The 47,466-nt window shown below is 58.9% G+C and carries 66 protein-coding genes and 1 pseudogene (1 of these 67 cut by a window edge); 22 read left to right on the forward strand and 45 right to left on the reverse strand.

Annotation, left to right across the window (positions count from 1 at the left end):
* On the forward strand, nt 1–29 hold the 3' end of the coding sequence (locus BBG20_RS12420; protein ID WP_065903705.1) for an endonuclease. It extends 661 nt beyond the left edge of the window; 29 of the gene's 690 nt are visible here — the last part of the coding sequence; its start codon lies beyond the left edge, outside the window; the stop codon is at nt 27–29.
* Between the two features lie 31 nt (nt 30–60).
* On the opposite strand, the gene BBG20_RS12425 is transcribed toward BBG20_RS12420, so the two are convergent.
* The gene (locus BBG20_RS12425) at nt 61–426 is read right to left on the reverse strand and encodes a penicillin-binding protein activator LpoB (RefSeq protein WP_065903706.1); all 366 of its coding nucleotides are present in this window, start codon (nt 424–426) and stop codon (nt 61–63) included.
* A 263-nt stretch (nt 427–689) separates the two neighbouring features.
* Here BBG20_RS12425 and csrA point away from each other — a divergent pair, with 263 nt between their 5' ends.
* The 3 genes from csrA (at nt 690) to BBG20_RS12440 (ending at nt 1,737) form a co-directional block, all read left to right on the forward strand.
* Nucleotides 690–884: a carbon storage regulator CsrA gene (gene csrA, locus BBG20_RS12430; RefSeq protein ID WP_027604095.1), complete on the forward strand. Its 195-nt coding sequence runs from the start codon at nt 690–692 to the stop codon at nt 882–884.
* Between the two features lie 210 nt (nt 885–1,094).
* On the forward strand, nt 1,095–1,346 hold the full coding sequence (locus BBG20_RS12435) for a hypothetical protein (protein WP_065903709.1): 252 nt from the start codon (nt 1,095–1,097) through the stop codon (nt 1,344–1,346).
* A gap of 94 nt (nt 1,347–1,440) precedes the next feature.
* Nucleotides 1,441–1,737, forward strand: a complete 297-nt coding sequence (locus tag BBG20_RS12440; RefSeq protein ID WP_065903715.1) for a hypothetical protein — start codon at nt 1,441–1,443, stop codon at nt 1,735–1,737.
* A gap of 20 nt (nt 1,738–1,757) precedes the next feature.
* Here the strand turns inward: BBG20_RS12440 and BBG20_RS12445 are convergent, their stop codons facing one another.
* Nucleotides 1,758–2,435 carry an HAD family hydrolase gene (locus BBG20_RS12445; protein WP_065903719.1) on the reverse strand — a complete coding sequence of 226 codons (678 nt, stop codon included), beginning with the start codon at nt 2,433–2,435 and terminating at the stop codon, nt 1,758–1,760.
* Nucleotides 2,436–2,645: 210 nt separating this feature from the next.
* Between BBG20_RS12445 and BBG20_RS12450 the strand changes: the two genes are divergently transcribed.
* The 5 genes from BBG20_RS12450 to BBG20_RS12470 all read left to right on the forward strand — a co-directional run bounded on the left by BBG20_RS12450 (nt 2,646) and on the right by BBG20_RS12470 (nt 6,322).
* Nucleotides 2,646–3,416, forward strand: a complete 771-nt coding sequence (locus BBG20_RS12450) for an alpha/beta hydrolase (RefSeq protein ID WP_065903721.1) — start codon at nt 2,646–2,648, stop codon at nt 3,414–3,416.
* Nucleotides 3,417–3,528: 112 nt separating this feature from the next.
* Nucleotides 3,529–3,774 carry a DUF2790 domain-containing protein gene (locus BBG20_RS12455; protein ID WP_065903723.1) on the forward strand — a complete coding sequence of 82 codons (246 nt, stop codon included), beginning with the start codon at nt 3,529–3,531 and terminating at the stop codon, nt 3,772–3,774.
* A gap of 42 nt (nt 3,775–3,816) precedes the next feature.
* Nucleotides 3,817–4,488 (forward strand): heavy metal response regulator transcription factor, encoded by a 672-nt coding sequence (locus tag BBG20_RS12460; protein ID WP_065903725.1) that lies wholly within the window; start codon nt 3,817–3,819, stop codon nt 4,486–4,488.
* On the forward strand, nt 4,485–5,885 hold the full coding sequence (locus tag BBG20_RS12465) for a heavy metal sensor histidine kinase (protein ID WP_065903727.1): 1,401 nt from the start codon (nt 4,485–4,487) through the stop codon (nt 5,883–5,885). The genes BBG20_RS12460 and BBG20_RS12465 overlap by 4 nt, the downstream gene beginning before the upstream one ends.
* A 212-nt stretch (nt 5,886–6,097) precedes the next feature.
* Nucleotides 6,098–6,322 carry a hypothetical protein gene (locus tag BBG20_RS12470; RefSeq protein ID WP_065903730.1) on the forward strand — a complete coding sequence of 75 codons (225 nt, stop codon included), beginning with the start codon at nt 6,098–6,100 and terminating at the stop codon, nt 6,320–6,322.
* Nucleotides 6,323–6,338: 16 nt separating this feature from the next.
* Here the strand turns inward: BBG20_RS12470 and pcp are convergent, their stop codons facing one another.
* Genes pcp through BBG20_RS12485 form a run of 3 tightly spaced genes read right to left on the reverse strand, consistent with a single transcriptional unit; the run spans nt 6,339 to nt 8,651 of the window.
* Complete coding sequence (gene pcp, locus BBG20_RS12475; RefSeq protein ID WP_065903733.1) at nt 6,339–6,980, reverse strand: pyroglutamyl-peptidase I; 642 nt, start codon at nt 6,978–6,980, stop codon at nt 6,339–6,341.
* Between the two features lie 7 nt (nt 6,981–6,987).
* Complete coding sequence (locus BBG20_RS12480; RefSeq protein WP_065903735.1) at nt 6,988–7,938, reverse strand: DUF979 domain-containing protein; 951 nt, start codon at nt 7,936–7,938, stop codon at nt 6,988–6,990.
* Complete coding sequence (locus tag BBG20_RS12485; RefSeq protein WP_065903737.1) at nt 7,935–8,651, reverse strand: DUF969 domain-containing protein; 717 nt, start codon at nt 8,649–8,651, stop codon at nt 7,935–7,937. The genes BBG20_RS12480 and BBG20_RS12485 overlap by 4 nt, the downstream gene beginning before the upstream one ends.
* 339 nt (nt 8,652–8,990) lie before the next feature.
* Here BBG20_RS12485 and BBG20_RS12490 point away from each other — a divergent pair, with 339 nt between their 5' ends.
* Entirely contained in the window at nt 8,991–9,536 is a 546-nt protein-coding gene (locus tag BBG20_RS12490; RefSeq protein WP_065903742.1) for a DUF4410 domain-containing protein, read from the forward strand.
* Nucleotides 9,537–9,604: 68 nt separating this feature from the next.
* Here the strand turns inward: BBG20_RS12490 and BBG20_RS12495 are convergent, their stop codons facing one another.
* Nucleotides 9,605–10,234: a YajG family lipoprotein gene (locus BBG20_RS12495; protein ID WP_177343943.1), complete on the reverse strand. Its 630-nt coding sequence runs from the start codon at nt 10,232–10,234 to the stop codon at nt 9,605–9,607.
* A gap of 186 nt (nt 10,235–10,420) precedes the next feature.
* Between BBG20_RS12495 and BBG20_RS12500 the strand changes: the two genes are divergently transcribed.
* Complete coding sequence (locus BBG20_RS12500) at nt 10,421–11,848, forward strand: DHA2 family efflux MFS transporter permease subunit (protein ID WP_083221368.1); 1,428 nt, start codon at nt 10,421–10,423, stop codon at nt 11,846–11,848.
* Between the two features lie 16 nt (nt 11,849–11,864).
* On the opposite strand, the gene BBG20_RS12505 is transcribed toward BBG20_RS12500, so the two are convergent.
* Nucleotides 11,865–12,299, reverse strand: a complete 435-nt coding sequence (locus tag BBG20_RS12505) for a hypothetical protein (RefSeq protein WP_065903744.1) — start codon at nt 12,297–12,299, stop codon at nt 11,865–11,867.
* Nucleotides 12,300–12,710: 411 nt separating this feature from the next.
* Here BBG20_RS12505 and BBG20_RS12510 point away from each other — a divergent pair, with 411 nt between their 5' ends.
* Nucleotides 12,711–13,055: a hypothetical protein gene (locus BBG20_RS12510; protein WP_065903872.1), complete on the forward strand. Its 345-nt coding sequence runs from the start codon at nt 12,711–12,713 to the stop codon at nt 13,053–13,055.
* Here the strand turns inward: BBG20_RS12510 and BBG20_RS12515 are convergent.
* The 37 genes from BBG20_RS12515 to BBG20_RS12685 all read right to left on the reverse strand — a co-directional run bounded on the left by BBG20_RS12515 (nt 13,047) and on the right by BBG20_RS12685 (nt 40,663).
* Entirely contained in the window at nt 13,047–13,256 is a 210-nt protein-coding gene (locus tag BBG20_RS12515) for a hypothetical protein (protein ID WP_065903746.1), read from the reverse strand. The two genes, BBG20_RS12510 and BBG20_RS12515, sit on opposite strands and share 9 nt — an antisense overlap.
* 80 nt (nt 13,257–13,336) lie before the next feature.
* Nucleotides 13,337–13,564: a hypothetical protein gene (locus BBG20_RS12520; RefSeq protein ID WP_083221369.1), complete on the reverse strand. Its 228-nt coding sequence runs from the start codon at nt 13,562–13,564 to the stop codon at nt 13,337–13,339.
* 75 nt (nt 13,565–13,639) lie between these two features.
* Nucleotides 13,640–14,143 (reverse strand): lysis system i-spanin subunit Rz, encoded by a 504-nt coding sequence (locus tag BBG20_RS12525; RefSeq protein ID WP_065903758.1) that lies wholly within the window; start codon nt 14,141–14,143, stop codon nt 13,640–13,642.
* Nucleotides 14,140–14,673, reverse strand: a complete 534-nt coding sequence (locus BBG20_RS12530) for a glycoside hydrolase family 19 protein (RefSeq protein ID WP_065903761.1) — start codon at nt 14,671–14,673, stop codon at nt 14,140–14,142. Before BBG20_RS12530 ends, BBG20_RS12525 begins: the two co-directional genes overlap by 4 nt.
* Nucleotides 14,674–14,796: 123 nt before the next feature.
* Entirely contained in the window at nt 14,797–15,426 is a 630-nt protein-coding gene (locus BBG20_RS31765; protein WP_083221370.1) for a hypothetical protein, read from the reverse strand.
* Between the two features lie 341 nt (nt 15,427–15,767).
* Complete coding sequence (locus BBG20_RS12535) at nt 15,768–18,860, reverse strand: host specificity protein J (RefSeq protein WP_065903765.1); 3,093 nt, start codon at nt 18,858–18,860, stop codon at nt 15,768–15,770.
* A 59-nt stretch (nt 18,861–18,919) separates the two neighbouring features.
* Nucleotides 18,920–19,507 carry a tail assembly protein gene (locus BBG20_RS12540; protein ID WP_065903768.1) on the reverse strand — a complete coding sequence of 196 codons (588 nt, stop codon included), beginning with the start codon at nt 19,505–19,507 and terminating at the stop codon, nt 18,920–18,922.
* 50 nt (nt 19,508–19,557) lie between these two features.
* Nucleotides 19,558–19,908 carry a hypothetical protein gene (locus BBG20_RS31775; protein WP_083221372.1) on the reverse strand — a complete coding sequence of 117 codons (351 nt, stop codon included), beginning with the start codon at nt 19,906–19,908 and terminating at the stop codon, nt 19,558–19,560.
* Nucleotides 19,909–19,950: 42 nt separating this feature from the next.
* Nucleotides 19,951–20,721, reverse strand: coding sequence for a C40 family peptidase (locus BBG20_RS12545; RefSeq protein ID WP_065903772.1), 771 nt, complete (start codon nt 20,719–20,721; stop codon nt 19,951–19,953).
* Between the two features lie 2 nt (nt 20,722–20,723).
* Nucleotides 20,724–21,407 (reverse strand): phage minor tail protein L, encoded by a 684-nt coding sequence (locus BBG20_RS12550; RefSeq protein WP_065903775.1) that lies wholly within the window; start codon nt 21,405–21,407, stop codon nt 20,724–20,726.
* 59 nt (nt 21,408–21,466) lie between these two features.
* Entirely contained in the window at nt 21,467–21,841 is a 375-nt protein-coding gene (locus BBG20_RS12555; RefSeq protein ID WP_226939965.1) for a hypothetical protein, read from the reverse strand.
* 5 nt (nt 21,842–21,846) lie between these two features.
* On the reverse strand, nt 21,847–23,025 hold the full coding sequence (locus BBG20_RS33000; protein ID WP_065903783.1) for a hypothetical protein: 1,179 nt from the start codon (nt 23,023–23,025) through the stop codon (nt 21,847–21,849).
* Nucleotides 23,022–23,360: a phage tail protein gene (locus tag BBG20_RS12565; RefSeq protein WP_065903785.1), complete on the reverse strand. Its 339-nt coding sequence runs from the start codon at nt 23,358–23,360 to the stop codon at nt 23,022–23,024. Before BBG20_RS12565 ends, BBG20_RS33000 begins: the two co-directional genes overlap by 4 nt.
* A gap of 46 nt (nt 23,361–23,406) precedes the next feature.
* Nucleotides 23,407–26,271, reverse strand: a complete 2,865-nt coding sequence (locus BBG20_RS12570) for a phage tail tape measure protein (protein WP_065903787.1) — start codon at nt 26,269–26,271, stop codon at nt 23,407–23,409.
* A gap of 3 nt (nt 26,272–26,274) precedes the next feature.
* Nucleotides 26,275–26,586, reverse strand: coding sequence for a phage tail assembly protein T (locus BBG20_RS33135; protein WP_083221373.1), 312 nt, complete (start codon nt 26,584–26,586; stop codon nt 26,275–26,277).
* Nucleotides 26,583–26,942 (reverse strand): phage tail assembly chaperone family protein, TAC, encoded by a 360-nt coding sequence (locus BBG20_RS12580; RefSeq protein ID WP_065903791.1) that lies wholly within the window; start codon nt 26,940–26,942, stop codon nt 26,583–26,585. The genes BBG20_RS33135 and BBG20_RS12580 overlap by 4 nt, the downstream gene beginning before the upstream one ends.
* Nucleotides 26,943–26,951: 9 nt before the next feature.
* Nucleotides 26,952–27,695 carry a phage tail tube protein gene (locus BBG20_RS12585; protein ID WP_065903794.1) on the reverse strand — a complete coding sequence of 248 codons (744 nt, stop codon included), beginning with the start codon at nt 27,693–27,695 and terminating at the stop codon, nt 26,952–26,954.
* A gap of 87 nt (nt 27,696–27,782) precedes the next feature.
* Entirely contained in the window at nt 27,783–28,148 is a 366-nt protein-coding gene (locus BBG20_RS12590) for a DUF3168 domain-containing protein (protein WP_065903796.1), read from the reverse strand.
* Nucleotides 28,145–28,591, reverse strand: a complete 447-nt coding sequence (locus BBG20_RS12595) for an HK97-gp10 family putative phage morphogenesis protein (RefSeq protein WP_065903799.1) — start codon at nt 28,589–28,591, stop codon at nt 28,145–28,147. Before BBG20_RS12595 ends, BBG20_RS12590 begins: the two co-directional genes overlap by 4 nt.
* Nucleotides 28,584–28,925, reverse strand: coding sequence for a phage head closure protein (locus tag BBG20_RS12600; protein WP_065903802.1), 342 nt, complete (start codon nt 28,923–28,925; stop codon nt 28,584–28,586). Before BBG20_RS12600 ends, BBG20_RS12595 begins: the two co-directional genes overlap by 8 nt.
* Nucleotides 28,925–29,224, reverse strand: coding sequence for a head-tail connector protein (locus BBG20_RS12605; RefSeq protein WP_065903805.1), 300 nt, complete (start codon nt 29,222–29,224; stop codon nt 28,925–28,927). The genes BBG20_RS12600 and BBG20_RS12605 overlap by 1 nt, the downstream gene beginning before the upstream one ends.
* Nucleotides 29,225–29,581: a hypothetical protein gene (locus tag BBG20_RS12610; RefSeq protein WP_065903808.1), complete on the reverse strand. Its 357-nt coding sequence runs from the start codon at nt 29,579–29,581 to the stop codon at nt 29,225–29,227.
* A 65-nt stretch (nt 29,582–29,646) separates the two neighbouring features.
* Nucleotides 29,647–30,843 (reverse strand): phage major capsid protein, encoded by a 1,197-nt coding sequence (locus BBG20_RS12615; RefSeq protein WP_058425396.1) that lies wholly within the window; start codon nt 30,841–30,843, stop codon nt 29,647–29,649.
* Nucleotides 30,840–31,481: an HK97 family phage prohead protease gene (locus BBG20_RS12620; protein WP_058425397.1), complete on the reverse strand. Its 642-nt coding sequence runs from the start codon at nt 31,479–31,481 to the stop codon at nt 30,840–30,842. Before BBG20_RS12620 ends, BBG20_RS12615 begins: the two co-directional genes overlap by 4 nt.
* The gene (locus BBG20_RS12625; protein WP_065903811.1) at nt 31,468–32,682 is read right to left on the reverse strand and encodes a phage portal protein; all 1,215 of its coding nucleotides are present in this window, start codon (nt 32,680–32,682) and stop codon (nt 31,468–31,470) included. Before BBG20_RS12625 ends, BBG20_RS12620 begins: the two co-directional genes overlap by 14 nt.
* Nucleotides 32,683–32,684: 2 nt before the next feature.
* A complete protein-coding gene (locus BBG20_RS12630) occupies nt 32,685–34,364 on the reverse strand; it encodes a terminase large subunit (protein WP_065903813.1) in 1,680 nt (559 codons plus the stop codon).
* A 3-nt stretch (nt 34,365–34,367) separates the two neighbouring features.
* On the reverse strand, nt 34,368–34,856 hold the full coding sequence (locus BBG20_RS12635; protein ID WP_065903816.1) for a terminase small subunit: 489 nt from the start codon (nt 34,854–34,856) through the stop codon (nt 34,368–34,370).
* Nucleotides 34,857–35,015: 159 nt separating this feature from the next.
* Nucleotides 35,016–35,357, reverse strand: a complete 342-nt coding sequence (locus tag BBG20_RS12640; protein WP_065903818.1) for an HNH endonuclease — start codon at nt 35,355–35,357, stop codon at nt 35,016–35,018.
* A gap of 117 nt (nt 35,358–35,474) precedes the next feature.
* On the reverse strand, nt 35,475–35,804 hold the full coding sequence (locus BBG20_RS12645) for a phage holin, lambda family (RefSeq protein ID WP_046068884.1): 330 nt from the start codon (nt 35,802–35,804) through the stop codon (nt 35,475–35,477).
* Between the two features lie 213 nt (nt 35,805–36,017).
* On the reverse strand, nt 36,018–36,371 hold the full coding sequence (locus tag BBG20_RS12650; RefSeq protein WP_065870011.1) for an antiterminator Q family protein: 354 nt from the start codon (nt 36,369–36,371) through the stop codon (nt 36,018–36,020).
* A gap of 3 nt (nt 36,372–36,374) precedes the next feature.
* Nucleotides 36,375–36,692, reverse strand: a complete 318-nt coding sequence (locus BBG20_RS12655) for a hypothetical protein (protein ID WP_065903822.1) — start codon at nt 36,690–36,692, stop codon at nt 36,375–36,377.
* The gene (locus tag BBG20_RS12660; protein WP_065903824.1) at nt 36,689–36,976 is read right to left on the reverse strand and encodes a hypothetical protein; all 288 of its coding nucleotides are present in this window, start codon (nt 36,974–36,976) and stop codon (nt 36,689–36,691) included. Before BBG20_RS12660 ends, BBG20_RS12655 begins: the two co-directional genes overlap by 4 nt.
* Nucleotides 36,977–36,978: 2 nt before the next feature.
* Nucleotides 36,979–38,274, reverse strand: a complete 1,296-nt coding sequence (locus tag BBG20_RS12665; RefSeq protein WP_065903826.1) for a tyrosine-type recombinase/integrase — start codon at nt 38,272–38,274, stop codon at nt 36,979–36,981.
* Entirely contained in the window at nt 38,271–38,480 is a 210-nt protein-coding gene (locus tag BBG20_RS33140; protein ID WP_065903828.1) for a hypothetical protein, read from the reverse strand. The genes BBG20_RS12665 and BBG20_RS33140 overlap by 4 nt, the downstream gene beginning before the upstream one ends.
* Nucleotides 38,473–39,135: a replication protein P gene (locus BBG20_RS12675; protein ID WP_065903833.1), complete on the reverse strand. Its 663-nt coding sequence runs from the start codon at nt 39,133–39,135 to the stop codon at nt 38,473–38,475. Before BBG20_RS12675 ends, BBG20_RS33140 begins: the two co-directional genes overlap by 8 nt.
* Complete coding sequence (locus BBG20_RS12680) at nt 39,135–39,908, reverse strand: helix-turn-helix domain-containing protein (protein ID WP_065903837.1); 774 nt, start codon at nt 39,906–39,908, stop codon at nt 39,135–39,137. The genes BBG20_RS12675 and BBG20_RS12680 overlap by 1 nt, the downstream gene beginning before the upstream one ends.
* 11 nt (nt 39,909–39,919) lie before the next feature.
* Entirely contained in the window at nt 39,920–40,663 is a 744-nt protein-coding gene (locus tag BBG20_RS12685) for a phage antirepressor KilAC domain-containing protein (protein WP_083221374.1), read from the reverse strand.
* Between the two features lie 143 nt (nt 40,664–40,806).
* Here BBG20_RS12685 and BBG20_RS12690 point away from each other — a divergent pair, with 143 nt between their 5' ends.
* Nucleotides 40,807–41,022 carry a hypothetical protein gene (locus tag BBG20_RS12690; protein ID WP_065903844.1) on the forward strand — a complete coding sequence of 72 codons (216 nt, stop codon included), beginning with the start codon at nt 40,807–40,809 and terminating at the stop codon, nt 41,020–41,022.
* Between the two features lie 272 nt (nt 41,023–41,294).
* Here the strand turns inward: BBG20_RS12690 and BBG20_RS31785 are convergent, their stop codons facing one another.
* On the reverse strand, nt 41,295–41,516 hold the full coding sequence (locus BBG20_RS31785) for a Cro/CI family transcriptional regulator (protein ID WP_083221375.1): 222 nt from the start codon (nt 41,514–41,516) through the stop codon (nt 41,295–41,297).
* Between the two features lie 107 nt (nt 41,517–41,623).
* On the opposite strand from BBG20_RS31785, the gene BBG20_RS12695 reads away from it, so the two are divergent.
* The 9 genes and pseudogenes from BBG20_RS12695 to BBG20_RS12730 all read left to right on the forward strand — a co-directional run.
* Nucleotides 41,624–42,412 (forward strand): LexA family transcriptional regulator, encoded by a 789-nt coding sequence (locus BBG20_RS12695; protein WP_083221376.1) that lies wholly within the window; start codon nt 41,624–41,626, stop codon nt 42,410–42,412.
* A gap of 43 nt (nt 42,413–42,455) precedes the next feature.
* Entirely contained in the window at nt 42,456–42,806 is a 351-nt protein-coding gene (locus BBG20_RS32440; RefSeq protein ID WP_141697275.1) for a hypothetical protein, read from the forward strand.
* Nucleotides 42,807–42,906: 100 nt separating this feature from the next.
* Nucleotides 42,907–43,185, forward strand: coding sequence for a hypothetical protein (locus BBG20_RS12700; protein WP_083221377.1), 279 nt, complete (start codon nt 42,907–42,909; stop codon nt 43,183–43,185).
* 422 nt (nt 43,186–43,607) lie between these two features.
* Nucleotides 43,608–43,850, forward strand: a pseudogene (locus tag BBG20_RS12705) (response regulator transcription factor); the annotation flags it as partial.
* 393 nt (nt 43,851–44,243) lie between these two features.
* Complete coding sequence (locus BBG20_RS12710) at nt 44,244–44,525, forward strand: hypothetical protein (protein ID WP_065903846.1); 282 nt, start codon at nt 44,244–44,246, stop codon at nt 44,523–44,525.
* Nucleotides 44,522–44,836 (forward strand): hypothetical protein, encoded by a 315-nt coding sequence (locus BBG20_RS12715; RefSeq protein ID WP_065903848.1) that lies wholly within the window; start codon nt 44,522–44,524, stop codon nt 44,834–44,836. Before BBG20_RS12710 ends, BBG20_RS12715 begins: the two co-directional genes overlap by 4 nt.
* A gap of 81 nt (nt 44,837–44,917) precedes the next feature.
* Nucleotides 44,918–45,277, forward strand: a complete 360-nt coding sequence (locus BBG20_RS12720) for a hypothetical protein (RefSeq protein WP_065903857.1) — start codon at nt 44,918–44,920, stop codon at nt 45,275–45,277.
* A gap of 58 nt (nt 45,278–45,335) precedes the next feature.
* Entirely contained in the window at nt 45,336–46,367 is a 1,032-nt protein-coding gene (locus tag BBG20_RS12725; protein WP_065903862.1) for a hypothetical protein, read from the forward strand.
* 68 nt (nt 46,368–46,435) lie between these two features.
* Nucleotides 46,436–47,466: DNA cytosine methyltransferase (locus tag BBG20_RS12730; RefSeq protein ID WP_141697276.1), on the forward strand; the 1,031-nt coding region annotated here is incomplete at its 3' end.

Below are 47,466 nucleotides of genomic sequence, written 5' to 3' on the forward strand. Positions count from 1 at the left end.
GCCCGGTGAACCTGAAGGCCTGCGGTTGAAACTGGGCGGTACTCCCGCCCATCCAGCCGGTTATTGCGCAGCCGCGTGCTCGATGACTTGCGATTCGGTATCGGTTTTCTTGGCGCGTGCCAGCTTTTCAGTGAGTTGCACCTGCTTGGCCTCGGCTTCAGCCTTGGTGGCGAACGGCCCCAGCAGCACTTCGTCCTTGCCGTCGACCTTCACGATGTAAAAATTGAAACCATGTTCCAGCAACCAGGCCGTGAGGTCGGTGAGCGCCTGTAATTTGTGGTCGGGTGGCCCGACCCATACATCCCACTCCTGAGCGGCAATCGCGCCGGTTTGTGGCTGGCTTTCAGTCACGGCAGGCTTGGCCTTGGGCGCATCGACGCTTTTGCCTTCACCGCAACCGGCCAATGCCAACACCGCAATTGCCATCGCTACTTTACGCACTGCCCTGCTCCTTAAAGGATTAAAGAGGCGACTTTATCATTCACTGTCTATTCTGGCCGTCATAAACGTTGGCTTAAACAATGCGAATGATGTATCGCAGACCTGTATGATGCCGGCATGGGAATTAATGCCGCCTCTATGCGTCCTAAAAGAGGCAGCCACAGGGAAGCGCTTAGCAGTAAGCTACACACATCTGACATCTGCCCTGTCTGAAACACGTGTCCTTAAAAGTAATCAAGGAGAAGTCCATGCTTATACTCACCCGCAAAGTCGGTGAAAGCATAAACATCGGTGATGACATCACGATCACCATCCTGGGCGTCAGCGGCCAGCAAGTACGAATCGGCATCAACGCACCCAAGGATGTTGCCGTGCATCGCGAGGAGATCTACCAGCGCATCCAGGCCGGCCTGAGTGCCCCGGACAAAAACCAGACGCCTTGAAGAACCTTCAGTAGCCAGCCCTTTCGTTCACTGTAACGGCTGGCGAAAACCCCTTCGAACCGCTCTTGTGTCTATTGCGTGACTGACGCCTCCAATGCATTCATCTTCGCGCCAAGATGAAACTGTCTTCACGCTTTGAACTTGTCGTGTCATCCATAGCCGAATCATCTACTGATACCCTGCCATCCGTGTGCGCGAAGGAGCACGTCGATGAGGCCAACCCCTGCGCAACCATTCGCTCTACGAGCCTGGATCATCGCCCTCCTGATAGGGCTGGCATTCGTGGGGCTGGAATATGGCTTGAGGCTTGAAATCGCCGGCACCGACCCCGCCGATCCGCCGTCCTGGCTCGACCTCACACTGGTGCTGGGTGGCTACCTCTTCATGTTCTGCCTCAAGCCCATCCAGAGGGCCGTACAGCTTAAATTGTGTCAACAAACCGCTCAGAAAAATGCACGTTGATGCGCAGCGCTTCGCTATCAGATCGCCGGTATTTACAGCGGCGCAGCACGACCTATGCTTTGCTCTGCACGCTCACTGAAAGGTGCTGAAACCGATGGACACTTTGAGCAAGTCGCAAATCGAGTCTGCACTGGCTGCCCGTCTGCCGAGCTACAAGGTCACCTGCACATTGCACGCCGACGGCACCCTGTCGGCGGTGCTCAGCGGCCCGGAAACCGACCATTTCGCAATTACCGGAATCGTGCGCGCGCACTATCGTGGGGCGGAAGCCATTGCCCGGCTGGCGAATGAAATTCTCAGGGAAATGGTGCTGTCCCGCCAGGCGATGAGGAATGACCGTATGCAGCCTCCCTCTGCTTCACCTGGCTGCGAACAAGGCCGAGACCGGTAACGGGCTCGGCCTTTTTTGTATCAGCCCACTTCATTCTGCAAGGACAGCAAGCCATCAGCACCGCGCTGCACGCGCAGGTGGGCATAGCCGTCAATCCTGGCGTGCTCGGTCACCATGGGCTTGAGGTGCGTCGACGTTACGACCATCACGTCCGCCCCTGCCGCTTCTCCCGCACAAATCCCCACCGACGCATCTTCAAACACCAGGCAGTCCTGCACCGGCACGCCCAGGCGCTGCGCCCCCAACAGGTAACAGGCCGGGTCGGGCTTGCCAATGGCGACGTCTTCGGCCGTGACCAGCACCGCCGGCGGGGCAATCCCGGCCGCTCGCAGCCGACGCAACGCCAGCTCACGGGGCGCTGAGGTGACCAGCGCCCATTGATCGCCCGGCAGGCGGTTCAGAAACGCGACCGCGCCGGGGATCGCGACAATGCCATCGACATCATTGATTTCCGCTTCGGTAATCCACTGCGCCTCTACTTCAGGATCAACCCCCGGCAACGCCTGGCGGGTGATGGTATCGATCGCGCGGGCGCCATGAATGGTGGTCAGGAACGCCGCCACGTCCAGGCCGTGGCGTTCGGCCCAGGTACTCCACACCCGCTCGGCGGCGGCGATGGAGTTGAGCAGGGTGCCGTCCATATCGAACAGAAAGGCGCGGTAACGGCGGGCAAATACGGCTGAACCTCGGATGGACACTGCGTGGCTTCCTCGTGGGCGGTAACAAATAATCGGCCCGATGCAATCTACGGATCACCTCGGTGCTTGTAAACGCCGCCAACCCCTCGATCGCATTACAGCTTTGTAATGAAGCTGTAAGTCTTGTCAGCACCCTCACTTCATACAGTGGCGGCGTCAGTCACCCACACCGGTTGACGCCACCTTCCCACTGATGAAAAGGGTCACCCCATGAAACCTGCAAGCAAACTCTGCCTGATCGCCGCCAGCCTGCTGATGCTGGGTACCGGCACCGCCCTGGCCGGCACTGTCGCACCGGTCAAAGCCAACAACGTGGTGCTGGTGCACGGTTCCTGGGCAGATGGCTCGAGCTGGTCCGAAGTGATCACCCGCCTCCAGGCCGCCGGCCTGCACGTCACCGCCGTGCAAAACCCACTGACATCGGTGGCCGACGATGTCGCCGCCACCAACCGCGTACTGAATCAACAGGACGGTCCTACCGTGCTGGTCGGCCATTCCTACGCCGGCACCGTGGTAAGCGATGCCGGGGTGAACCCCAACGTCAGCGCCCTGGTGTACGTGGCGGCCCGCGCCCCGGATGCCAATGAAGACTTTGTCGCGCTTTCCGCCAAGTACCCGACCATGCCGGTGCGGGCCGGTGTGGAAGATCACGATGGCTACCTCACGCTGAGCCAGGACGCGTTTCTCAAGTACTTCGCCGCCGACGTGCCGCACGCCAAGGCCATGGAGCTGTACGCCGTGCAGCAACCCATCACCAAGAGCCTGTTCAGCGGCCGCACCGTGAACGCCGCCTGGCACACCAAGCCGTCCTGGTACGCGGTGTCGACCCAGGACCAGACCATCAACCCGGACCTGGAACGGTTCCTCGCCAAGCGCATGAACGCCAGCACGATCGAGCTGCCCTCGAGCCACTTGTCGCTGGTGTCCCACGCCAAGGAAATCACCGACCTGATCCTCGAAGCCTCCGGCCGCCAGCCTTGAGCCCTTGCATTACAAACTTGTCATGAACCTGTTGGTTGGCTGTTCGGAGCGCTTGGTTACCGTGAACCCACTGCCACGCTCTGGCAGCCAACCTATTAAGAGAGAGATCGCCATGAAACTGTTTATCCTCGGCTTTGCCGCTTTGCTTGCCACTGGCACCGTGTTCGCCGCCGAACCCGTCATCCACGACAAGACCGGCTTTTTCGTGCACCTGGATGTCGACAAAGTCTTGTCGAGTACCGATACCTACGGCCAATGCGGCATCGTTCCCGCGCGTCTCGACTACCTGGACCACCAGGGCCGCGAACACGTGCTGGACTACCAGGTACAGGCGATCGGTTGCCCGAGTGACAATTGATCGGACTACACTTGCGCAACGCACAGAAGCAGGGCAACTCCCATGAACATTCTTGTAGTCGAAGACGAACCCAAGGCCGGCAATTACCTGCTTAACGGCCTGCAGGAGCTGGGCTACTCCGTCAGCCTCGCCCGCGACGGCGTGGACGGTTTGCACCAGGCCCTGGAAACCTCGTTCGACGTGATCGTGCTGGATGTGATGATGCCGAAGATGGACGGCTGGGAAGTCCTGCGCCGCTTGCGCAAGGAAGCCGATACGCCGGTGCTTTTTCTGACGGCCCGCGACGATATCGCCGACCGCATCAAAGGCCTGGAACTCGGCGCCGATGATTACCTGATCAAGCCCTTCTCCTTCGCCGAACTGGTGGCGCGCCTGCGCACCCTGACCCGCCGTGGCCCGAGTCGGGAAGAAGAACAACTGCAGGTCGCCGACCTGCAGATCGATGTGCTGAAACGCCGCGTGACCCGCGCCGGCACACGCATCACCCTGACCAACAAAGAGTTTGCCCTGCTGCATTTGTTTGCCACTCACCAGGATCAGGTGTTGTCGCGCTCGCTGATTGCCTCGCGGGTGTGGGACATGAACTTCGACAGCGACACCAACGTGGTGGACGTGGCCGTGCGGCGCCTGCGCCTGAAAATCGACGACCCGTTCCAGCTCAAGTTGATCCACAGCGTGCGGGGCATCGGCTACCGCTTCGATACCCAACCATGACCCGCCGTCGCCATTATTCACTGACCCTGCGGCTGGCGGTGATTTTCGCCCTGCTGGCCTTCGCGCTGCTGGCCACGCTGGGCGTTGCGCTGTACCGCGAACTGGAGCGTGAGTTGATCAAGCGTGACGACGCTGCGCTGATCTATCGCACCGATCAGTTACGCAACCTGCTCAACGACAGCAATACGCTGGATCTGATCAAGACCAAGCCGGAGCTGTTCCAGAACATGCTGGGCAACAGCGAGTCAGTGCTGAGCATTGCGGCGCCGGGGCAGAAGCCCTTGCTGCTGGTCAACCCGGGCAATATCGAGATGCCGGTGGTGCCGGCCGTTGCCAAAGACCACGCGCTGGGCCTTGCCGATGTGCACCATCTGCCTGGGGTCAACGACGTCCCCTTCGCCGCCGTGGCGGCGTCGATCGATTCCGGGGACCTGGGCAGCCTGCAAGTCACCACCGGACGCTTGATGACCGAACGCACCGCCATGCTCGCCAGCTATCGCCTGAGCGTGTTTATCCTGGCAAGCATTGCCGCGATCATCCTTGCCCTGGTCGGGTACTTGCTGGTGCACCGTGGCCTGCTGCCGTTGCGACGCCTGGCCCGGCATGCCCAAGGCATCGGCGTCGGCAACCTGGCCGAGCGCCTCGACAGCCACGGCGCGCCAAAAGAGTTGCTGCCGATGATCGACGCGTTCAACACCATGCTCGAACGCCTGGCCAGAGGGTTTGTGCAACTGGGCCAGGTGTCCACAGACATGGCCCACGAACTGCGTACGCCGATCAACAACCTGCTGGGCGAAACCCAGGTCGCGCTGCAACAGAGCCGCAGCATCGAGAGTTATCAACAGTTGCTGGCGTCCAACGTCGAAGAGCTTGAACGCCTGGCGCGGATGCTCGACAACATGTTGTTCCTCGCCCGCACTGATCCGGCCAGCGCCCTGCGCCAACGCCAGGAACTCAGTGCAGCGGATGAAGTGGAACGTATCGCCGATTACTTCGAAGGCCTGGCCAGTGACGTGGAGGTCAGCATTCGTGCCGAAGGTGAAGGCGTGATCTGGGCTGAACCGATGCTACTGCGCCGGGCCCTGGCGAACCTGTGCGCCAACGCGATCAAATATGGCGCGCCGCGTTCCGAGCTGCTGATCCAGGCGGTGCCACAGGCCGAAGGCATCACCCTGAGGGTCAGCAACCAGGGTGAAACCATTGCTGCCGAGCACCTGCCACGGCTGTTCGAGCGCTTTTACCGGGTGGATGAATCGCGCGAGCGCTCGGCCCAGTCCAATGGCCTGGGCCTGTCGATTGTGGCGACCATCATGCAGTTGCATAACGGTCGATACAGCGTGAGCAGCGAGGCAGGACTGACGTGTTTTGAGTTGTTTTTTCCGAGGCGGGACGACTGAATCGCGCGCCCCAGGCGCCTGGTGTTATTTTGCAAAAATTTGGCTGTCACCCCTGGCCGGAGTTCCCACTATTCTTTTCCCCAAAGCGCGTGCTCAGTATTGGAAACAGGTGAAGTGCAGTGGAAAGGAAACACTATCGATTCGGCGGGACAAGCTCGCTGAACACCCCACCTCAAGGCAGAGGTGGCGGCGGTAACGACGGAGGTTCAGGCATGGAAAAACGATTGGGTCTACTGGAAAAGGGGCTGGCTGAAATGAAAGAAAGGCTGATCACCGTTTCGAGCAGGGCAGACTCCCTGGAAAAGCACTTCGCGACCAAGGCCGACCTTACGACCACCGAGGTGAATCTCATCAAATGGTACGTGGCCACCGCCTTCGCAATGACTGGCCTGGCGTGCGCCATCACCTTCGGGCTCACCCGCCTGTTTGCTACCTGACGATGACCCGCGCAGGTCAGCTGACCTGCCCGCCCGTTTCCGTCACATCCACTGATGTATGCCAAGCGGCCAGCAACGCCACCCGGAGTCCCTCGACCTGCGTCTCCAGTGCCATTGACGCGGTGCCCGAAGCCAGCACTTGTTCGGGCAGATATGGCACGTGGATAAACCCACTGCGCACGGCGCTAGCAGCCAGTGCATGCTGCAATAGGTAAAACACCTGGTTACACACGAAGGTACCGGCCGTGTGCGACACCGTCGCCGCAATCTCCGCTTCGCGCACCGCCTTGACCATCGCCTTGATCGGCAGCGTGGTGAAGTAGGCTGCGGGGCCGTCAGCCACCACGGCGGCATCAATCGGCTGCTCGCCGAGGTTATCGGGAATACGCGCGTCATTCAGGTTGATCGCCACCCGCTCCATGGAAATAGCACTGCGCCCCGGCCCCAGCCCCGTGGCGATCACCATCGCCGGCTGCAATTGGTCGATCAACTGGATCAGGCACTCACCCGCCGTGGCAAACGCACACGGCAGCCGACGCGCAACAACCTGCACATCGGCGCCCAGTTGCCAGCCATCCAGCAGGCGTACCACTTCCCAGGACGGGTTTATCGGGTCTTGATCAAAGGGCTCGAAACCCGTCAACAATAGGGTCTGCATCACGGCCTCACATCAACAGGTAAAGCAGGACAATATTGACCACCAGCATCATCAGCGCGGTCGGCAGCTGGGCCTTGATCACCGCGTTTTTGTCGGGCAACTCCAGCAGTGCTGCCGGCACGATATTGAAGTTGGCCGCCATCGGTGTCATCAACGTACCGCAGTAACCCGAGAACATGCCAATCGCGGCCATCACTGCGGGGTTGCCGCCGTAGATCCCCACCAGCACCGGCACGCCGACGCCGCCGGTCATCACCGGGAATGCCGCGAAGCCGTTCCCCATGATCACCGTGAACAGTGCCATGCCCAGCACATACACCATGACTGCCACCAGCTTGAAATCCAGGTTGATGTAGGTGGTGGTGACATGCGCGACGGCCGTACCGACTCCGGCTTCATTGAACAACAGCCCCAGCATCGCCAGCATTTGCGGTAGCACCATGGCCCAGCCCAGGGCCTCGGTCAGGCGCCGCGATTCGCGCAAGGCCTGCACCGGGGTGTCGCGGGTCAGCCAGCACGCCAGGCCGAGGGCGATCAGGCACCCGATGCCGAGGGAAACGAAGGTGGTGTTTTTCGGGTCCAGCAGCGGTACGCCGCCGATCTCGGTGTGCTTGAGTAATACCGAGCCGATCACCGTCGTCAGGGGAATCGCCAACGCCGGGATAAACAGTTTGTGCCCCAGGCGACCGGCGCTGGCGCGGGACGCCTTGTCATGCAGCTCGGCGTGCGTGCCACGGCCGACGCCACCCAGCCCGGCAATCAACGCCATGACCACCACGCCCACACCAATGACCACCGAGGGCAGGCGCTCGCCCACCAGGAACGGAACCGCGAACAGCAACCAGAACAAGGCGCTGGACCAGCGCTTGGGGTGGGTCCGATCCATCAGGATCATGCCCGCAGTGATCAGCAGCAGCACTCCGGCGAGCCAGTACAGGTATTGAATCGAGATGATCATTGCGCGGCCTCCACGGCAGTGGCCACCGGCGTCATCTCACGGGTCAGCCGCCGGTCGAACCGATGCAGGCGAATCGCGTGAATGATAAACGCGCAGATCGCCGTCGGGATGCCCCACACCGCGATGTGCAGCGGCTCGACATCAATCCCCGAGCCCAGCAGGAAGGTGTGCATCAGCGCAATCGCACCAAAGGCGACGAAGATGTCCTCACCGAAAAACAGGCCGACGTTGTCCGTCGCAGCGCACATGGCCAGCACCTTGTGGCGCAACTTGTCCGGCAACTTGCCGTAGCGTTTTTCCGCTGCGCCCTCTGCCATCGGCGCCAGCAGTGGGCGCACCATCTGCGGGTGTCCGCCGAGGCTGGTCAAGCCCATGGCGGCCGTGGATTCACGCACAAACAGGTAGATGATCAACAGGCGCCCTACCGTGGCGCGCTCGAACCGCGCGATCCAGTTCTGCGCGTGCAGGCGCAACCCATGGCGCTCCAGCAAGCCGATAACCGCCAGCGGCAATAACAGAATCAATTGCAGGGCACGGGTCTGAAGGAAACCGTCGCCCATGGTCGCGAGGATTTTTTCCAGCGGGAAGTGGGCGGCAAGCCCGGTGGCGATGGCGGCGGCGGTCACCACCAACAGCGGATTGAAGCGCAAGACAAAGCCAACCACGATCACAAGTACGCCGATCAACGGCCATAAGTTCACAACAGTTTGCATGGCGGTGAGGTCCTTTAATGCGCGCTGCGGCGCCGTTACAGCAGGATGTGAACAAAGGGTTCACAGCAGGAAGTGGCGTGCAGTCGGCTCGGTTTTTTATTGTTGACCCGGAAGGTCGAGCGTCAGTGGCGGCAACTTTGCTGCCTGGGGGCGGGAGGTGTCCAACAAGAAAAATTGTTGCTGCAAACCAATAAATTTTGTCGGGGTTTGCTGCGCACACGTAACAAGATGTGGACAGGTAACCCGCGAGTCACGCATCTTAGCGCCGCCCGTTGATCGGGTGCGGCACCGGGTACCGGCGCACGCCTCTCTCACTATTGTTGTGGATATGGAAATTCGATGAAAACCCAAAAGGTCCTGATCGCCCTCTCGTGCGCCGTTGCCCTGTCCCTGCTGGGCGGTTGTGCAGCGAAAGTTAAAAGTGGCGGCAGCGCAGCACTGGCCATCCCGGAAGCGGCCAAGCAGAACCTGGTGGTGAGCATCCAGGGCGAAAAACAGGTGGAGCAAAACCCTGACTGGAACCTGCTCAAGCGCGACTGGAATAACGCGCTCCAGGTCGAAGCACGCCAGGCCGGCTTCACGGTCACCGAAAGCCCTAAAGTCGCGGCCAATGGTGAAGACGGCGTGGGCATCAGCATCAACGTGAGCAAGTTTCGCTACATCGAACCGGGTTCGCGGTATGTCGCCGGTGCGCTGGTGGGTAATGCCTGGGTGTTCTCCCGCGCTGACTACTCCGACTTGAAATCCGGCGCGCCCATTGGCTCACGCACCTACGACACGTCATCCTCGGCCTGGGAAGGCGTGGCTTCGGCAATGACGCAGAAGCAGGTCCAGGCAATCGCCAAGCAGATGATCAGCGACATCAAGAGCGCCAAGGCCCAGTAAGCCACCGCGCCTGCAAAAAGGGCCAACCGCTGGGTTGGCCCTGACACTGCAATTCCGCCTGGCTTGCTTCAGAGTTGCTTGAGGGTCTCACGCGACACTTCTTGCAGACCCGCCTCGGTGATTTTCTTCCAATCACTCTCCGTCACCGCCTGCATGCTTTCATTCTTGCGCGTCACCACATTCAGCGCAGTGGCGCCCGGGGTTTCGATACGCAGGTGGGCTTTGTTACTCACGTCGACAGAGAAGAAGCCTGGGGTAAACCAGGACCAGAATTCGACAATATGCACGTTCACTGGCGCGGCATCCGGAGTGCCTGGCTCGGTGACGACCTGGTAACCGGCCTGCTTGTAAGCCGCGGCTACCGACTCATTCACCAGTTGGGAAACGGTGCGGCCAGAGGGCAGCAACACGTCGCCCAACCCTTTGCCGTAACCGTTGCGCTTACGGGCAATGGCGCGCTCGGTAATCGACTTGTCATTGACCTCGTCATTTTTCAGCGATGGCGTATCCGGGCTTCGTGGAGCTATCTGGAAAACGCGATCATCCACGGTGCTGATCAGGACTTTCTTGCCATTGCTGGTTGCTGCGGCCTGGCTTGTGCTGAGCGGCGCAACATTGACATCCACTTCCGACCGACTCGTGGCGCATCCCGCCAGAACCATCAGTGCCGCAATCCCCACCACTAACCGAACGCTCATGACTACCGCTCCTTATCGCCATCATTGGCATGGCCGGATATCGGCCGGCGACGATTGTACATGCGCGATATCATTTAGACATCACTCCGACTTTTTTGAAGTAACTGCATACCGGTGAGTGTGTACTCAAGCCCGACCCGGTATCGTCAACCCAGAACGACCGTCAATGAACAAGGGGCAGCACCGGTGACTTCTTCCGCCACACCCACCGCCGAGAATGGCCTCAGCATCCGGACCCGCCTGATCGCCCTGGTGGTCGCCGTGACTTTCTTCATGGAAAACCTCGATGCCACGGTGATCGCCACGGCATTGCCGACCATGGCCACAGCGTTCGGGGTCACGCCGGTCGACATGAACATCGGCATCACCGCCTACATCCTCGCCGTGGCGATCTTCATACCGTTGTCCAGCTGGATCGCCGACCGATTGGGTGCGCGCCGGGTCTTTGCCGGCGCGATCATCGTCTTCACCCTCGCCTCGCTGCTGTGCGGACTGAGCCAGAGCCTTGAAATGTTCGTCTTTGCGCGCGTCCTGCAGGGCATCGGTGGCGCACTGATGGTGCCCGTGGGGCGGCTGGCGGTGCTGCGCAATACGGATAAAAAAGACCTGGTCAAAATGATCGCGATCATCACCTGGCCCGGCCTGGTGGCGCCGATCCTGGGGCCAGTGGCCGGCGGACTGATCGTCACCCATGCCTCCTGGCCCTGGATCTTCTACGTGAACCTGCCGCTGGGCGTGTTGGCATTGGCCGCCGCACTGTGGCTGGTGCCGGAAGGTCGCGAAGCCAGCGTGCGCAAGTTTGATGCGAAGGGTTTCGTACTGCTCGCAGGCGCCTGTGTCGCCTTGCTGGGCGGGCTGGAATGGCTGGGCAGCGAGGCCGGCGAAATGCTCATCCCAGGCGTGGTGCTGGTCGCAGCGGGCATCGCGTTGGCGGTGTGGGCCGTGCACCACTGTCAGCACCATACTGACCCGTTGTTGCCGCTGCAGACCCTGGCGATCAATACCTTTCGCGTGAGTATCTATGGTGGGTCGCTGTTTCGCCTGGCCATCAGCGCGCTGCCGTTCCTGCTGCCGCTGTTGTTTCAGGTGGCCTTTGGCTTATCCCCGGTGGACGCGGGCCTGTTGGTGCTGGCGGTTTTTGCCGGCAACCTGGCGATGAAACCCTTGACCACGGCCATCATGCAGCGCTTCGGCTTTCGCCAGGTGCTGCTGGTGAATGGCGTGATCGGGGTGGCGTCGATTGCGGCGTGCGCCCTTTTCACCGCGCAGACCCCGCTCGCGGTCATCGCAGTGGTGCTGTTTGTGGGCGGGTTGTCACGCTCGATGCAGTTCACCTGCTACAACTCGATTGGCTTTGCAGATGTGCCCAAGCCACGCATGAGCGAGGCATCGGCGTTGTTCAGCATGTCGTTCCAACTGGCCATGGGGATGGGCGTGACGGCAGCGGCGCTGTTGTTGCGCGCGTCGATGAGCGTGCAGGGGCATGAGATTCACGCACAAGTGGGTGACTTCCGGGTGGCGTTCATTGGGGTGGCATTGCTGGGGGCGCTTGCGCTGGTAGACGTCTATCGACTGCCAGCGCACGCGGGAGAAAGTGTGTTGAAGCGCGGTTGAACGCCGCCTCGTCGAATTAGGCGGTGGTGCTGACGATTGATCCCGTCGCACTGCCGCCCTCAGCGGTGACAGCCTGCAACAGCGCGGCAGTCGCTGTCTGCAACGCAGCGGCAGTGGTTGCAATCTGCGCTTGCGCCGCCGCAACCGCAGCAGCCTTGGCCGCCTCGCTCTGGTTGCTGGACTGTGCCTGCTGCATGGCTTGTTGCTGCTCTTGAAGTTGCTTTTGCAACTGCTCGATCTGCTTCTTCAACTCCTTGACCGTGTCCGACTCCGTCGAGCTGGAAGACGCTTGGCCACCGCCGCCGGCACCCGCAGTCGCTTGCGTGCCCGCGTTCATATTGACGGCCAGGCCGCCGGTACGGTTGGTGCTCTCGGTTGCCTGGGGAACCGTCGAGGTTGCAACGCTTTGACTGCTGGCTACGGCAGGAGGATTGCTAATGTTGATGAGCATGCCAAATGTCCGATGATGAAGGCTTACCGACTGCATCGGCGTGTCGGTCGATTAATTGAGGGCGGCGTCAGGATTAAATTCGAGGCAACAAAAAAGGGCCCACCTTTCGGTGAGCCCTTCTAGACCGCCCAGCAGAGCGGATTTTGTTTGGTAGGCGCGATTGGACTCGAACCAACGACCCCCACCATGTCAAGGTGACCCCGAAGCACATGCAACCGCATGATTTATAAGGGAAAACACATATTTTCTGCGCCGTGCTAAAACACCATTTCTGCCTATAAGAATCAATAACTTAGCGTTGTATATTGCTACAGTGATTGCCCCTCCACGGCGTCCTGCCGACGAACACCACTCCCAAATCCGCCACACCTCGATTACTGTATGCTCATACAGTATTTGAGTTTGCCCACCATGACCATCGACGAAGACACCTCAGCGTGGCTCGGCTGCCCTACTCCCCTGGAAATGTACAAGCACCAGTGCGCGCTGCTCGAGGATGAGCTGACGACCACTCAGCAGCTTTTGAGCAAGGCGCGAGCAAACATCGCAGGCCTGGTGCAGATGAATGATCTGCTCGCAACCGGCAAGGCGTCGGCAGAGGACGCGCTCAGGGAAGCCCTGGAGCGCATATCCGCCGAACATAGCAACGTAAGCTTTCGACCCATCGATCTGGTTACTGGTCAGCGCGACCATCTTTTCAGGGAGAATCAGCGGCTGCTGATCGAGCTGACCGCTCTCAAAGAGCCTTCAGCCTAACTCGTCGGCGTAGGCCGCTGTGGCCTCCTCGACCAGCTCCCGCCACTCTCCGCTGTCTACAAGCTTTCGCTCCAGCAAATCATCCGCCAGTTTGAGCCGAGTCTCGTAGCGCTCCTCCGGCGTGGCGGATATAAACGTCGCGTCGTTGCGCAGCGCGAACCACGCTTCCATAGCGTTTATCTGTTCGATATCAATCGTCATGAAGGTCTGCTCAGTCCAGGGTCTGCACGGTAGAGCCTGGCGGCGCGCGAACTGCTCACCAGCACCGACGGGCGGCGCGATCAGCCCGCAAGCGACTTCAGCTTTTCTTCCGTTGCAGAGTCGAATATCACGTACAGACGGTCGATCGTCTCCTCGGTCAAAGCGCGAGCCGACTCCAGACCGAGCACGAAGCCCTCGGCCCGGGCGCCCGCCTTCGCCGCAACAATCATCGAGTCCGCCCTGGCGATCTGCGCCAGCAGCTTGTCAGCCTCGCGCTCGATCTTTGGGCTGAGCGTCATGCCATCCATGCTGATTCCCCTTTTCTAAAAGGGTCAGGATAGCCCATCCAGTCCCCAGGGTTGCACAGCTCGAGTTGAACGTACTCAGGGAGAAAGAGCCCTGACATAAGCCTGGCACGCCCGCAGCGCGATCATGGCGTTATCCCCGTCGTCGGTGATGGCGATAATTCGTTGAGCATGCGCTGGGTCAAGTTGGGCTCGACGGGCAGCATGAACCACGCCGACGGCGCCGGGGGCGGAAGGCACATTGAAACCACTGGCTGGATCCTCGGCAAGGAGGACTGACAGGCGCACATCAGCAGTGGCAAGGCGATCGCGCAAAAGAGCCTGGCTGCGTTGGGCATCGGATAATTCCCTGGTGTGTTGTTGGTCCTGGGCGGCGAGCTTCTGCTCTGTGGCCAGGCGCTTGTCCTGCTCGGCGCGAGCCCCAGCCGCTGCGGCATTGCCGATTGAGGTCAGGTCGGCCTCAAACTGGGCACCCTGCTCTGCCAGTAACTTCCCGAGGCGCCAGTCCTGCACCTGCCAGGTGCCCGCGGAGCTGATCGCCATCGCCAGCAGTATTGCGATCAGGATCTGCCCGGGCGTCATGCCAGCACCTTCAGCGCCTTCTCGTACAGCGCCTGGCGGTCGGCCAACCCATTCAGGCCGCCATTGATGCGACGGGTGATCTTCACGAACTCGCCTTGATCCGCCAACGTGTTCAGCCCGCGCGTCGACCAGAACCAGGCCGCCGACATCGCGGCGTACTGCGGTTGTTCCAACAGTGTGGGTTGATTGATCAGGTCCAGGCCCAGCGCCTCGCCGCAAGCCGCATTGTTCGCACGGCCCGTTATCTGGATCAGGCCCCGGCCACGGTATTTGGAGCCATCACCCGGCACGGTATTGCCGAGATCGACGCGGCCTTCGTAGCCGGCCTGCTGCGCCGTCGGCCCCCAGATCTCGCGCACGTAGCGCAACTGGCCTGACTCATGCCCGACCTGGGCGATGAATGCGGCGATACGCAGCTTGGTAACGATCCCGTACTTGCCCATAGCGGCGTTGAGCACAGGAACAAAAACGCCGGCTTGGCGGCCGGCGTTCGGTAGAATCTGAAGCAACTGCTGCTCAGTGATCGGCATGCTTTTCTCCAGGCAAAAAAATACCCGCTCATGGCGGGTGGCGGTGTTCGGTCGAAGATCAGCTGGGCTGAATCGGCCTTTTGTTGGCGTCGGGGAAGTCAGGGTTGCTAGCAATTAATTCTCCTAAGAAATAGGCTTGGCAAATACGATAGGAATGAAGAAATTGACCGAGTTATTTACACCAATAATGTAAGGCTCAAGTCTATTAGTGCCGTAATTCCACACAACATATAGCTTTGCTGCTCTCGTCGAATTGCCACCTACATCCATGCCGATATTATTTACAAGCATGTAATCTCCGGTATCCAATGGAGAATATGCTGTCCAGTTAGATCTAGTCGTACCCTGCCCCGTCTGGCTAGAACCCGTATATGTCCAACTGGTGATTGTCCGGGTGAACTGCGCACAAGGGGTTCCGCTATCGAATAGTAAATTGGAGGCGCCATCCCATAGCCGAAGACCATATTTTGCAAGCTCACGCGATTTGAAGGCAGCACAAAAGTAATTACCAGCACCAGCAGACGAGAAAGAAAACCCAGTCCAATTTCCCGGGCTGCCACTGATGGTGGTGTACTGGAAGGTAGTGCTACCGTCTGGACGGACAAATACCAAAGGAGGCTCAGTCGTTGTAATGGCGGGGGAGAACACGGCGCCGCCCGAGTATCTGCCAGACTGTACAATCACAAGCCTGGAGAACTCAGAGTCGAGCGTTACCACGTCGTTATTGTTGGTAAACGTCAAGCCGAATGTCATCTACCTGTCCTTCATAACTAACAACCGCTGAGGACCAAGTCCATTAATTGCATTAACTGCCCCGGTACGATTGCCGAACCAAACTGTCACCCCGCCAGAGTAAACCGCTGGCTCGTACTGAACTGCGTAGTTGTTCTGGGCGTTTGGGTCTTGAGGGTAAGCGCCAATCGGGATACAGACTGCGGAGTGTGTTGCTGGCGACACGCCAGGGATGGAAATATTGATGTACCTCTCACCTCCTGTGATGAATGCAACTACTGCAGAATAAACAATCCTCACAGTGAATGAGTTCTCATCCAGTTCCAACTTCCCTGTTGGCCCCCAAATTCTCATCCCGAAGTTCATGCCGTCAGATCTCCGAGCTGTACGCGCTTAACGTTGTTTTCGTCATAGACCTTGATCGCGCGATTGGTCATCGTCAGGCGCCCACCACCAGGTGCGGGTCCGTTGAACTCCAGGTTGCCCGCCTTATCAAGACGCCAGCCTTTTACCCCCGCAACGTAATCGTCGGACTGCAGCGCCTGTCCGATCTTCAGCATGGTGATGCTGCCGTCACGGATGAAGGCGGTGTCGATGTAGGCTGCGTTGTCCTGCACCACGAATGGGTAAAAGACGTTTGTGGTGTTCGGATCAACGATCGCGAACCGACTCGCGGCTATCAGCACCTGGCTGGTGATAATCCCCTCGTTGTTTTCGACACCGACGCCGATGCCAGCGAGATAGGGCTTCCCGTCGACGGTGAGCTGCGTCTTGATGCTGTACATCGCCGCCAGTTCTGACTTGAGGGCCTCAATTTCAATTTGGGCACCGCCACCCGAATCAATCTTCTCAAGCAGGTGCTGGCTGAGCTGGGTCTCGGTGATCTGATCGTTGAGGTAGTCCAGGATAGGGCCGGCATCCGAAGAGGACTGGCCGGTAACCGGGCCGTAGAAGGCACCCAAGTTTCCGATTCGATCCACCAGGCGCGCCCAGAAGAAGAACCGCTTGCCGGCGGCAAGGCCCATGATCGTCAGGTCCGTCTGCGGGTTGGCGTAGTCGCCAAACTTGGCCGCGCTGGCAATATCCGAGGTCTCGCTGTACCAGATCTCCGTGCGCTGCAAGTCAGCGGTGCTCAGGTCCTGAGGGATCGACCACTGCAGCTTGATGCCGAACACGATCGATTGGGCTGTGAACGAGGATACAGTCGGTGGTGGCGTGGTCTTCCCGTTCAGCACGGTCTCAGCCGAGGTCGCAAACACCGACCCGATATCGAGCGAATTGATCGCGCGAACCTTGGCCACGTAGCGCCCTGCGTAGATTCCGCTCACATCAATCGATGTGGTGCCGGTGCGGCCCGCAAAGATCCAATCGCCATCGTTCTTGCGCCAGTAAACCTCGTAGGCGATCGCTGATTCGGGCTTCTCCCAGGCGATCGTCATAACGCTGACCGCGGTGCCCTGGTCGACGAAGTGGTCATTGCTGACTGTCACGTTGCCAGGTGGCGGCTGCACGCTGGGCGGAATCACCGTCACGGGCGGCTGCTCGATCCGGCTCCCGTTGTCGATCGCGCTGTACTTGCTGGAGTTGTGGCGAACAGCGGTGATGTTGAACTTGATCTCCGTGTCGGAGAAATCCTCAACCACCGACATCACCCGAAACTGCTGCACCGCCAGAGTTGGCGAATCGATGGCCCACATCGAATGTGTGGGGGGAAGATCCTCCAACCGCTCTACCAGCACCACCTGCTGCACGTCGGACGGGAAGCCCGTGGTGTCCATGGTGATATTGCCGTTGTCCCAGGTGATGCCAGTGCTGTCCCAGGTCAGCGGGTATCCGACGGATTTGATCGCCCGGGAAATGGCCTTGCCGTTCGGCATGATCAGCGTGATGGTATCGCCCGGGTACGCGGTCACATCGGCATCCAGGACGAGCGTATCCAGTGTTGAAGAGCGCAGGCGCCCGCCAATGCGACGGCCTGCCCGGTCGTTGTCTGCGATGCGGATAATCTGCCCTGGGCGCGCAAGCGTGCCGTCCAGGCCCACCGAGAAACCAACGCTCTCTGTCTCCAGACGGTTGGTGAGCAGAGCCCACTTACCGATCCGCTGGGCCTGGGCCTGGGATGTGCAACCTGTGGCCGTGATTTCGGTCTGCTGAATGCCGTAGCGGCTGATCCCAGCCTGATCGTCAACATACTCGACCTTCTGCCGGTAGAAGTCTGTCGGGTCGTTCCAGCTGACCAAGGCTACGGTGTAGCGAGTCTTTTTCGACGATCCGAAGTAGCTGAACTTGCCGTCTATGACGTTGGCGTTTGAATATGTGTAAACCGGATCTTCCGGCATATCGCACAGGGCAGTAACAGAGCCGCCCGCCCAGTACGCCATCCCGCGAAAGGTCGTCGAAAGGTCCTGCAGCACGCGCAGGGCGTCAGCACGCACGGACAGGTAAAGGTTGCAGGTGAATCGCGGGTGGGTACCACCCTTGCCGTCCGGTACCATCTGATCGCAGTACTGGCCGATCCTGTAGAGCTCCCACTTGTCGACCTGTCCAGCGTTCAGAAGGTGGCCCAGGCCATAACGAAAGTGCAGCAGCAGGTCGTAGAAGATCCACGCCGGGTTATCGGTCCAGGCGCTTTTGAAGCTACCGTCCCAAACGCCGGAGTAAATCCGGGTCGCGGGGTCGTAATTGCTCGGCACGCGGATAATGCGCCCGTACAAATCGAACGAACGAGTCGGGATCGACTGGAATTGAGAAGCGTCGAACTGGACACCAATCACCGCCGACCCTGGGTAACGCAACTTCGCGTCGATTACTTCCGTGATTGCGTCGATGGTTGTGGTATCGGCGATTGCGGAGCTGGTCGCGTTTGGGGTGGCTCTCACCACGCGCACCTGCCAACCACTGTTGGCGGGTGGAAGGTCCACCCGATGTGACCGCTCGTATTTCGTCGATGTTTTACCGCTGAACGACGAAATGACCATAGGCACGTATGGGCCGCCGTCGGTAGAGAGCTCAATCCGGTACTGCACGGTATAGCCGCTGGTGTCGCCGTTCGAAGTGTTTGTCTGCGCGAGCCGAGGCACTGAAATTCGAACACGCTCGGCCGACAGCTGCAGGTTGGTGACAGCCCTCACCCACGGCTGGTCGTAACGAAGCTCTACGCCCACCCCTACCTCGCTCTCCACCGCCGGGAAGCCAGGGATATGCGTCTGATCCTGGCTGCCCGTCCGAACATCGAGCGTCACTCCGCTGAAGTTCAGTGAACCATCCGCGTTGGCCAGGGGGGTTTCACCGAGAAAGACAGAGCGCATGCCATCCACCAAACCGACAATCTCACCCTCGCTCACAAGGTCGAGAATTCGGGCGTACGCAACGCTTTGCAGGTTGTCAGGGGCCTCAACTGACGGGCGCGGCTTATCCTCGCCGCCCTTGCTGCCGGCGATAGCTAGATTGGTCATGGCTTTCCTTCGGGCAAAAAAAAGCCCGCTCGGTGACGGGCCTGGTGGTGGATGGGCGGTTACATCTGGTCTTCGGAGTAAATGCCGGCGCTGATCACCGCGCTGCCAACAATCATCCTGCCGTAAAGCAGTGGGACAGGGTTGCCCTGAACGCTGGTATTGACCGGTCCGTTGAAGCTGTAGCTGGGTCTGTTGTTTGGGCCATCCTGGGTGCCGAGGCCTTTAGCTTGAGGGCTGAGCATTTGAATAACGCCGCCTGCCGCCAACGCCAACCCGACGCCGAATAGCGGCTGAAACCCAGGGATGAATGAGACCGCAATTAGTACTGCCCCGATGATCGTCTGCAACAGTCCCGCTCGCTTTGACCCTGAAATTACTGGCGCAATACGAATCACATCCCTGCCAGTCGGCTTTTCAAGATCGGCCTCAGAGATGTTGCTACGCCCATTGAAGACTGCAAATCGCAAACCCTTGCCAGAGCTTTCAATCATGTATTTTTCGAAGCCTGGGAACTGAGACTTGAAATACCCCATCACGTCTTTGAACCCTGCGGAGGTAGTGACCTTGTGTTCTCGCCCAAAAAGGCGAGCGAGTGAACCAGAGAGCAAAACGATCTGCATTTTCGATTCTGAAGCAGAACTATTCATAAAAACTCCAGACAAAAAAAAGCCGCCCTTGGGCGGCCTTCTTAAATGATTTAGAGACATCGATTTAGAGCTGAAGATAGCCCTCCTCGACCTATTTGCGACCAAGATGCACGCTGGTAATGCTTGATAATGCTACCGTTTCGCTGATCAGAAAGAACAATGTCCAATACGTCATCGGTCTGTCCAGTATCCGAGCCTGCGACAATGCGGAATCCGGATGTAGTCTCGTTCATGACGGCATTTGAGCGATAGTCCTGCCAAGCAGGGTACACACACAGGGCAAGTGCTTTAGGCAGCTTTTGTGAAACCTGAGTGCTCACTGGCTTTTGAGCCATCAAGTCTGATGGCGTTGAGCATCCAGCCAGCAACAAGACCGTCGCCACCCCAAAAAAAATACGCATATCGTCAACTCCATGTGATTTGAGCCGACGATACCATTTTGATCAGGGCTTGGCGTCCCGGTGCCGCCAGTAGCCGACCGTCACCTCGGACCAGTAGCCGCCGTACACGTCGCGCTTGCTGTCTCGGTTGTACAGGTGGTGCAGAATCGACCCCGGCGCGGGGTAGTGCTCCGGCTCAGTCTTGAGCACGCCGTCGGCCAGGTAAATCGCTCCGTGGTTGGGAACCGGTGAGCGGATCTGCATCAACACCAGGTCGCCGTGCTGCAGCGTCGAGACCTTCTGGAAGCCGGCGGCCGGCAGATTCTCCAGGTACAAATTGCCGCCTTTATCCCACCAGCCATCCTCTCGATCGAAGTCGCCCAGTTCAATGCCCATCTCGCGGCGGTAGAAGTCGAGGATGATGCTCAGGCAGTCGCTGACGCCGTGCGAAAAGGCCCGGCCAATCAGCGGGGCCTCGTACCCGACCGGCGCAAAACTCACCAGCTCGCCGACGCGCACCACGTCGTCGTCTCCCTTCCGCACCTCCAGAATGTGCCAGGGCAGGCCTGATGCCTCGCAAGAGATGCGATCGGCTTCGCTGGGTGCTGCTGGGTAGTCCGGGTGGCTGTGCACAACTGCCAGGATCGCGCCACGGTCCTCGGCGCCGGCGTAGTCCTCCGGCGCCAGGCGGAAATGCTCGCTTGGCGTCGAGGCGGTGTTGCGACAAGGCACGTAGACCTCCTTGCGGCCCTCGCGCACCAACAGCCCGCAGCACTCGCGGGGGTACTCGGCGATCGCGTGGGCCTCGATCGCTGCCCTGCTTGCTTTGTTCATGGTTATGCCCTGATCAGGCCGGCGGCCGGAAACGATCCGTACGGCAGCGGGTTATTGGCGCCGAAGCGAAGCTTGCAGCTGGTGAGCCGCCCTCCGCACTTATCCTTCGCGGCATCGGTGATGATGATGTCGTTTTCGTCTGCTACTGGCGGGCCGTTGTACCCGCAGTACGGGCCGCGATATCCGCCGCAGGAAAGCCACCAGCAGACGTTGGCCACGATCTGGCGCCGGGGCAGTTGAACGCCCTGGAAATCGAGAGCTGACGCCAGTTCGAACTGCACTACCTCGTTGTCTTCCGAGGCCTTGCGCTCGACGTACCAGATGTCCGGCGGCAACTCCTCCTCAGGATCTGCCTCGGGCTGCCCGTCCAAGTACTTGCCCAGCGTGCGGTGCCGAATAAGCTTGGCGCCCACCAGGTCCTCGAAGTACAGCACCAGGGCGGTGATAAACCCACCGACGTTGCCGACGGAGAGCGTCGGCGTGGGCTGCGCGCCCTGACCAGTCATTTCGAAGCCGCCGGCCTTGATAGGCCACGGTGAGTACTCCAGGCCCTGCCAGAAGATCGACGATTCCTGCGGGTATCCGTGGAACCGGTAAAGCTCAGCACCCAGCAACGTGGCATCGAGCTCAAATAGCTCCACCCACGCGCCGGGCTCCAGGGTCTGGATGTCGGCCGTAATCGGCATACGGTTTCCTCGGGCAATAAAAAACCCGCTCATGGCGGGTATCGCTTTTCGGTAGCAGATCAGCTTGGCGCGACTGGGCGCTTGCTGCTGTCGGGGAAGTCGGGGTTGGCTTCGTTCCACTTGCGCAGGGCCAGCCAGTATTTTTGCCACTCCTGGGCGGTGCCGGGAATGCCTTCCTCACCGTACTCGATGGCAGTGACGTTTTGCTGGGCCGTTGGCATTTGCGAGTCGCGCCACTGGTTTTCAGTGAGAATGTTCTCGGCGTAAATGACATCCTTCGGCACTTCCCATTCGCCGGTCATTAGCGCCTGATGCCTATCACTAGGGCGATCGGAAACCATTTGCACAACTGTTCCGCCTATCAGTAGTGCGTATTCGTCAATATCAATCTCTTCAGCTAGATTGACCACAAATCCTTCATTGTTAAATAACATCCTCATCATCTTCCCCCAGTAATTGATACGCCGTAGAAAGGACGATCAATAAAAGCTCCGCTAACCCGATTTACCACGTCAACATAGGCAAGATTTAAACCGACGGGATAAGCCTGGTTTCCTTGGTCTGTGGCAGTCAGCACGTTAGATAAACACACCGGAACGTAGTTAATGTTCATCATGGGAGTGATGAAATTTATGCGGTAAGTTCCGACAGCACTGCGAGTTACACTGGCGACATTGTAACTCCCTTTTATTGCACCAGTTGTCCCGTCAAAGTTAACCCAAGCCGTGCATAGTTGCTGTGGCGACCCGGTCATCTTTGAATCCAAGGCCGTCTTGAGGTCCGCCTGATCCGAGAGCGTTCCAGTGATAGCACCCCACGATGCAGACGCATTTATTGATAGCCAAGTCCCAAGACTTGATAGGAAGCGAGTCGCGCCCGCAGGTGGAGCAGGAACAAGCCCTTTGGTGCCCGCTGCGCCTGCTGATGCACCGGCCATCTCCGGAACGCCAGATGCTGAACCTGTACCGCCCTGGCTAACCGACAGGGGAGTGGTAAGTCCTGTAATTTCGGTGATGTCCCCATTTGATCCTTTGGTCGCCTTGCTTGTCACGGCCGAAGAAAGATCAGTGATCTGCTTCTGAAGCTTGCCGAATGCCGCAATGACTGTGTCAGTCGCCACGATCACCGCTGGATTCGTTGTTACCAGACCGGTGAGTACGCTTCCGAGGGTGCGCGCAAGGGTCCAATACTTATTTACCGCCCCCTCAGGTACCGAGTCGGTAGACCCTGGCGAAGCAGTGAGCAGAACGTATTGTGTTCCGCTCCACCGGTACTGATTGTTGGTGTCGATGGTGATGTAGATCTTGCCGGTCTCACCAGTGACGGGGAGCGTGCCGAAGCTGTTGAACTCGAGCACATCGTCCACGTAGCTCGGCAGCTGGCTGGCGGGGACCGTGCCGTTTCCGTCGAGCGCTGCCACGCCATTCGGCTGTCCCTTCTGTGTCCCAGGAATAGCAGCATCTGCCGTGGCCTGCGCGCCCTGCGCGGCTGACTGCGCAGCTGAAGTGCGCTGATCTAGCTCGGAGAAGTTGGCGTTGATGACCTGGCCACCTGAACGCAGATCCTGGCCACTCCCATCGTTCGGCGCGGAGCCGATGTTGAGAGGAATAATACTCATGGGTGAAATGCCTGTTCGAAGGTTGCTGTCAGTGAAAAAATCTCGGCTCCCAGGGGGGAAGTCTGGTAGCTGTCGCAGCGAAAAAGCCCCTGGGTGCCCAAGGGTGGCGTCCAGTAGAAAGGATCGGCGCCGGCCCGGGCATCCAGAAAGTCTTTGATGAGCATGATCTTTGCCCTGGCACCAACAAAGGTTAACGGCCAGGACTCAGATCTATTGTTTATGCCGTCCTTGGCCCGCTGCTCGTAGCCATCCCCGAACTTCGCCGACTTGTTTCGAAAGCTTGTGGTGCCAACCGGCTCGACTTTCGGGCACCACGTAAAAACCTCAATGGCCATATTTCATCACTCGGCAAAAAAAGAACCCCGCCGGAGCGGGGTCTGATCAGCGACCGTTGATGGCCGCCCAAATTTGACCGCCCGGTTTCAGATCTCGGGCGATCTGCTCTTGGGCTCCCTGTTTTGCCGCTTTTGCATAGGCTTGTGCTACAGCCTGGCCCTGGGCGTCATCTGGCGATCCATTGCCGGAGTCCTGAACCATGATGGTCTGCTGTATGGTCACGCCAGATCTCGGTGAAGCACTCACGCCCGGACCGTTGGCGAGACCCACGTATCCGCCATCGGCATATCCGCGTTTGTTCAGGCTTACCAGGTAATCTTTCATGCCCGGTTTATCAACCACTTCCTTCCGGATCACCACCTCGCCACCGTGAACGATGCCGGCTGGCTCGAATTTTCCACCTGGGCCGGTGTAACCGCCACCATCGAACCCGTACTGCGAGGTGTAGCCCGCGGCAGTGCTACCGGCGGAAACCGGTGCACTGCCACCTCCGAATGCTCCATTTACGGCGGCGCCAAGTGCGCTGCCGGCAATACTGCTGAACACATTCGAAGCCGCTGACTGCAAGGCCATTTTGGCAATCATCTTGGCGAAGCTTTTTGCCACATCGCCAAAGCTCTGATCAGCGCCAAAGGCCCAATCTACGGCGGCATCGGTGAGGCCGTCATATAGCGAGGTAAAGGCCGACTTCGCCTGCCCCGCGACATCCCGGGCCTGATCCAGGTAGTTGTCGAACGCTGATGACGCACCCAACGTCCAATTGCCCCTGGCCTGATCCTCGTCCTCGTAGTACTTGGCCTGCATGGCCAGGCGCTTGTCCAGTGCGGACTGCAGGGCCTGGGTCTCCTTGTCGTACAGCTCCGTGCTGAACTGATCCTTGTTGCTCTTGTTGTAGTCCGAGGTCAGCTTGTCCATTTGCGACTGATAGGACTGCTGGATGCTCAGTTGCGCTTGCAGACGCTTGGTCTGCTCATCACCCATGCCAATGCCGGCAAGGTTGTTATCCAGACCCTGCTGAGCGCTGGCGAGCTGACTTTTCAGGTTTTCATCAAACGCGGCGAGCTTTTTGCGGGTTTCCAAACCCTTTTCGCGCAACGTGTTTTCAGTTTCGAGAGCGGCGTTGCGCTTCAACTGCGCCGTGATCAGCTCCTGGTTGGCCAGCAGCGATTTCTGGTCAGCAGTGAGGGTTTTCTTGCCCTTGATGTCGGCCAGCTGCTGCTCGAATTCCACCAGCTTTTTAGCGTTGGTGCCCAGGGTTTGGCTGGCCGCCGACTGGTCGCCGATCAGGGCGTTCTGCTGCTGGAGAACGGCGTACTGCTGTTTTGCCTGGTCGAGCGCCTTGATTCCAGCATCCTCGCGGTACTGGGCTGTCTTGGGAGCCTTTGGATCCTTGTACTTGTCGTTGATGTTCGCGATGTCTTTGGCCTGCTGACCCGGGGAGATCAGCAACGACTTATCGCCAGAGGCGCGCGCCTGGATGATTCGACGCTCCACCAGCATCCGATACTCGCCCAGTTCACGAGCGCGTTTATCAGCGTTGGTTTCCGTCTCTTTGCGCAGCTTGTCCAGGGACACCTGGTCAGCCAGAGCCTGCTGTTGTTGCTGTTGCTGATAGCCCCGGGTAGCGGCGCGGCGATCCTCTTCAGCCTTCATCACCAACTTTTGAGTCTTCTCAGCCTCCAGCGCATCGACGCGAAAGCTGTCGTCAGGCACCAGGTTATTGAAGCCGTCGGCCTTGTTCAGCTTTCGCGCATTGGCGATATCGTTAAGCTGCTTGTCCAGCGCGGCGATCTGCTGGTCAAGCGTGTCTGCCCGGCCAATGTTGAGGGCAGCGTCCCAAGCACCTTTGGCGGCGTTTTTTACGCCATTCCAGCTAATTTCCAGATAGCCAAGGTTCTTTTTGATCGACTCGGAAGTCCGGTTGAGCCCCTGCTCGTAAGTGTCGTTGGCAAGTGCTGCCGCTTCCTGTGTCTTGCCCTGCTCCTGCAGAGCCTTGATGTGTTCGTAGGTCGTGGCCGTCAGGAAGTTCATCGACTCGTTGAGTTCCAGAATCTCGGCCGCCGGGTCCTTGGCGATTTTCTCGAAGTTTTTGACGGTCTCGTCGGCTGCCTGCCCCGTCGCCGACTCAAACCTGACGGCCGCAGCAGCGATGCCCTCGAATGCCTCTACCGGAATACGCGTAGATCCCGCCAGTTGCGCCAACACAGAAGCGGCCTTGCCGACAGTGCCGTTGGATTGCGCGATCTGCTGGGCCAAGGTGGACAGCTGACCGGCGGTGGTGCCTGCGGTGTTTCCGGTCATCGCCAGAGAGGTGCTATAGGCCGTGGCCTCGTCACTTCCCTGCTTATAAGCTAGGGCCAGCACGGCAGCGGCGGCCGCCGCAACGGTGAACGGGTTTACCAGCCCGAGCACATAGCCGCCCAGGGCCTTGGCCGCGGGTACCACGCCACCGAACATATCCTTGAGTTGGCCACCCTGCTGCAAGAACACCGTCATGGGGTTCTGACCGGCCTGCAGCGATACAGCGATATCTGTGAACTGCGCAGGCACGCCGCGCAAGTTGGCAGCGTACTGCTTGGCCGTCTGGCCGTTTTTGGCCATGACCTTGTCAGTTTGCTCAATTGCAGCGCGCTGCTCATCCAGCTTTTTCTTGTAAACGTCGAAATCGGCGGTCGGCAGCCTACCGGCCTTGCGATGGGCTTGGAGCTGCTCCTCCATTTTATCCAGGCGCCCATAGGCCGCCACGACGGGGTCGATGCGGCCAACCAGCTTATCCAACTGATTGGCCTGATAGGCGGCTTCCTTGGTGGTGGACTTGAGCTTTCGCTCAGCACGGTCCATGCCCTTTTCGAAGCCACCGGTGTTTGCGACCAGGTCGACCGTCAGTTGGCCAAGTGAATCAACAGCCATAAATCACCTCTTGACCGACTGCAACAACCTGAACAGGTCCTGCGCGGACGTTTCAGCTTCATCAACTACTTCGCCACGTTTCGGCAGGAAGTCTTCGAAATTGGCCTTACCGCCGTGCACGTTGTTCAGAATGGTGGCGAGCAGGGCGAAGCCCCGCTCCATTCTCAGGCCCAGGTTCGCCGTTCCGCTCTGCTCGAGATATGCCATCCACGAAAGCGCCTCGTTGTACGTGAGGTTGGCTTTCGCCTCAGCAATGGTCCGCCCGCCGATGCCGTTGAGTACCAGCTCATGCCAGAACTCTTCGGCGGGCCCTATTTTTTTGGTTTGTCAGCCGGGCCAGCGCCGTTCGCCTCGGAAATCGCATTGAGCAGGACGATAGTGAGCTCAGCGGACAGGGGCCCGTGGCCAGAAGCTTCCGAACCGACTACGTCTTCAACGGTGAACACCGGCGTGCCGTCTTTTTTGAGGACATTGGCAGCGATTCTGGTTGCCAGGTAATCGTGGCCCTTGTCCTGCTCTTTCCAGCGCTCGGTGAGCTCGACAAACGACTCCTGCCGGATGTAGATAGTCGCTTTCTGTGGCTTGCCACCCGAGTGCCAAGCGATGTCTTTTTTAACCGGTGGCGGCGAGAAGGCGCCAGCGGCCTTCAATGCCTGAATGCTGAGATCCATGCTTTTTCCTTACGGCGCGATGACTTTAGGGACGAATACCGGATCACCCGATACCTGGATGCCGACGGTGGACTTCACAACGTCATTCAGCGCGAAGCTGAACGGGAAGCTGTTCATGTAGCCCTCGAAGGTGATCCAGGTGCGGGTGTTCGGCAGATCGAAATCGACTTCAGAGCCAACAACAGCAGTTGCGGCCGCGCCGGTACCGCCGCCACCGCCTGTGAGCGCGATGCTCGGTGCCGAGGTGTAACCGGAACCCGCATTCGTGATGGTGAAACCCGTCACCGATCCGGCCGACACGATGGCCGTAGCCGTAGCACCTGTGCCGCCGCCACCGGTCAAAGCAACAACCGGGGCCGAGGTGTAGCCAGTGCCGCCGCTGGTGAGGCTGATTGCCGAGAGAGAGCCTTCCTGAGTTACGGTCGGCGGGATGCCTTCGAGATCGCCCTGGGCGTTCACCACGCGGCCGTCAGACCAGCCGATCGCCCAGAGGAGTTTGGTACCGGCGGTTTTCAACTGGTGCAAGCGCACGTGCGCGGGCTCTTGCGGATCAATGTTCAAACCGAACGACGCTGAACCTGGCTCAGCCAGGCCTGCCTCGTATTCCCGCGCGCTGGAGTTCATGCAGGTGGTTTCGATCTGCGCAATGCTGGTATCGATCCCGTCCAGGGAGGTGAAGCAGCCCACAACCAAGATCGCTTTGGTGAGCGGGTCAATGGCGTAGAGGTCCGTGCCTTGGGTTTTAATGGTCAATTTGTACTCCCCGATTTTCCTGGAAAATCACTTTTGAGCGGGCATAAAAAAACCCGCCGAAGCGGGTCGTTGTTTTCTGGTTTACGGCTACAAACTCACAAGCCAGGCCACGTCGAAGCCTTTGCGATAGCTGTGGGTGTCTTTGTCCTTGGTGTCGATACCGAAACCAGTGACGTATGCATGTTGCGCGATCACCCGGCGCAGAGCCGTCACCACGTCCTCAGCTGAAGAGGCGGTTTCGGCGTACACGTCGACCTGAAGTCCATATCGGTCTGTGCTTGGCACGCAGTTAAGAAAGTTGATCGGCGAGCCGCTGACGACCTGCCAGACGGCATAGGGTCGCGCCACCCCCTCTGGCGCCTCGCCATGCGGATATAGTCGCGTGGGGCCGGTGCCGAGCAGTGCAGTGACTGCAAGGCTCGCGGCGCACACCTGAAAAATTGGCGCTGTCATTCATTCACCCCCAGCTTGATCAGCTGATACTTCGCCGAGCTGAGGAATTCCTGGAACAGCTGCTCGCGGTTGTTGGCCAGGGCCGGCCGGAGAAACGGTTTTGCCCGGTTCTTCTCGGTCCCAAGCTCAACCCACCACCAGTAGAACGTGTTGCCGCCCTTCTGTCCCTTCTTACGCATCCGCACGCCTACCGATATGATCACGGCGCCAAGCTCTTCGCCCAGAGCCTTGCGCTCCACCATCGCCAGGTTGGCCGGAATGAAGTTGGCGGTTTCCGGGTCATCGATGCGGGCCGCGCGGTCCTTGGCGTCGAGCAGCACGATATCCATGGCGTCCTTGGCCGCCGGCGTGACCACCTTGCGGCGCATCTCCTCCGTCAGACCTTTGAACTTGGCCGAAAGCGCATCGGCACCGGTGAGGTTGTACGAGACCCAATCAGCCATCGCTCACCCCCGAAGACACCAACAGCGTGAGATATTCCTTCCGCGAGTTCGGATCCATCAGGGGTGGCCCCACGATTGCGCAAACAGCACCGCTATCCAGCACAACCCGCATTGCAGCGGTGATTCCGTCGCGGTAGCGAATAACAACCCGGCTTTTGGCCTCAGATTGAATTGCCTGGGCCGCAATGAAGTCGCGGGCGCTTAGATCCTCGACAGAAGCCCAGACCTTCGCCAAATCAACCCACTGCTCAGTCAGCTGTTCGCCAGTTACCGGGTGCTGTGATGTCACCTTGTGCTGGATACGAACGCGATGCCTCAGTTTTCCGGCCTGCATCAGAAGCGCTTCCTGTACCAGAGCAGCCTGTCGACTGCGAGAGGGACGGCCGACGGCGCACCACCCATGACCACGGCCTCGCGATTTGAGTACCAGTGCCCGACGAGCAGCAAAATGGCCTGCTCAACGTCCCGGGTAAGCCCCATTTCATCGGGATCGACCGGGTCACCATCCACGAGCTTACGGTCGCAGTGCTGTTCGACGTGGGCCTTGGCCGCTTCGAGATAGCCACCGATCAGTGCGCCTTCTTCGTCACCATCGACTCGCAGATGCATCTTCACGGTGGTTATGTCGAGCATTTACTTGGCCTCTTTGACGGCTTTCTCAGCAGCCGCCTTTTCTTCAGCGGCCTTTTCTTCAGCGGCTTTTTCTGCGTCCGCCTTTTCAGCGGCCGCTTTTTCCTCCGATGCTTTGTTTGCCGCCGCCCTCTCAGCAGCCGCCTTGTTCTCATCAGGAGCGGCGGGCTTGGTGTTCTTAGGCTTCGCCACTTTAGGCTTGCCGTTGGCGTCAAGCTCTACCGCCAAGCCCTTGCCGAGCAGCACATGGGCATACTCTTCATCGACGTTTTGGAACTCCTGCCCACTTTTTACCTTCGGCGATTCGGCCCCCAGTAGTTCGGCGTTACCTACAAAACCCCACAGAGCTTTGATATTCATGATGCCTCCAAAAACAAAAAAGCCGACGCTATGCCGGCTTTGTGATGGTCACGTGCAATTCAGGCTTACTTGGGGAAGTTGCCCTTGACCAAAGCTTCCTTGCGGCGCACGCCGAGGCCCAGACGCTCTTCTGCCAGCAACGCCATCATGTTCTTGATGAACATGTCGTTGATCAGACCCATCTTGAACAGGTAGGTCATACGATCGAAGAGGATTGCAGCACGGGCGAAGTTGGCAATCAGGAATTCGCCGCCGTCGTCCGCATCGCCCTCGTCCATGCTGTCCGAGGTGATGACGGGACGGCCCCAGAGGATCGGGGTAACCAGGCCCTGCAAGTTGGCGAACAGATACCGGTTTTCACCGTCCTTCTGCAGCTCGATGTTCATCCAGTCGAGCTCGCTCATCACGACGCCATCTGCCGACAATTTGGACTGCTTGCGCACCTGATAGATGCCACGACGCACGATGTCGATCGAGGTGTCGCCGGCCTTGTTCAAGGCGGCGTCGTAGACAGTGGCCTGGGTCATGAGGCCGTTCAGGTTTTCGCCAGTACCATCACCTTTGAGGATCTGGTTTTCCTCTTCCAGTTTCAGGTCGTAGCGCAGCAACTCCTGAATGTACCCCTGCATCTGGGGCACGTCGGCCAACGCTTCTTCGGTTACCGGCATCCATACCGCAATCTTTTTGACGCGGTCAGTTACCGGTTCAAAAGTCACGTCACTGGTTGGCTTGGTGCCACCTTCTGCTACCGGAGCAGCGCCGCGAGTATGCAGCTTCTCGCGGAAGTAGGTGTAGCTCTGCCCGGTGACCGGGATGGCGGTTAGCAGGTCGCGAATACGCAGTTCCTGGCGAATGCCTGGCTGGATGATCTGGTCGTAAATCGGCGCAACGATGCCAGCGCTGGTGACCTTCACTTCCTTCATGGCGGCCAGATCAGACTTGGTGACCTCGATCTCGGCACGGTTCGCCGAGTTCGAAGACAGCGACTTGTAGCTGTCATCGCTCTTGATCATATCGATGAACGATTTACCCTCGCCCGGGCCGCCGCGCAACTTGACGCCCTTCTGCTCCAGGTCCTGGACCTGGTCGATAACCTTTTGCAGATCGCCCTTTTGGTCCTCGATCTGCTTCTTCAGGTCGCCGGTGACCTTGTTGCCTTTCTGGACTTCGTCCATGGCGGCATCGTATTTCTTTTGCAGGCCCTCGAAGCCGCTTTTCAGCTGCTGATCAAGGGATTCTTTCAGTTCTTTTACTTCGCTCATGGCGATACTCCGAAATGGTGGGTGAACAGGTTGGAAATGTCTTTCAGCTCATCCACGATCGCCGTGGCCTCGCTGCCGCCATCACGGCGTAGCGCGGTATAGCCGAGCGAAGCGACTGCTGCCGCTTCCTTCTGCGAGAGCCCCACGCGTTCGCGCAGGGCCTTCTCGAAAAGCCTGATGTCCGACTTGACGCTAAGGACTTGAGCCTCAGGGTTCATTCCGAACGGTACAAAGGAGGCCTCCCACAGCTCGGCCTCCTTGATGAGGCGAACACGCCGCCCGGCGCGGTCCTCGAAATCTGCCTTGATGGTATTGAAGCCGATCGACATGCTGTCTAGGATTTCCGCTTTCATCAGCTCGTAGGCATCGCGGGCGTAGCTGACGTTGAGGTTGACCTTCCCTTTAAGTAGAAGGCCGTGATCGTCCTGGGTGTAGTCAGCAGCGCCTACCAGTCGCGTAAGGTCGTGATAGAGAGCGAGTTTCAGCTTGCCGCCACGGGTTGCCTTCACGCGTGTGAAGGCGCCAGGCAAGATCACGTCATCGCCCAGATCCACGTTGTTAAATACCGCGGCGTAGCCCTCGAAGTTGCCGGCCTCGTCAACGGACTTGAGCTCAAACGGAACTTCAAGATTCGCCATTTTTATCCATCTCCCACCGGGTGACCCGGTTGTATTCGTCGCCTTCCAGGGGAGGCAGGTTTTCTTTCACTCGGACTTCGTTGATGGTCATCCATCCTGACCCACCAGAACCGCCAAGCGCACTGCCGTAGTAGGTGGACCGACCTGCGCTGTCGGCGCGCAGCAGACCTTCGACAGCAAACTCGACGAAGCGTGATTTGGCCCGGTAGATCTTGTCGTTGAGTTCGTCCTCCACCACGTCGATGTAGGGCTTGAGTCCGAAGGTGATGAACCCGGTGAGCTGCTGCTCAAGGTTCGAGCCCATGATCGAGGTCTTACCGGCGCGGTTGGCAAGCCATAGAGGCACGCCATAAATGCCGGCTAACGCCTCTTCCTGGAATTGCTGGGACTCAATGAACTGGGCATCTTTCTGTGTGATGCCGGCGGCCTCAATCTTCGGGCCGCCCTGCAGGATGGCCATTTTCCCAATGTCGTCGGCATCCGCCTTGCGCACGTCCGGGAACTTCTCCATAACCTGGGCTTGCTGGGCCTTGGTCAAGAATTGGTCGTAGATCACGTACCCGCCGGTGAAGCCGCCCTTGCGCATGAACCGCGCCGACCATTGCTGGCCAGCCTTGGCAAGGCCCATGGTTTCGGCTTGGTGCTCAATGGGCGAAAGGCCGACTACGCCGTCCAGGCTGAACAGCTTGAAGTGGAGCATGTGTTCAGGAGAAACCGGGTAAGGATCTCCCTCACTGGGTGTCACCCAGTAGATGAGGTCGGCCTCGGTGTCGATCTTGACGGTCCGCCAATCCAGCGGAACAAGCCCTATCGGGTCGCCGTGCCTGTTCCGTTCGATCAGGGCAAAGGCGTTGCCGCGCAGCGCCATGTTCACGACCACGAACTTGAGGAAGTTCAGCATAGTCATGTAGGGGTTTGGTTTTTGGAGCAACTTCAACGCCCCATCATTTTTTACGACCTGCTTTCGACCTTCGCTGCCATCTTCGTAAAGCTTCAGCGGAAGGCCGCTAAGCGATTCGGAAAGGATTTTCACGCACGACCAGACCATGCTGATTGAGAGCGCAGTTTTGGTGGTTACCTTGATCCCCGCTTTGGTGGTTTTTCCTCCAACCTCAAGATCGACCTCGACGTAGTTGCCCGTCGCCGGATCGGTGTAACCGAAAAATCCCCAGGTGCTTGGCCTGAACAAATTAAATGCCATGGTCAGCCTACTAGTCCGAAAAAGCCGTTATTGAGGTAGTCGTCCATGCCTCCGAGCGCCTCTGGATTCAGAGAAAGCAACGAAACTGCGTTGAACGTGGCCATGAGTGGGTCAATTTTCGCGGTGCCCGACGCTTGCTTGGTGATGAGGAATGCGTTTGCCGACGGCACGCCCTTGGCGTTACCGCACGCCCAGGCCATCAGCGGCTGTCCGCAGTGCAAAAACGCGCCCTCAGCAAGTTTTCGCTCGGTGGTTTTAATCGCACCGGTGAGCTTCCAGCCCTGGGATATGCCGATAATTTTGTCTTCCTCGACGCCGGCGTCAGCCAGAGCATCAAGCACGGCGCCGATGCCGGCGGGGTCAAGGCCAACTTTGTCCAGCAGTCCGGCCTGATTGATGCGCGCCACCGTCGCGGCGAGGTGCTCGACGTCATCACCGATCTTTTTCACCAGCGTCAGATCACCAACCGCCGCGAGATCCATAAGGCGAGGCGCTTCGGTCTTTCGGCGTGTAAGCACAGACGGGTGAGCGTATGCATGAGCCCAGTGCAGCCAGGTGCGCGAGTCACGAACTCGACCCATGACTGCCAGGCCCAGCAAGTCATCGAGGCCACCACCGTCGACACCGACGACGATCACCTCACAACGCTCGATGAGTGAGTCGAGCGTCAAGCCGGCTTCGGCCTGAGGCTCCCAGAAGTCAGCACCCACCCAACTGTCCGACATCAGCGCGAGGCCGATCTCGATGTTCAGGAATTTGGCGAGGAAGCCGCGCACCTCAGCTTCGCCATCCATCTCGGCCTGCATAAATAAGCGCTCGAGCGTTGGCCTGTCCACCGAGTACCCCATGTTGGGGTTTACCAGGTGGAAATTCTCAGGCCGCCGGGCCTCTCCGCTCTCGATCATCTCAGGCGGAAACTCATAGATCACCGGCAGGAAGCGCGGATCCTCGATCCGACCCTCACGCACACCGCGGGCATAGCTCAGTTTCGATCTGAAGATGCCGGCCGGTGGCTCGTTTGACTGAGTCGTCAGCCAAATAATGAAGCCCTCAGGCCTGGACAACAGGCCTCCGGTGGCCTCTCGGATCATATCCGGGGCCTTGACGTTCTTACCGAACAGCCAGGCCTCATCGATCAGTACGCCCACCGCCTTTTTACCACCGACCACATCACTGTCGGCTGCCACTACCTTCAACGTAGCCCCGGTCTCGCGGTGAGTTATGAGTTTCAGGTGCGGCTGCACATGGAGCAGCGCGCTCAACTCTTCATCGTGCTTGACCATTGCCGCACAAGGCTTGAAGGCGTTGTCGGCGATCTCTTTAGTCGGGGCCAGGATGATGAACTCGGCTTCGAGCCGCCAATTGCGGATCAGTGCCGTCAGCATGATCGCGGCGGCGATCGTGGACTTGGAATTCTTCTTGGGGATGCAGAGGAAATACTCGCTAATCAGGCGATGGCCTGTCTCGCTGTTGTAGCTTCCAAAAATTGCCCCGGCAAAGTCGATCACCCAGGGCGCGCACGCAGATTCGATTGTCGGGCAGCCTGGTGCGTCGACTATCTTCAGCGAGCGGAAGACCTCCAACCCCTCTTCGGCCTCGGCCGGAAAAAGGGGCGGTGGAATTATTGATTCGCCGGCAGAGAGCCGCCGCCACCAGTCTGGGCAGGCAGTTGTCCATTGCATGGCCTACCTCTTCACTACAGTGAGCGGCGGTTTGCCCGCGGAATACTTGCCTTTGCCAGCCTCTTTCGCGGCTTGCGCTCTTTCTTCCTTCTTGCCCGCGTCACCTTTTTTGCCGTGCACATAAGGCACGGCAGTCTGAGCTGCGTTTCGGCGGTCAAAGATTTTTGCCCTGGGCTCATTCATCAGAGCCAAGAGCCATGCGAGAGGGTCTTCTGTATTGGGCAGGCAGTCGAGGTACTCGCCGCCGGCCTCATCCTGTTCTGGTGCGTGGTCCGCAGCGCTCGTTTTCTGCTTGCGCTGCTTTTCGGGTTTAACACTCAGCTCGGATCGGCGCGCAAGGATTGCACTGCAAATCTTCGGGTCATTTGCCCAGCGGGAGCCGGCAGCAGATGCCGTGGAGGCTTTGCATCCTGCGGCTTCCGCTGCTTCTTTGTTTGACGCACCCCGAGCCTTAGCGTCAACAAACTGTCGTTGTTTGTCTGTTAACACCATTAACAAAATACCTTGGGGTCGGGAAAAAAAGTGCGAATGGGATCGGGCGCGGTCTGGAATCGATAAACCCCCTATATTTAGACCCCCCCCACCATTGAGGCTACCTATTGCACCATTTCGGTGCGCCATTAATAGTAATTCCTCTCATTTGAGTCGGAGCTACCAGGACCGCGCAGAACCAGCTTCCTCGGCCTGCTTAACCGAGTCGTGGCATGGCTTGCACAGGGTCTGCCAGTTGTTGCGATCCCAGAACACCGCCATATCGCCGCGGTGAGCCTCGATGTGGTCGACAACTGAGCCTCCTGTCACTCGTCCGAGTCGCTCGCAGTACACGCAGAGTGGATGGGCATGAAGCCAGCCTTCTCGCGCCTTCTGCCACTTGTATCCGTAACCACGCTGGGCGGCGGTTTCCTTGGTGGCTCGCCATGAGTTGGTATTCACCGCCACGAGGCGATCAGGCTGGGTCTTGACCCTGTTTGCCAGCGTCTTCAGCCTTCCCATCAGGTGATGCTCCATCATGTGGTTTGGCGGAAAGAACGGAGGCAGCGCGCTCTGCCGCGATCCTCATCCACTTGACTGCTCTTGCACGACGAGCGACGCATCCACTGCAGGCCATCGCTAAGGAGTCCTGGTTGGTAGCTTGAAGTCAGTCACACGATCAGCAATCGACCGGATCTTCTCCACACCCAGGAAGCCAACCCAACCACCAACGAAGGTGGCCATGCTCTGCGGCAGCCCAAAGAACTCCAGGCCGCTGATTATGGTCAGGGTCAGCCCACCACACAGCACTCCCTCCACCAGCATCTGGCGACGCGAGCCGCCACCATAGGTGATGCGCAACACGGCCATGGCGAAGGACAGCCCGGCCGGGTACAGGATCGGCGCATGCTGGCTCAGCCACGCAAGCATCAATGCCCAGGTGTCTGGCTTGTCTGGCATGTTCGGCATCTCAGGTTCCTCCCTTTCGGGGAGTGAATAGATCCGGCTCCAGCAGCACTCCCAGCTCGGAGCAATGGGTGTGGTGGAGCCGAAAACGAAAAAGCCCCGGCATATGCCGAGGCTCAAGGAAGTGTAGAAAGCAAAAAGCCCAACTCTAGGGTCGGGCTTTGCTCGCGGAAAAACCGCAAAGTAACTGAAATCTATATGCAGGGACCGGGGCTGTCAAGCAGCCTGGCGACGGATATCCAGTGCCCCATCGATCCAGGCAATACCCGCCTTCCAAAGCCCGCGCGTCTTCTCTTCACCGAAGCCCATTTTCTTGCCAACCTCCATCAATGAGCTGTCGCGGGTGGTGTAGTACTTCATCAGCACCTGGCCGCATTCGGGGTAGCGCTTGAGCAGTCGACCCATCAAGCCATCAATCATCAGCGCATCATCGTCGGTGATCATCGGCGACAGGATGGTGTTCTCGCGGGAGGCGCAGCAGGACACGCCAGAGCCCAGCACTACCCAGCGGCCCCAATGCTCCAGCAGATCCTCGGCGGTGCGTTCTTTAAAGCTCGGTGTGAAGGCCATGGCTCAATCCCCTGTGTAGTTGGTGCCGCCGGCGCCGCGACGGTTGTTCTCGTTGTATTGCGCTTCTGCACCGGCAGGCTTGAAGCAGTTGAACTGCGCGATCTGTTGCTCGGCAGCCTGGAGCCGAATGCTCAGCTGCGTCACCAGAACCTCCAGCGGCAGCGCCTCACCGGTTTCAGCGGTGACCCAGCCCGAGGCGCTGCACTGCACGCAGGCCAGCTCATGGAATACGCCATTGATCACTGCCCGGCCACGGCATGCCGGGCACTTGGCCAGGTCAAGCTGGGCGGCGCGGAATGCTGGGCCGTGAGACTTCTTCATATGGCCTCCGGCAACTGAGCGCGAAGCTCAGAGAGTTCTGCTTCAAGCTGGCCGCAGCGGGCTCGGGCTCGATGCGTTTCCTCCATATGCTCGCGGCTCATTGCCACCAAGGCCAGGAAGGCATGAGGGGTAGCAGCCTCACAGAATTCGATCAGATCGCCTTGAGCGGGATACATCTGGCTCCTATCACCAAGGATTTCCCAGAGTTCACATCCACTGGCTTTCGCGGCTTCTGCCAGCCGGATCAACTCGGGAAGCGGGGTAAAACGTACTTGATTAGCCATTTTTAAACCTCGCCCTTAACAAATTGTGGTTCTGGCTCGCAGGCCCCGCCGTTCAAGGCGTCGACGAGGTTTTGCGAATCTTCATATCTAACGCCTGTCTGCTCATGGATCGCCTTGAAGCCACGCGCATCTAACCAGTTGTGCCACTTCACCAAGGCCAGACGACGCTGCTCTTTGGCCTGGGTGTTGATGTAGGTCGAGGCGATCTTGCCCAGCGAGTGGTTGAGCAGCATCTCGCCAATGTGACCGTCGACGCCGAGATCAGTCCACGCGGTTCGGGCCACCTTTCGTAGGTCGTGACTGGTCCAGGCGCCCTGCCCTAACCGGGTGAATACGGCGCTCGCCTGGTTGTCGCTCAGCGGCTTGCCACGGCGTGACGGGAACAGGAAAGCGCCTCTGTAGCCCTGGGCAGTCTGGCGGTCACGGTAACGACGCAGCAGCGCGGTAACCTGGTCGGTCAACGGCACGCGCAGCTCGGTCTTGGTCTTGGTGTGTTCGGCCGGCAGGAACCACTCGCGCTCTGGCAGCGCAATATCAGCCCACCGGGCCTGACGGGTTTCGCCAATGCGGGTGCCGTGGCACAGCATCATCAAGGCCAGCACGGCGTCACCTGGTGCGCTGTCGAAACGGTCGGCCAACAACGTCACCAGATCGGCCAGTTGAACATCGCGCAGGCGCGCGGGCTTGGGCTGAATGCGCGCCGTGGTGAACTGACTGAATTTGAGTTCGGCCACCGGATTGACGGGGATCAGATCGAGCTTGCGCGCCTGGCGGAAGGCCATGGCGACAAGGCGGAACAGCTGCTGCACATACGACAGCGACAGTTCGGCCTGGGCCGGCCACATCAGCAGCTTGTCCAGGGTCTGCGCGTTGACGTCGTTGAGCAGCAGGTCATTCAGCCGCGGTTTGAGCTGACAGCTGATCGCAGACTTGATGGCAGCACGGCGCTTCTCGGACAGTGCCCGCGACTTGGCCATGCGCTCAGCGAACCAGTCGAGCAGCTCGCCGACGGTCAGCCAACCCGACACGCTTGCCGCACCGTCAGCCGCCACGCGAAGGCGCACTGCAGGCAACGCGGCGATCACCTGCTTGGTGTTCAGGTCTGGATAGGCTCCGATGCGATGCCACTGCCGCTTCTGCAGCAGGTACCAGGAGCCGCGCGCACGGTTCTTGGCAAAGCGAAAATGCAGCGCTGGGTGACTGGCGTCCCGTAGGTCGCGCACATGCTCAAGCTTGGCGTTGCGCGCGATCTCGGCATCCGACAGCTTGACCGTCAGGGTTTTGATTTGAGTGTTCAATGGGTGCCCTCCTGGGCGGAAAGGCGGTCAATGACCTGGTACGTCTGCGGCCACATCCAGGCCCCATAGCGACGGGCCATAGCCTCATCCGCGAACAGGGCCAAGGCATGGTCAGGCAAATCGCCCAAGTCCAGTTTGAAAGAGCAGCAAAATACGGCCCAACGGTAGGTATCGACCTTGGGAACAGCGAGGCGGCGGTCAGCCATGATGGGTAGCCCCCGATCGCATGGCACGCAACTCGGCTAGCGCTCTGTTTCCGATCTCTGGTGTACGGCAGCCATCAACTCGGGCGGGCAATGCCAGCGGCATTTTTTGGAGAGGCAATCCATCGATCAAACGGCGCACGGTGATCACGTAGTTACGTTCGAACAGCTTGCGCGCCAGCGAGGTTTCAAGGCGGTTCAAACTCTCAAAACCCGACTCCTTGGCTGTGTGCCAAATCGCATCGTGAGACCAGTTGGCTTGGCCGGCCATCGACGGATGGACATTACGGCACGCTTCGCGGAAAGCCGTTTCGAGCGGTGGCAGCCCAAGCATTTCTGGCGTGGGCTGGCACAGTTTTATGAACTTTCCGACGCTCGGCGCGAAGTCAGAGCCGAGCTTCCGGCACTGCTCGATGCCGAAGCGAATCTGCTCGACCTTCGTGATTTTCTCGGCCATGAACGCCTTGGTCCATGTGGCTTTCGCGGCTTTGACGGCCTCTTGATCAGGCCACGCCTGCCTCCATGCCGGGAAGATCGCCATCAACTCGCGGAACAGCGCGTTGATAACCTGGACAGTACCCGCATCCGCCTTCACTGGCGTGACATCAGCCGATGCCACGTTGGGCAAAATTTGCAGCACACTCGAAACAGACTTCATCACAGACCTCCCAGGTCATCGCCCCAACTTGTGTCGTTGAAATCAGGCTCCTGCCCTCGGCCTGCTGCCTGGACTCGCTCACGCTTCACCCACTGAACCAGGCGGTAGCACCATCCGGATCCGGAATCGAGAGTGTTCGGCTTGGCGCAGTGGAAGCCCTTGAACTTGCGAACCGCTTCGTCAGGGATGCAGCCCGCTGGAAGTCCAGCAATGGCGATCTGGTCGGACAGAGCTTTTTCGTTTGGCACCCAGGTGGCAAACATGGCGAAGCGCTGGCGATCATCCTGCGGCTCGAGAGCGGCGCTGTTCTGTCCAGCGATCACAGCATCAATCTCGCGCTGCTGCTGCTCTTCGGTTCCTTGATGGTTAGGTGATGGATTGGGTGCAGCTGCTGCACCCCGTTCTGTTCCAGCCTGCACCCCGTTCTGTTGTGGGTTGCACCCCGTTGCGTCATCTGCACCCCGCTTTGTACGGGGTGCAGTATTTGCACCCCGCAATATTTGAAGGTCATAAACGACTGGGCGGCGGTCATGGCGATCGATATGAACCGCGGCGATCGCCTGGTTGCCTTTCTTGATCAGCCCGGACTGTTCCAGGTCGTCGAGTTTGTAACGGACGGTGCGTTCGGAAAGCCCTGTGTCCTGGGCCAAGGTAGAGGCGGACGGAAAGGCCCCTGTGCCGTTCGATCCGGCGTAGTTGGCAAGGCACAGCAGCACGTGACGCGCGCTCGAGTCTTTCAGGGTTTCAGTGGGCAGAGAGAGCGCCCAGGACATTGCTTGAACACTCACAGCGAGGCTCCGATATTCTTTTCGGCCAGGTAGGCCAGGCCTTTCGGCGTAACAAGAGGTTGGAAGGCAGCACGGTCCCCACCGGTCTCCGGGTCGCTCTTCAGCGCGGTGACCTTGTGAACCAGATAGCCGGAAGTAATGCGCGGCTGGTAGGCGGTCCAGCGCTTGGAGCCGCCGCGGTGAAAGATCCACCGGTTTTTCTCCAGCCACTGGAAAAGCTTCGAGGGTCGAACCTGAAGTTGTTTGGCAGCATCACTGATACAGATCGCGCCGCCGGCGGCCGCCAAGCGTTTGATGGCGGAAACCTTCGGCTCTTGGTCCAGGATCACCAAGCGAAGGGTCTGGTTTTCCTTGGCCTGGTCAGCTGCCGCTTGCAGGGCTTCGGCATAGGTGGCTGGAATCTGGAACTGTTCCGCCCTCGCCTCCAAATCCTGCCACCGGTCTATGATCCGGGCGCGCAGTTCAACGCTGTAGCCGGAGACCACCACCAGGGTGTCGCGCTGGGAAAGCAGGAACTCCCGATAGACCTGACCGTTCTGCGGGTGGATATAGGGGGTGTCGTTTGAAGAAACGACACCCTTGGCAACCAAAGCCCGGACGGTTTTCAACACGTTGTCGTGCGTGCTTCCGGTCAGCTCGGCGATTTCGCGTGACGACATCGTGTGTCGCGACACGTTTTGCTCATGCCGAAAAAGTGTCGCGACATGGTGGGTATTGCCTGGAGCGGTATTGGTGTTCATAATGGCCCCACTGTGTTTTACAAGTTGTTGAAAGAGCCGGGTTGCAGCCCGGCTTTTTTGTGCCTGCGATTCAGGCGTTATGGGTGTCCGGTGCATCCGTGGTAGCTTTCTGATTCCACTCGAAAAGGTCACGGAGACCGGACATGAAGCGTTTGAAGGAAGCCTATACTCGCTGGAAGGCGAAGCACTGGGATGACGAATGGCGCGTAGTGGATGAGCCGCTTCCTTGGGTGCAAGTTGATCGGCCTCCCATGCGGGCATTCTGGGAGAAGCACAAGAAGTCATTCTTCAAGGTGATCCCCTGGCTCGCTGGATTGATCGGTGGCGCTGCAATTCTTAAGGTTCTTGGTTTGACTTAAGCGGCCGTCAAGAACAGCTGCTCGCGCCCGATCCAATAGCTTCAAGCGGTCTGCGTCGCTGGCAGAGGGATCAAAGCTGACGTGCGCCAGAGGAAAGGTTGCAGAGCCTTCTCGCTTTGAGACTCCAGCGACAAAGCCCGCCACGAAGCAGAAGGAAGAAACACCAAAGGCCCCACAGGCGACCAACAAACCATCTGCAACCATCTCTATTCCCTTCCTATGCACTGTATGAATTAACAGCTGATCCAGAATCTCTATTCACCCTTCCCAGCTCAGCGGAAAATGGCGACATCAAGCGATGAAGCTACTGACCGCTGCGATGGGAACGGGCGTTGTTCTTGAGCAGACAAAGTGCCGTCCTCCTCGAGCGTTACGAAAACATCTCGACCAACGCGAATGGCTTTACTCAGGGCGCCCTGGGTGCATCCGAGCATCTGGGCCGCCTTTGTGTGCCCGTGCTCTTTTGCAAATTCAGTAAGTGGGATACGGCGCATAGCGGCGTCCTCGACAAGTGTTCATCAGAAGTATGACCGCCGGTATTGTTAATAGTCAATACCGGCGATATTGGCTTACCCAATACCGCAGGTAATAACATCAGCAGATGAAGAAAGACTCCCGAAGGCTCCCGCTGTCCGATTGGCAGTTGCAAGACAGTGCTCGGCTGAAAGCGCTTTTCCACGCTAAACGTGGAGAGCTGAAGCTGACCCAAGAAAAGATTGCGGGCGAACTTGGCGACGGCGTTACGCAGGGCGCTGTGAGCCATTTCATGAATGGTCGAACAGCTCTTAGCATCAATGCTGCGGTAGTTTTTGCCAGGGCGCTCCAGGTACCGGTGTCAGAAATCAGCCCAACTCTTGCAGCCCAGATAGAAAAGATGACCTCGGGGATTCCGGGGCGCCAGAGTGGCGACTCGGCAGTCGACAGCCGAATTCCGCCGCGAAACTTTGATCTCGCTGACGACAAGAACTACACCGGCGTGTTGCAGCTGACCGCTCGCGGATCGACCGGCAACGGAGAAGACAACTCGCATGTCGAGATCCGCGGCGTCATGGCTTTCAAGTCGGAGTGGCTGCGCGCAAATAATCTCAACCAGCGCCACCTGGATGTCATCTACGCCAACGGCCACAGCATGGAACCGACCATCAATGATGGTGACGTGCTGCTGATCGATGAGTCGAAAATCGAACCGAAAGACGGCCAGGTCTTCGCGCTGCAGAGCGAATCGAAAGGTACGATCGTGAAGCGCCTGGTGAAGTCCGACTTCGATGGTTGGATTATCCGCAGTGATAACCCTGACAAGGCACGCTACGGGGATGAGACCTTGCGCGACGGACAGATAAATGAGGTTCGCATAATTGGCAGGGTTGTTTGGCGCGGCGGAATGCTATAAGCCGAGAAGAAATCGCTAAGTAATGGAATATTGAAGGAGCGGCATGAAGAAGAACTACTACGTCACCGGAAAAATTGACAACATAAAGCTTTCGGACGACGAGTCTTTGCCTCGCCTTCGGGTTTCTGACCTGATGGATTTTTTCGTTGCAGTAGGCCGTAGTGGTAAATGCCCGCACTGTCCTCATGATGGGGTTTGGGAAGTGAGCATGCATAAGGTGTCTGATGAGGCAGATCCTGAAAACCCGTTGCTATCTCTCTACCTAAGCCCGACCTCTGCTGGAGATACCCATACTTCAGCTGGAGTAACATGTCCAAATTGTGGTCACTTCGCGCTAATTAACACCTATAAGATTAGGCAGTTCCAGGAGCGTGAGGGCTCACATCATGGGTGATGTAATCCAGACCACCTGGAGCAAGAGACCTGGCGGCACAGGTGACAAAGGAGGAGGACCCGGTGATACTGGGGATGGTAATCCGCCTGGAGGCGATCAAATGGAAGCTCGCGTAGCAAAGCTCGAAAGCCATGTAGAGTACATGCGACGAGACATATCCGATCTTAGATCGGACGTGAAAGCTATGGCTGCTGATATCGTCTCTTTAAAGATCGCGTCGTCGAGTGCTGGAACCAAGCTTGACCACATTGATAAGAACATGGTCACTAAAGGACAGTTGTCTCTGTACGCTCTTCTAACGCTACTACCGATCATCGGAGGCGGCTGGTGGATTGTTCAGCAGTATCTAGCGCCACTTTTGAAGGCGCTTCCGCACTGATTCGCAGCGACCAATAATTGAGCCCGGCCACCGCCGGGCTTCTTGTTTCTGCCCTAGCCGATCTGAATCCATAGCCCGCCACTGAGCGGGCTTTTTGTTGCCCATCAAAAAATACATGACCGGCGGTATTGACCAATATAAATACCGGAGGTATTGTTTGCCTCATTGCCGGATTACAGCCGGCCAGATGGAAGGCAGCGATGAACCGGCCTTAACGGTTCAGAGGGTTGGCAACTGACCCAGGTGTGCAGCGTAAAACACCAAGACGAGTTATCCAGCGGGAGAACAAGCCGAAAGGCCCGCGGCTGGAGAGACATTTGATTAAAGCCAGTGACTGACGCCAGTAGCGGGTCATGGTGAGAGATTTCACTGGCAGGCCTTCACAAGAGGGCCTGACGGGAAATCAACCAGGAGGGAAATCAGTGAACTCAAAAATTGTGAGCGGTTTATGGAAAGGCCACCTTGGCAAGGGGCTGGCTCCGCGAGAACTGCAATACGTCATGAGCGCGGCACAGGGCATGACAGCAAAGGAAATCGCCCGCCAATTCAATGTCGCGGCCTGCACGGTTGCCAAGCGCCTTTCAAGTGCGATGTTCAAATTGGGCGTTACCCGCCAGACGGCGTTAGTGGCCGAGGCGATGCGGCGCGAAATCATCGTTGCCCTGCCTGAAAGCCCGAATCCCCAAGGCTCAGCAGGAGAATCGAACGATGGTGTCCTTATCGCTTAAACCACGGCAAAGCATCACTTCTGCACCTTGGCGACAGGGTGCAGCGGGATGCGGACGAAATCGCGGCCTATAACCGCCCACCTGCATGCAGAACGGTGGCCACTGCCAACCCAGTGAGCGAACAACGAGGGATACAGCCATGAAATAGCCTGAATGAGTTGATACCCCTGCGTGACATAGGGAGGTCTATGTAACGCAACGAAAAGCCCGGTCCCCACCGGGCTTTTTTCCGCCTCGCCTTTATCCGTCAGCACCCTCCCCTGCGCCCACCGGCACCCACCAGGCGGTCAGGATGCTGACGAATAAACGCAACCCACTGAGGTATCCACCATGCACGCATCAATTCAACAGCGCGTAGACGGGGCTGCGGCCCTGCATGTGCGTTCCCGCATCGCCACCGCTGAGTTCTACGCCCTGATCGGCAAGGAGCCCCCCGTGCAACAGATTCGCTTCCAGGTCGTCACCCGCGGCAACGCGTACCACATCGTTGAGCGCTCGACCGGCAAGGTGAAAGGCTTCCGATGGACTTGGAAAGAGGCCAGCAACTTCGCCCAGGCTCTGGAATCTCGTGCAGACGGCGTCAAGGTGGCGCTGTCAGGAGGTGCGCAGTGATCGGTGTGCCAATGCCCAACCCGCGCGACTCGATTATCGAGAACCTGAACCAGCAGCTGGAGGCCTACTTCGGCGCCGGGCGCACTGTGCAAGAGTTCGCTCAGGGCGTCAGCGGCGTCAAGGATGGCACCTACGGTGGCGGGCACAGCAGCAAGCTGCGCGCCGAGCGTGATCGTCTGGCACCTGGTCTCAAGCAACTGGCCGAGAGCGGCAGCTCAATCAACAAAGCCGCCGCGGCAATGGGCATCGATCACAAGCGCGCCAGGCTCATTGCCCGGGAGAACGGCTTCAAGTTCGCCGAGTACCCATGAAGCGCATCAGCAAAATCACCGCCGCGCGGCGCCGGCCTAGCTGGCTGGCAATCCCGGCAAGTGGATTCGAAGAGGTAGGCCATGGCCGAGGAAGAGCTGACGGCGGAAGCCAAGAAGCAGCGCCGCAAGCGCGAGAAGGCGGCGGCGAAGGATGCCGCATTGGGCGTCGAGAAATTTACGGTTGAGGTCGCCGGCGTGTTCAAGGCCGACCTCAAGCGCCTGATGAAGCAGCACGGCTTCAACAACCAGCAGGAGGTGTTTCAGAACCTGCTGCGCAACGTGATCTCCGCCGACTGCGAAACAGCGGCGCAGATGCTCAAGTGTGTCACGACACCTTTCGTCGTTACTGAAAAGGTGTCGCAGATCATTAGGGCCGCGGGCTTGAAGTCGCTCGACGACGACCCGCCAGAGCCGGGCGACGAAATCGAAACACCAGCATAACCCACGCAACTCGCTGCATCCGGTAACCGGAGGGCGGCGCCTTACTGGAGATAATCCAATGCAAATTCAACGCGAAGGTTGCGTGTCGTTCGGCGAGGCGCGCCTGGCCGTGTGGGAGGAAGGTATTCCTCGCGAGTGGGACGCCAAGGTGATCTGGGAGCGCAAGTTCAAGCGCGAAGTGTTCAAGCGGATCATTCAAACGCTCAATCGGATCGGCTGGACCGTCGGCGAGCAGACCCATATCTTCACTGACAATAATTCACGCCATTGCGTGAAAGGCGATCTTCAAGCCGATCTCAAGATCAGCGGGCGCAGCATTGAGTTGGAATTTTTCCAATCCGTGAACACCCCGGACCGCGGAGACCATGGCGGTCGTTACCAAAGCGACAAAGAAAAGCACATGCCTTACCTGGCGCGCCTGGAAATGCAGCGGACTCGCATGCGAATTCGTGACTACCTCTGCAACGTCTTCACCGGCTACACCTTCAAAACATCAGATCGAAAGTGCGGCATAGGCGGCTTGACCAACATCGAGTGGATCAATGCCGACTATGTAAGCAAGCGGCGCTTTGGCCCGCCAGACATTCCCGCTGCCGATTACAACTCGAGATCAGGCGAGAAGAAGATAATCGAGCATGGCGCCAAGGTTTGGACCACTGACCGAAAAGGCCGCTGGTACCAGGGCACTGCGTTCGTGAACATCAACAACATGTGGTGGGTGGCTTACGGCAAATACGGCTACACCAACAAGGCGTGCTTTGAGCTCTTTGTTGACCGGCCGGCAAACATCAGGACCAAGAAAAACGAGCGGGCCCGCCGCCAGCGCTTGGAAGACATGATCGCCAGAGCAGTGGCCGGCATGAACTATCAGCGGGCAGAGATTCTGCGCAAGGTACTTTTCCCTGAGCCTGAGCCATTGTTCATGATCCTAAACGTGAAGGACGGGGTCTATTTCCGGCCCAACTACAGCGGATACACCAGTGACACGATCAGGGCTGGCAAGTACACCCGCGCGGAACTGAAGCCCTACCTGGGTGATGCCGACGAGAAGGACGACCTGAAGGCTGTGCCGATTTCACAGGCCGCCTGATCACGATCCATACCGGTCACCCGTAATACCCCATATCAACGAATCACGCCAGCCGGCGAGGATCCCCTATGTCCGCACAACAGAAGAAACACCCCTTCGATTTCAAAACCCAATACGGACTCGGCTTCAACCCTCAGGACGATGAGATCGTTGTCGACTTCTTCTGTGGTGGTGGCGGCGCCGGCACCGGCCTGGAAATGGGACTGGGCCGCGCGGTGAACGTGGCCAAGAACCACAGCGCCGCGGCGATCAGCATGCACACCGTAAATCACCCAGGCGCCAAGCACTTCACCACCGACGTGTTCGACGGTGACCCGGACACCGAATGCGGCGGCAAGGCCGTGGGCTGGTTCCACATGTCACCGGACTGCACCCACCACAGCCAGGCTGCCGGCGGCCAGCCGCGCAAACGTGAGATACGCAACCTGTCGTGGATCGGCCTCAAGTGGGGAGGCAAGAAGCGCCCCCGGGTGATCAGCCTGGAAAACGTGAAGCAGATCCTGCAGTGGGGCCGATTGATCGCCAAGCGTGACAAGGCCAGCGGGCGGGTGGTGACCCTGGACCAGGTGCCGCACCCAACCAAGAAGGGAAAGACCACCAACCGAATCGCCGCACCGGGCGAGCAAGTGCCGGTATCGAACCAGTTCCTGGTCCCTGATCCGAAGCAGCGTGGCCGCACCTGGCGTCGGTTTGTGGCGCTGCTGGAAGGGATGGGTTATGTCGTGGAGTGGAAGGTGATCAGGGCATGCGACTTCGGCGCACCGACCAGCCGGGAGCGCCTGTTCATGATCGCCCGGTGCGATGGCCGGCCGATCGTCTGGCCGGAGCCTACTCACGCGAAGAACCCGGTCAAGGGCCAGCAAAAGTGGAAGACCGCCGCTGACTGCATCGACTTCACCGACCTGGGCAAAAGCATCTTCGGCCGCAAGAAGGACCTGGCCGACGCAACGTTGCGCCGGGTTGCCAAGGGCATGAAGAAGTTCGTCATCGACAACCCGGCGCCTTTCATTGTGCCGATTGCGAACTGGTCGGGTGAGTCGGTGCAGTCTGCCGATGAGCCGCTGCGCACAATCACCTCCTATCCAAAGGGTGGTGCCTT

It is taken from the genome of Pseudomonas aylmerensis, assembly GCF_001702265.1.
Taxonomy (GTDB): domain Bacteria; phylum Pseudomonadota; class Gammaproteobacteria; order Pseudomonadales; family Pseudomonadaceae; genus Aquipseudomonas; species Aquipseudomonas aylmerensis.

Coding starts and splice junctions, on each gene's coding strand:
- BBG20_RS12425 (WP_065903706.1), bottom strand. CDS start 426: ATGGCAATTGCGGTGTTGGCATTGGCCGGTTGCGGTGAAGGCAAAAGC.
- csrA (WP_027604095.1), top strand. CDS start 690: ATGCTTATACTCACCCGCAAAGTCGGTGAAAGCATAAACATCGGTGAT.
- BBG20_RS12435 (WP_065903709.1), top strand. CDS start 1,095: ATGAGGCCAACCCCTGCGCAACCATTCGCTCTACGAGCCTGGATCATC.
- BBG20_RS12440 (WP_065903715.1), top strand. CDS start 1,441: ATGGACACTTTGAGCAAGTCGCAAATCGAGTCTGCACTGGCTGCCCGT.
- BBG20_RS12450 (WP_065903721.1), top strand. CDS start 2,646: ATGAAACCTGCAAGCAAACTCTGCCTGATCGCCGCCAGCCTGCTGATG.
- BBG20_RS12455 (WP_065903723.1), top strand. CDS start 3,529: ATGAAACTGTTTATCCTCGGCTTTGCCGCTTTGCTTGCCACTGGCACC.
- BBG20_RS12460 (WP_065903725.1), top strand. CDS start 3,817: ATGAACATTCTTGTAGTCGAAGACGAACCCAAGGCCGGCAATTACCTG.
- BBG20_RS12465 (WP_065903727.1), top strand. CDS start 4,485: ATGACCCGCCGTCGCCATTATTCACTGACCCTGCGGCTGGCGGTGATT.
- BBG20_RS12470 (WP_065903730.1), top strand. CDS start 6,098: ATGGAAAAACGATTGGGTCTACTGGAAAAGGGGCTGGCTGAAATGAAA.
- pcp (WP_065903733.1), bottom strand. CDS start 6,980: ATGCAGACCCTATTGTTGACGGGTTTCGAGCCCTTTGATCAAGACCCG.
- BBG20_RS12480 (WP_065903735.1), bottom strand. CDS start 7,938: ATGATCATCTCGATTCAATACCTGTACTGGCTCGCCGGAGTGCTGCTG.
- BBG20_RS12485 (WP_065903737.1), bottom strand. CDS start 8,651: ATGCAAACTGTTGTGAACTTATGGCCGTTGATCGGCGTACTTGTGATC.
- BBG20_RS12490 (WP_065903742.1), top strand. CDS start 8,991: ATGAAAACCCAAAAGGTCCTGATCGCCCTCTCGTGCGCCGTTGCCCTG.
- BBG20_RS12495 (WP_177343943.1), bottom strand. CDS start 10,234: ATGAGCGTTCGGTTAGTGGTGGGGATTGCGGCACTGATGGTTCTGGCG.
- BBG20_RS12505 (WP_065903744.1), bottom strand. CDS start 12,299: ATGCTCATCAACATTAGCAATCCTCCTGCCGTAGCCAGCAGTCAAAGC.
- BBG20_RS12510 (WP_065903872.1), top strand. CDS start 12,711: ATGACCATCGACGAAGACACCTCAGCGTGGCTCGGCTGCCCTACTCCC.
- BBG20_RS12515 (WP_065903746.1), bottom strand. CDS start 13,256: ATGACGATTGATATCGAACAGATAAACGCTATGGAAGCGTGGTTCGCG.
- BBG20_RS12520 (WP_083221369.1), bottom strand. CDS start 13,564: ATGGATGGCATGACGCTCAGCCCAAAGATCGAGCGCGAGGCTGACAAG.
- BBG20_RS12525 (WP_065903758.1), bottom strand. CDS start 14,143: ATGACGCCCGGGCAGATCCTGATCGCAATACTGCTGGCGATGGCGATC.
- BBG20_RS12530 (WP_065903761.1), bottom strand. CDS start 14,673: ATGCCGATCACTGAGCAGCAGTTGCTTCAGATTCTACCGAACGCCGGC.
- BBG20_RS31765 (WP_083221370.1), bottom strand. CDS start 15,426: ATGACATTCGGCTTGACGTTTACCAACAATAACGACGTGGTAACGCTC.
- BBG20_RS12535 (WP_065903765.1), bottom strand. CDS start 18,860: ATGACCAATCTAGCTATCGCCGGCAGCAAGGGCGGCGAGGATAAGCCG.
- BBG20_RS12540 (WP_065903768.1), bottom strand. CDS start 19,507: ATGAATAGTTCTGCTTCAGAATCGAAAATGCAGATCGTTTTGCTCTCT.
- BBG20_RS31775 (WP_083221372.1), bottom strand. CDS start 19,908: ATGCGTATTTTTTTTGGGGTGGCGACGGTCTTGTTGCTGGCTGGATGC.
- BBG20_RS12545 (WP_065903772.1), bottom strand. CDS start 20,721: ATGAACAAAGCAAGCAGGGCAGCGATCGAGGCCCACGCGATCGCCGAG.
- BBG20_RS12550 (WP_065903775.1), bottom strand. CDS start 21,407: ATGCCGATTACGGCCGACATCCAGACCCTGGAGCCCGGCGCGTGGGTG.
- BBG20_RS12555 (WP_226939965.1), bottom strand. CDS start 21,841: ATGTTATTTAACAATGAAGGATTTGTGGTCAATCTAGCTGAAGAGATT.
- BBG20_RS33000 (WP_065903783.1), bottom strand. CDS start 23,025: ATGAGTATTATTCCTCTCAACATCGGCTCCGCGCCGAACGATGGGAGT.
- BBG20_RS12565 (WP_065903785.1), bottom strand. CDS start 23,360: ATGGCCATTGAGGTTTTTACGTGGTGCCCGAAAGTCGAGCCGGTTGGC.
- BBG20_RS12570 (WP_065903787.1), bottom strand. CDS start 26,271: ATGGCTGTTGATTCACTTGGCCAACTGACGGTCGACCTGGTCGCAAAC.
- BBG20_RS12580 (WP_065903791.1), bottom strand. CDS start 26,942: ATGGATCTCAGCATTCAGGCATTGAAGGCCGCTGGCGCCTTCTCGCCG.
- BBG20_RS12590 (WP_065903796.1), bottom strand. CDS start 28,148: ATGACAGCGCCAATTTTTCAGGTGTGCGCCGCGAGCCTTGCAGTCACT.
- BBG20_RS12595 (WP_065903799.1), bottom strand. CDS start 28,591: ATGGCTGATTGGGTCTCGTACAACCTCACCGGTGCCGATGCGCTTTCG.
- BBG20_RS12600 (WP_065903802.1), bottom strand. CDS start 28,925: ATGCAGGCCGGAAAACTGAGGCATCGCGTTCGTATCCAGCACAAGGTG.
- BBG20_RS12605 (WP_065903805.1), bottom strand. CDS start 29,224: ATGCTCGACATAACCACCGTGAAGATGCATCTGCGAGTCGATGGTGAC.
- BBG20_RS12610 (WP_065903808.1), bottom strand. CDS start 29,581: ATGAATATCAAAGCTCTGTGGGGTTTTGTAGGTAACGCCGAACTACTG.
- BBG20_RS12615 (WP_058425396.1), bottom strand. CDS start 30,843: ATGAGCGAAGTAAAAGAACTGAAAGAATCCCTTGATCAGCAGCTGAAA.
- BBG20_RS12620 (WP_058425397.1), bottom strand. CDS start 31,481: ATGGCGAATCTTGAAGTTCCGTTTGAGCTCAAGTCCGTTGACGAGGCC.
- BBG20_RS12625 (WP_065903811.1), bottom strand. CDS start 32,682: ATGGCATTTAATTTGTTCAGGCCAAGCACCTGGGGATTTTTCGGTTAC.
- BBG20_RS12630 (WP_065903813.1), bottom strand. CDS start 34,364: ATGCAATGGACAACTGCCTGCCCAGACTGGTGGCGGCGGCTCTCTGCC.
- BBG20_RS12635 (WP_065903816.1), bottom strand. CDS start 34,856: ATGGTGTTAACAGACAAACAACGACAGTTTGTTGACGCTAAGGCTCGG.
- BBG20_RS12640 (WP_065903818.1), bottom strand. CDS start 35,357: ATGGGAAGGCTGAAGACGCTGGCAAACAGGGTCAAGACCCAGCCTGAT.
- BBG20_RS12645 (WP_046068884.1), bottom strand. CDS start 35,804: ATGCCGAACATGCCAGACAAGCCAGACACCTGGGCATTGATGCTTGCG.
- BBG20_RS12650 (WP_065870011.1), bottom strand. CDS start 36,371: ATGGCCTTCACACCGAGCTTTAAAGAACGCACCGCCGAGGATCTGCTG.
- BBG20_RS12655 (WP_065903822.1), bottom strand. CDS start 36,692: ATGAAGAAGTCTCACGGCCCAGCATTCCGCGCCGCCCAGCTTGACCTG.
- BBG20_RS12660 (WP_065903824.1), bottom strand. CDS start 36,976: ATGGCTAATCAAGTACGTTTTACCCCGCTTCCCGAGTTGATCCGGCTG.
- BBG20_RS33140 (WP_065903828.1), bottom strand. CDS start 38,480: ATGGCTGACCGCCGCCTCGCTGTTCCCAAGGTCGATACCTACCGTTGG.
- BBG20_RS12675 (WP_065903833.1), bottom strand. CDS start 39,135: ATGAAGTCTGTTTCGAGTGTGCTGCAAATTTTGCCCAACGTGGCATCG.
- BBG20_RS12680 (WP_065903837.1), bottom strand. CDS start 39,908: ATGTCCTGGGCGCTCTCTCTGCCCACTGAAACCCTGAAAGACTCGAGC.
- BBG20_RS12685 (WP_083221374.1), bottom strand. CDS start 40,663: ATGAACACCAATACCGCTCCAGGCAATACCCACCATGTCGCGACACTT.
- BBG20_RS12690 (WP_065903844.1), top strand. CDS start 40,807: ATGAAGCGTTTGAAGGAAGCCTATACTCGCTGGAAGGCGAAGCACTGG.
- BBG20_RS31785 (WP_083221375.1), bottom strand. CDS start 41,516: ATGCGCCGTATCCCACTTACTGAATTTGCAAAAGAGCACGGGCACACA.
- BBG20_RS12695 (WP_083221376.1), top strand. CDS start 41,624: ATGAAGAAAGACTCCCGAAGGCTCCCGCTGTCCGATTGGCAGTTGCAA.
- BBG20_RS32440 (WP_141697275.1), top strand. CDS start 42,456: ATGAAGAAGAACTACTACGTCACCGGAAAAATTGACAACATAAAGCTT.
- BBG20_RS12700 (WP_083221377.1), top strand. CDS start 42,907: ATGGAAGCTCGCGTAGCAAAGCTCGAAAGCCATGTAGAGTACATGCGA.
- BBG20_RS12710 (WP_065903846.1), top strand. CDS start 44,244: ATGCACGCATCAATTCAACAGCGCGTAGACGGGGCTGCGGCCCTGCAT.
- BBG20_RS12720 (WP_065903857.1), top strand. CDS start 44,918: ATGGCCGAGGAAGAGCTGACGGCGGAAGCCAAGAAGCAGCGCCGCAAG.
- BBG20_RS12725 (WP_065903862.1), top strand. CDS start 45,336: ATGCAAATTCAACGCGAAGGTTGCGTGTCGTTCGGCGAGGCGCGCCTG.